At 58.2% G+C, this 56,751-nt stretch carries 51 protein-coding genes, 1 other RNA gene and 2 pseudogenes (2 of these 54 only partly in view); 34 read left to right on the top strand and 20 right to left on the bottom strand.

Going from position 1 to position 56,751, the window contains the following annotated elements; all coding sequences use genetic code 11:
• Positions 1-2,505, bottom strand: the 5' portion of a protein-coding gene (gene gyrA, locus ACYVIS_RS17020; RefSeq protein ID WP_460874548.1) for a DNA gyrase subunit A. It extends 183 nt beyond the left edge of the window; only the first 2,505 of its 2,688 coding nucleotides appear in the window; it begins with the start codon at positions 2,503-2,505; its stop codon lies off the left edge, out of view.
• Positions 2,506-2,924: 419 nt separating this feature from the next.
• Here gyrA and ompA point away from each other — a divergent pair, with 419 nt between their 5' ends.
• The 3 genes from ompA to gph all read left to right on the top strand — a co-directional run bounded on the left by ompA (position 2,925) and on the right by gph (position 5,016).
• Positions 2,925-3,506, top strand: a complete 582-nt coding sequence (gene ompA, locus ACYVIS_RS17015; RefSeq protein WP_232743535.1) for an outer membrane protein OmpA — start codon at positions 2,925-2,927, stop codon at positions 3,504-3,506.
• Positions 3,507-3,577: 71 nt separating this feature from the next.
• Positions 3,578-4,315, top strand: a complete 738-nt coding sequence (ubiG, locus tag ACYVIS_RS17010; RefSeq protein ID WP_232743536.1) for a bifunctional 2-polyprenyl-6-hydroxyphenol methylase/3-demethylubiquinol 3-O-methyltransferase UbiG — start codon at positions 3,578-3,580, stop codon at positions 4,313-4,315.
• 32 nt (positions 4,316-4,347) lie between these two features.
• The gene (gene gph / locus ACYVIS_RS17005) at positions 4,348-5,016 is read left to right on the top strand and encodes a phosphoglycolate phosphatase (RefSeq protein WP_460874547.1); all 669 of its coding nucleotides are present in this window, start codon (positions 4,348-4,350) and stop codon (positions 5,014-5,016) included.
• A 23-nt stretch (positions 5,017-5,039) separates the two neighbouring features.
• On the opposite strand, the gene ACYVIS_RS17000 is transcribed toward gph, so the two are convergent.
• The 3 genes from ACYVIS_RS17000 to ACYVIS_RS16990 form a co-directional block, all read right to left on the bottom strand.
• Positions 5,040-7,910, bottom strand: a complete 2,871-nt coding sequence (locus ACYVIS_RS17000; protein WP_460874546.1) for an autotransporter domain-containing protein — start codon at positions 7,908-7,910, stop codon at positions 5,040-5,042.
• 139 nt (positions 7,911-8,049) lie between these two features.
• Positions 8,050-9,036: a lipoyl synthase gene (gene lipA / locus ACYVIS_RS16995; RefSeq protein WP_460874545.1), complete on the bottom strand. Its 987-nt coding sequence runs from the start codon at positions 9,034-9,036 to the stop codon at positions 8,050-8,052.
• A 167-nt stretch (positions 9,037-9,203) separates the two neighbouring features.
• Positions 9,204-9,593 carry a cupin domain-containing protein gene (locus ACYVIS_RS16990; RefSeq protein ID WP_460874544.1) on the bottom strand — a complete coding sequence of 130 codons (390 nt, stop codon included), beginning with the start codon at positions 9,591-9,593 and terminating at the stop codon, positions 9,204-9,206.
• Between the two features lie 103 nt (positions 9,594-9,696).
• Here ACYVIS_RS16990 and ssrA point away from each other — a divergent pair.
• Both ssrA and ACYVIS_RS16980 read left to right on the top strand, forming a co-directional pair.
• Positions 9,697-10,063: a transfer-messenger RNA gene (ssrA, locus tag ACYVIS_RS16985) on the top strand.
• Between the two features lie 60 nt (positions 10,064-10,123).
• A pseudogene (locus tag ACYVIS_RS16980) lies at positions 10,124-10,387 on the top strand (LysR substrate-binding domain-containing protein); the annotation flags it as partial.
• Positions 10,388-10,403: 16 nt separating this feature from the next.
• Here ACYVIS_RS16980 and ACYVIS_RS16975 read toward each other — a convergent pair.
• Both ACYVIS_RS16975 and ACYVIS_RS16970 read right to left on the bottom strand, forming a co-directional pair.
• A complete protein-coding gene (locus tag ACYVIS_RS16975; RefSeq protein ID WP_460874543.1) occupies positions 10,404-10,796 on the bottom strand; it encodes a YkvA family protein in 393 nt (130 codons plus the stop codon).
• A gap of 685 nt (positions 10,797-11,481) precedes the next feature.
• Entirely contained in the window at positions 11,482-11,838 is a 357-nt protein-coding gene (locus ACYVIS_RS16970) for a hypothetical protein (protein WP_460874542.1), read from the bottom strand.
• 185 nt (positions 11,839-12,023) lie between these two features.
• On the opposite strand from ACYVIS_RS16970, the gene ACYVIS_RS16965 reads away from it, so the two are divergent.
• Positions 12,024-12,251 (top strand): hypothetical protein, encoded by a 228-nt coding sequence (locus ACYVIS_RS16965; protein ID WP_460874541.1) that lies wholly within the window; start codon positions 12,024-12,026, stop codon positions 12,249-12,251.
• Positions 12,252-12,323: 72 nt separating this feature from the next.
• Here ACYVIS_RS16965 and ACYVIS_RS16960 read toward each other — a convergent pair whose 3' ends face one another.
• Together ACYVIS_RS16960 and ACYVIS_RS16955 are read right to left on the bottom strand one after the other, a co-directional pair.
• Positions 12,324-12,815 carry a c-type cytochrome gene (locus ACYVIS_RS16960; RefSeq protein ID WP_460874540.1) on the bottom strand — a complete coding sequence of 164 codons (492 nt, stop codon included), beginning with the start codon at positions 12,813-12,815 and terminating at the stop codon, positions 12,324-12,326.
• A 12-nt stretch (positions 12,816-12,827) separates the two neighbouring features.
• Positions 12,828-13,085: a cupredoxin domain-containing protein gene (locus ACYVIS_RS16955; protein WP_460874539.1), complete on the bottom strand. Its 258-nt coding sequence runs from the start codon at positions 13,083-13,085 to the stop codon at positions 12,828-12,830.
• A gap of 207 nt (positions 13,086-13,292) precedes the next feature.
• Here ACYVIS_RS16955 and ACYVIS_RS16950 point away from each other — a divergent pair, with 207 nt between their 5' ends.
• Together ACYVIS_RS16950 and ACYVIS_RS16945 are read left to right on the top strand one after the other, a co-directional pair.
• On the top strand, positions 13,293-13,982 hold the full coding sequence (locus tag ACYVIS_RS16950; RefSeq protein WP_460874538.1) for a response regulator transcription factor: 690 nt from the start codon (positions 13,293-13,295) through the stop codon (positions 13,980-13,982).
• Complete coding sequence (locus ACYVIS_RS16945; RefSeq protein WP_460874537.1) at positions 13,966-15,249, top strand: sensor histidine kinase; 1,284 nt, start codon at positions 13,966-13,968, stop codon at positions 15,247-15,249. Before ACYVIS_RS16950 ends, ACYVIS_RS16945 begins: the two co-directional genes overlap by 17 nt.
• A 216-nt stretch (positions 15,250-15,465) precedes the next feature.
• Here ACYVIS_RS16945 and ACYVIS_RS16940 read toward each other — a convergent pair whose 3' ends face one another.
• On the bottom strand, positions 15,466-15,765 hold the full coding sequence (locus ACYVIS_RS16940; RefSeq protein ID WP_460874535.1) for a hypothetical protein: 300 nt from the start codon (positions 15,763-15,765) through the stop codon (positions 15,466-15,468).
• 355 nt (positions 15,766-16,120) lie between these two features.
• On the opposite strand from ACYVIS_RS16940, the gene ACYVIS_RS16935 reads away from it, so the two are divergent.
• The 5 genes from ACYVIS_RS16935 (at position 16,121) to ACYVIS_RS16915 (ending at position 24,109) form a co-directional block, all read left to right on the top strand.
• Entirely contained in the window at positions 16,121-17,512 is a 1,392-nt protein-coding gene (locus tag ACYVIS_RS16935; protein ID WP_460874581.1) for a TolC family protein, read from the top strand.
• A complete protein-coding gene (locus tag ACYVIS_RS16930; RefSeq protein WP_460874534.1) occupies positions 17,509-18,567 on the top strand; it encodes a metal transporter in 1,059 nt (352 codons plus the stop codon). Before ACYVIS_RS16935 ends, ACYVIS_RS16930 begins: the two co-directional genes overlap by 4 nt.
• A gap of 35 nt (positions 18,568-18,602) precedes the next feature.
• Positions 18,603-21,719, top strand: a complete 3,117-nt coding sequence (locus ACYVIS_RS16925; RefSeq protein ID WP_460874533.1) for an efflux RND transporter permease subunit — start codon at positions 18,603-18,605, stop codon at positions 21,717-21,719.
• Positions 21,720-21,940: 221 nt separating this feature from the next.
• A complete protein-coding gene (locus ACYVIS_RS16920; protein ID WP_460874532.1) occupies positions 21,941-22,918 on the top strand; it encodes a chromate resistance protein ChrB domain-containing protein in 978 nt (325 codons plus the stop codon).
• A 9-nt stretch (positions 22,919-22,927) separates the two neighbouring features.
• Entirely contained in the window at positions 22,928-24,109 is a 1,182-nt protein-coding gene (locus ACYVIS_RS16915; RefSeq protein WP_460874531.1) for a chromate transporter, read from the top strand.
• A gap of 177 nt (positions 24,110-24,286) precedes the next feature.
• On the opposite strand, the gene ACYVIS_RS16910 is transcribed toward ACYVIS_RS16915, so the two are convergent.
• Positions 24,287-25,051, bottom strand: a complete 765-nt coding sequence (locus tag ACYVIS_RS16910) for a YoaK family protein (protein ID WP_232743552.1) — start codon at positions 25,049-25,051, stop codon at positions 24,287-24,289.
• 593 nt (positions 25,052-25,644) lie between these two features.
• Between ACYVIS_RS16910 and ACYVIS_RS16905 the strand changes: the two genes are divergently transcribed.
• Together ACYVIS_RS16905 and ACYVIS_RS16900 are read left to right on the top strand one after the other, a co-directional pair.
• On the top strand, positions 25,645-25,869 hold the full coding sequence (locus ACYVIS_RS16905; protein WP_460874530.1) for a helix-turn-helix domain-containing protein: 225 nt from the start codon (positions 25,645-25,647) through the stop codon (positions 25,867-25,869).
• A 59-nt stretch (positions 25,870-25,928) separates the two neighbouring features.
• Positions 25,929-26,903 (top strand): annotated as a pseudogene (locus ACYVIS_RS16900) (NYN domain-containing protein); the annotation flags it as partial.
• Between the two features lie 64 nt (positions 26,904-26,967).
• On the opposite strand, the gene ACYVIS_RS16895 reads toward ACYVIS_RS16900, so the two are convergent.
• The 3 genes from ACYVIS_RS16895 to ACYVIS_RS16885 all read right to left on the bottom strand — a co-directional run bounded on the left by ACYVIS_RS16895 (position 26,968) and on the right by ACYVIS_RS16885 (position 29,952).
• Entirely contained in the window at positions 26,968-27,486 is a 519-nt protein-coding gene (locus ACYVIS_RS16895; protein ID WP_460874529.1) for an ureidoglycolate lyase, read from the bottom strand.
• Positions 27,487-27,579: 93 nt separating this feature from the next.
• Positions 27,580-28,593, bottom strand: a complete 1,014-nt coding sequence (gene alc / locus ACYVIS_RS16890) for an allantoicase (protein WP_460874528.1) — start codon at positions 28,591-28,593, stop codon at positions 27,580-27,582.
• A gap of 24 nt (positions 28,594-28,617) precedes the next feature.
• Positions 28,618-29,952 carry a C4-dicarboxylate transporter DctA gene (locus tag ACYVIS_RS16885; RefSeq protein ID WP_460874527.1) on the bottom strand — a complete coding sequence of 445 codons (1,335 nt, stop codon included), beginning with the start codon at positions 29,950-29,952 and terminating at the stop codon, positions 28,618-28,620.
• Positions 29,953-30,160: 208 nt separating this feature from the next.
• Between ACYVIS_RS16885 and ACYVIS_RS16880 the strand changes: the two genes are divergently transcribed.
• Positions 30,161-30,904 carry a FadR/GntR family transcriptional regulator gene (locus tag ACYVIS_RS16880; protein ID WP_460874525.1) on the top strand — a complete coding sequence of 248 codons (744 nt, stop codon included), beginning with the start codon at positions 30,161-30,163 and terminating at the stop codon, positions 30,902-30,904.
• A gap of 39 nt (positions 30,905-30,943) precedes the next feature.
• Here ACYVIS_RS16880 and ACYVIS_RS16875 read toward each other — a convergent pair whose 3' ends face one another.
• Positions 30,944-31,381: a nucleoside deaminase gene (locus tag ACYVIS_RS16875; RefSeq protein WP_232743558.1), complete on the bottom strand. Its 438-nt coding sequence runs from the start codon at positions 31,379-31,381 to the stop codon at positions 30,944-30,946.
• A 136-nt stretch (positions 31,382-31,517) separates the two neighbouring features.
• Between ACYVIS_RS16875 and ACYVIS_RS16870 the strand changes: the two genes are divergently transcribed.
• The 4 genes from ACYVIS_RS16870 to ACYVIS_RS16855 all read left to right on the top strand — a co-directional run bounded on the left by ACYVIS_RS16870 (position 31,518) and on the right by ACYVIS_RS16855 (position 35,812).
• A complete protein-coding gene (locus tag ACYVIS_RS16870) occupies positions 31,518-32,516 on the top strand; it encodes a TRAP transporter substrate-binding protein (RefSeq protein WP_460874524.1) in 999 nt (332 codons plus the stop codon).
• A gap of 135 nt (positions 32,517-32,651) precedes the next feature.
• Entirely contained in the window at positions 32,652-33,536 is an 885-nt protein-coding gene (locus ACYVIS_RS16865; RefSeq protein WP_232743560.1) for an amidohydrolase family protein, read from the top strand.
• A 26-nt stretch (positions 33,537-33,562) separates the two neighbouring features.
• Entirely contained in the window at positions 33,563-34,786 is a 1,224-nt protein-coding gene (locus ACYVIS_RS16860; RefSeq protein ID WP_460874523.1) for an MFS transporter, read from the top strand.
• 117 nt (positions 34,787-34,903) lie between these two features.
• On the top strand, positions 34,904-35,812 hold the full coding sequence (locus ACYVIS_RS16855) for a LysR family transcriptional regulator (RefSeq protein ID WP_460874522.1): 909 nt from the start codon (positions 34,904-34,906) through the stop codon (positions 35,810-35,812).
• 57 nt (positions 35,813-35,869) lie between these two features.
• On the opposite strand, the gene ACYVIS_RS16850 is transcribed toward ACYVIS_RS16855, so the two are convergent.
• The 3 genes from ACYVIS_RS16850 to ACYVIS_RS16840 all read right to left on the bottom strand — a co-directional run bounded on the left by ACYVIS_RS16850 (position 35,870) and on the right by ACYVIS_RS16840 (position 39,074).
• Positions 35,870-36,952 (bottom strand): 4-oxalomesaconate tautomerase, encoded by a 1,083-nt coding sequence (locus ACYVIS_RS16850; protein WP_232743563.1) that lies wholly within the window; start codon positions 36,950-36,952, stop codon positions 35,870-35,872.
• A complete protein-coding gene (locus tag ACYVIS_RS16845) occupies positions 36,949-37,722 on the bottom strand; it encodes a PIG-L deacetylase family protein (RefSeq protein ID WP_232743564.1) in 774 nt (257 codons plus the stop codon). The genes ACYVIS_RS16850 and ACYVIS_RS16845 overlap by 4 nt, the downstream gene beginning before the upstream one ends.
• A gap of 83 nt (positions 37,723-37,805) precedes the next feature.
• Positions 37,806-39,074 (bottom strand): LysR family transcriptional regulator, encoded by a 1,269-nt coding sequence (locus tag ACYVIS_RS16840; protein ID WP_460874521.1) that lies wholly within the window; start codon positions 39,072-39,074, stop codon positions 37,806-37,808.
• A gap of 197 nt (positions 39,075-39,271) precedes the next feature.
• Here ACYVIS_RS16840 and ACYVIS_RS16835 point away from each other — a divergent pair, with 197 nt between their 5' ends.
• The 3 genes from ACYVIS_RS16835 (at position 39,272) to ACYVIS_RS16825 (ending at position 42,824) form a co-directional block, all read left to right on the top strand.
• Positions 39,272-40,264, top strand: coding sequence for a tripartite tricarboxylate transporter substrate binding protein (locus ACYVIS_RS16835; RefSeq protein WP_460874520.1), 993 nt, complete (start codon positions 39,272-39,274; stop codon positions 40,262-40,264).
• Between the two features lie 23 nt (positions 40,265-40,287).
• Entirely contained in the window at positions 40,288-41,103 is an 816-nt protein-coding gene (locus ACYVIS_RS16830) for an amidohydrolase family protein (protein ID WP_232743567.1), read from the top strand.
• Between the two features lie 104 nt (positions 41,104-41,207).
• The gene (locus ACYVIS_RS16825; protein WP_232743568.1) at positions 41,208-42,824 is read left to right on the top strand and encodes an argininosuccinate lyase; all 1,617 of its coding nucleotides are present in this window, start codon (positions 41,208-41,210) and stop codon (positions 42,822-42,824) included.
• On the opposite strand, the gene ACYVIS_RS16820 is transcribed toward ACYVIS_RS16825, so the two are convergent.
• Complete coding sequence (locus tag ACYVIS_RS16820) at positions 42,816-43,628, bottom strand: arylamine N-acetyltransferase family protein (RefSeq protein WP_460874519.1); 813 nt, start codon at positions 43,626-43,628, stop codon at positions 42,816-42,818. The genes ACYVIS_RS16825 and ACYVIS_RS16820 overlap by 9 nt on opposite strands.
• Positions 43,629-43,671: 43 nt before the next feature.
• Positions 43,672-44,355, bottom strand: coding sequence for a GntR family transcriptional regulator (locus ACYVIS_RS16815; RefSeq protein WP_232743570.1), 684 nt, complete (start codon positions 44,353-44,355; stop codon positions 43,672-43,674).
• Between the two features lie 131 nt (positions 44,356-44,486).
• Here ACYVIS_RS16815 and ACYVIS_RS16810 point away from each other — a divergent pair, with 131 nt between their 5' ends.
• From ACYVIS_RS16810 to ACYVIS_RS16780, 7 genes are all read left to right on the top strand, one after another.
• Positions 44,487-45,467: a Bug family tripartite tricarboxylate transporter substrate binding protein gene (locus ACYVIS_RS16810; protein ID WP_232743571.1), complete on the top strand. Its 981-nt coding sequence runs from the start codon at positions 44,487-44,489 to the stop codon at positions 45,465-45,467.
• A 6-nt stretch (positions 45,468-45,473) separates the two neighbouring features.
• Positions 45,474-46,616 (top strand): mandelate racemase/muconate lactonizing enzyme family protein, encoded by a 1,143-nt coding sequence (locus tag ACYVIS_RS16805; RefSeq protein ID WP_460874518.1) that lies wholly within the window; start codon positions 45,474-45,476, stop codon positions 46,614-46,616.
• A gap of 6 nt (positions 46,617-46,622) precedes the next feature.
• Entirely contained in the window at positions 46,623-47,519 is an 897-nt protein-coding gene (locus ACYVIS_RS16800; protein ID WP_460874517.1) for a fumarylacetoacetate hydrolase family protein, read from the top strand.
• Positions 47,516-48,469, top strand: coding sequence for an NAD(P)-dependent oxidoreductase (locus ACYVIS_RS16795; RefSeq protein WP_460874516.1), 954 nt, complete (start codon positions 47,516-47,518; stop codon positions 48,467-48,469). The genes ACYVIS_RS16800 and ACYVIS_RS16795 overlap by 4 nt, the downstream gene beginning before the upstream one ends.
• Before the next feature lie 10 nt (positions 48,470-48,479).
• Complete coding sequence (locus ACYVIS_RS16790; RefSeq protein WP_460874515.1) at positions 48,480-49,622, top strand: mandelate racemase/muconate lactonizing enzyme family protein; 1,143 nt, start codon at positions 48,480-48,482, stop codon at positions 49,620-49,622.
• 272 nt (positions 49,623-49,894) lie between these two features.
• Positions 49,895-50,695 carry an SDR family oxidoreductase gene (locus ACYVIS_RS16785; RefSeq protein WP_460874514.1) on the top strand — a complete coding sequence of 267 codons (801 nt, stop codon included), beginning with the start codon at positions 49,895-49,897 and terminating at the stop codon, positions 50,693-50,695.
• A 323-nt stretch (positions 50,696-51,018) separates the two neighbouring features.
• Positions 51,019-52,356, top strand: a complete 1,338-nt coding sequence (locus ACYVIS_RS16780; protein ID WP_232743577.1) for an MFS family transporter — start codon at positions 51,019-51,021, stop codon at positions 52,354-52,356.
• Positions 52,357-52,365: 9 nt separating this feature from the next.
• Here ACYVIS_RS16780 and ACYVIS_RS16775 read toward each other — a convergent pair whose 3' ends face one another.
• Positions 52,366-53,148: an SDR family NAD(P)-dependent oxidoreductase gene (locus ACYVIS_RS16775; protein WP_460874513.1), complete on the bottom strand. Its 783-nt coding sequence runs from the start codon at positions 53,146-53,148 to the stop codon at positions 52,366-52,368.
• A gap of 393 nt (positions 53,149-53,541) precedes the next feature.
• Here ACYVIS_RS16775 and ACYVIS_RS16770 point away from each other — a divergent pair, with 393 nt between their 5' ends.
• From ACYVIS_RS16770 to ACYVIS_RS16755, 4 genes are all read left to right on the top strand, one after another.
• The gene (locus ACYVIS_RS16770; protein WP_232743579.1) at positions 53,542-54,528 is read left to right on the top strand and encodes a DMT family transporter; all 987 of its coding nucleotides are present in this window, start codon (positions 53,542-53,544) and stop codon (positions 54,526-54,528) included.
• Between the two features lie 10 nt (positions 54,529-54,538).
• Positions 54,539-54,703 carry a hypothetical protein gene (locus tag ACYVIS_RS16765; protein ID WP_460874512.1) on the top strand — a complete coding sequence of 55 codons (165 nt, stop codon included), beginning with the start codon at positions 54,539-54,541 and terminating at the stop codon, positions 54,701-54,703.
• Positions 54,704-54,820: 117 nt separating this feature from the next.
• Positions 54,821-55,816 carry a Bug family tripartite tricarboxylate transporter substrate binding protein gene (locus ACYVIS_RS16760; RefSeq protein WP_460874511.1) on the top strand — a complete coding sequence of 332 codons (996 nt, stop codon included), beginning with the start codon at positions 54,821-54,823 and terminating at the stop codon, positions 55,814-55,816.
• A 9-nt stretch (positions 55,817-55,825) separates the two neighbouring features.
• A protein-coding gene (locus ACYVIS_RS16755) for a D-2-hydroxyacid dehydrogenase family protein (RefSeq protein ID WP_460874510.1) crosses the window boundary here: on the top strand, positions 55,826-56,751 show its 5' portion. It continues 22 nt past the right edge of the window; only the first 926 of its 948 coding nucleotides appear in the window; its start codon is at positions 55,826-55,828; its stop codon lies beyond the right edge, outside the window.

Below are 56,751 nucleotides of genomic sequence, written 5' to 3'. Positions count from 1 at the left end.
AACGCCTTGCGTGGCGCGGCCCATTTCACGGATTTCCGAAACCCGGGTGCGAACCAGCACCCCAGCGGTGGTGATCAGCATGATTTCGTCGGACGGACGCACCAGCACGGCGCCCACCACTTTGCCATTGCGGGCACTGGTTTGAATGGCGATCATGCCTTTGGTGCCACGGCCGTGGCGCGTGTATTCGAGAATTGAAGTCCGCTTGCCGAAGCCATTTTCGGTGGCTGTCAGCACACTTTGGGTTTCATCGAGGGCAACCAGCAGGGAAATGACCGCCTGGCCATCCTCGAGCGTCATGCCGCGCACGCCTCGCGCCGTACGGCCCATGGGGCGCACATCGTTTTCGTCGAAACGCACGGCCTTGCCGGAATCGGAGAACAACATCACATCGTGTTCGCCATCGGTCAGGTCGGCGCCGATCAGGAAGTCGCCGTCATCGAGCGCTACGGCGATAATGCCCGCCTTGCGTGGATTGGAGAAATCCGACAGCGGCGTCTTTTTGACCGTGCCGCGCGAAGTCGCCATGAAGACGTAGTGGTCGTCGCTGAATTCCTTGACGGCCAGCACCACGGTGATTTTTTCGCCGTCGACCAGCGGGAACATATTGACGATAGGCCGGCCGCGCGAGCCGCGCGTGCCTTGCGGCACCTCCCAGACCTTGAGCCAGTACACTCGCCCCCGATCCGAAAAGCACAGCAGGTAATCGTGCGTGTTCGCGATGAACAACTGATCCACCCAGTCGTTTTCCTTCATGGCGGTTGCCTGCTTGCCACGGCCGCCGCGTTTTTGCGAGCGGTATTCCGACAGCGGCTGGCTCTTGATATAGCCAGTCTGCGACAGGGTCACCACCATGTCCATGGGAGTAATCAGATCTTCGGTATCGAGCTCGGTGGCGTTATGTTCGATCTGGGAACGCCGGACGTCTTTGGCATTGGTGGAAAACTCGGCCCTGATCGCCGTAAGCTCATCGCTGATTATGGTGGTAATGCGTTCCGGCCGCGCCAGGATATCCAGCAAATCGGCGATGGTTGCCATGATCTCTTTATATTCGCCGACGATCTTGTCCTGCTCCAGGCCGGTCAGGCGCTGCAGGCGCATATTCAGGATTTCCTGCGCCTGGGTATCGCTCAGGCGGTACAAGCCGTCGCCCTGCAGGCCGAACCCCTCGGGCAGGGTTTCCGGGCGATAGGCCGCGCGGCCGCCCGGCGTCGTGCCATCGTCGGCCCGGGCCAGCATTTCGCGCACCAGCGAGGAATCCCAACTGCGAGCCATCAAGTCCTGACGCGCCACGGGCGGCGTGGGCGCCGCCTTGATAATTGCAATGAAGTCGTCGATATTGGCCAGGGCCACTGCCAGCCCTTCGAGCACGTGGCCGCGCTCGCGCGCCTTGCGCAGCTGGAACACTGTGCGCCGCGTAACCACTTCGCGGCGATGCGACAGGAAATATTCCACCATCTGCTTGAGGTTCAGCAGGCGCGGCTGGCCGTCGACCAAAGCCACCATATTCATGCCGAAAGTGTCCTGAAGCTGTGTATTTTTATACAGGTTGTTCAGAATGACTTCGGGAACTTCGCCGCGCTTGAGCTCGATGACCAGGCGCATGCCGTCTTTGTCGGATTCGTCGCGGATATCGGAAATGCCTTCGATCTTCTTTTCGTTGACCAGCTCGGCAATGCGCTCCTGCAGGGACTTCTTGTTGACCTGATAGGGGATCTCGTCGACGATGATCGCCTGGCGATGGCCCTTTTCCATGTCTTCAAAATGGGTTTTGGCGCGCATGATGACCCGCCCGCGCCCTGTGCGATAGCCTTCGCGCACACCCGACATACCGTAAATAATGGCGCCGGTGGGGAAATCGGGAGCCGGAATCAGCTCGATCAGTTCGTCGATCGTGCAGTGCGGATTGCGCAGGCAGTACAAGCAGCCGTCGATCACTTCGGACAGATTGTGCGGGGGAATATTGGTGGCCATCCCGACCGCTATCCCCGAACTGCCATTGACCAGCAGATTGGGCAAACGGGAAGGCAAAAGCAAAGGTTCCTGCTCGCTGCCGTCGTAGTTGGCGCCGAAATCGACGGTTTCCTGATCTATATCAGCCAATAATTCGTGGGCGATCTTGGCCAGGCGGATTTCGGTGTAACGCATCGCCGCGGGATTATCGCCATCGATCGAGCCGAAATTGCCCTGGCCGTCGACCAGCATGTAACGCAGCGAGAAATCCTGGGCCATGCGCACTATAGTGTCATAGACCGCCGAATCGCCGTGAGGGTGATATTTACCGATCACGTCGCCGACAATACGCGCCGATTTCTTGTAAGCCCGGTTCCAGTCGTTATTGAGTTCGTGCATCGCGAACAGCACGCGCCTGTGCACGGGTTTAAGGCCATCCCGAACGTCTGGCAAAGCGCGCCCGACAATTACGCTCATGGCGTAATCGAGATAGCTGCGGCGCATTTCCTCTTCCAACGAAATTGGAAGGGTCTCCTTGGCGAAGGAATCCATAGATAGTCTAAATACGTGAAATCGTGAAGGTGGGCCATTACGGGCGAATGGGAAATTCTAGCACTTCCACCCATAAGGCTCGCTGGCGATACCCAGGCACCCGCCAGGCCCTGTCCATTTCAGCCAGCCGCAGCGCACTCCCCTCTACAACTTGAGAAACCACTTTAAACTTTGCCCGTTGTTGCCAAAAACCAACAATATTGAACAAGATCGCGTGGAAATCCGAATATCTGAGCCATATGCGCAAAACACACTTAACTAACAGCACTGAAATGCCGTAAGATTCGCCCTAACACGCATGAAACCCAGCGCAATTCTTTGATCCACTTCACAGCGTTGCTATACTGGCTACGTTTTCTTGATATGCGGCGGGGGTTCGCTGCGGTCACTTACCAGCATTAAGCTCAACGAGGAGAAACATGAACAAACCCTCCAAACTCGCACTAGCGCTTGCCCTTGCAGCCGTTTCGGCTTCCAGTGCAGTATCCGCGCAAACTGTCGATAACTGGCGTAATCCGTTTGGCGACGTATGGAAAAACGGCACGAGAGAACTGTGCTGGCGCGACAACTTCTGGACACCTGCTACCGGTATTGCTGGTTGCGACGGCGTACCTGTTGCTCAAGCTCCTGCGGTGGTAGCTCCTACCTCGACCAAAGTCGTCCTGAACGCCGACGCCTTCTTCGACTTTGACAAAGCCACGCTGAAACCAGCTGGGCGCCAAATGCTTGACCAAGTTGCCGCACAAGCCAACACGGTCAACCTTGAAACGCTTATCGCAACCGGCTACACCGACTCGATCGGCTCCGCAGCGTACAACCTGAAACTGTCTCAGCGTCGTGCCAACGCCGTTAAGTCGTATCTGGTCAGCAAAGGCATCGACGCCAATCATATCTACGCCGAAGGTAAAGGCAAAACGAATCCTGTTGCCAGCAACAAGACTCGCGAAGGCCGTGCTAAAAACCGTCGCGTTGAAATCGAAATCGTCGGTACCCGCAAATAATATTTACTGCGAAACCGCTACAATAAAGGCCCCGCAATGCGGGGCCTTTATTCATTCCGGCGCCCCTGATCATGACTGCTACCGTGTCCCCTCCTACCCAAGCCAAAACAGCCAACGTCGACCAGGCTGAAATCGACAAATTCAGCGCGCTGGCCTCGCGCTGGTGGGATCCTGAAAGCGAATTCAAGCCGCTGCATGCCATCAATCCCTTGCGGCTCGGCTGGATACAAGAACACTCGGGCATGCTGAACGGTAAAAAAGTGCTCGACGTGGGCTGCGGCGGTGGGATACTGGCCGAGAGCATGGCTGTCGCCGGCGCCCAGGTAACCGGCATCGATCTGGCCGAAAAATCGCTCAAAGTGGCCAAGCTGCATGGGCTCGAATCGGGCGTGGCGGTCGATTACAAGGCCATCAGCGCCGAACAATTCGCCGAGGAACAGCCCAGTCAATTCGATATCGTCACCTGCATGGAAATGCTCGAACACGTGCCGGATCCGGCATCGATCATTCAGGCCTGCGCCAAGTTGGTCAAGCCGGGCGGCTGGGTGTTCTTTTCCACGCTCAATCGCAACCCCAAGTCCTTCCTGTTTGCCATTATCGGAGCCGAATACCTGTTGCGCCTATTGCCGCGCGGCACGCACAGCTACGAAAACTTCATCAAACCCAGCGAGCTGGCCTCTGCCGCCCGCCAGGCGCGCCTTAATACGCTCCAGCTTGCGGGCATGGAATACAACCCGATTACCGATCGCTACAAGCTGTCGGGCGACACATCGGTCAATTACCTGCTCGCCACCCGACGCGATGCATAATCGGCACGCCTTTTAAAACACACCGAAATACTATGAATACGCTGGTTTTATTTGATTTCGACGGCACCCTGGCCGACACCGCCCCTGATCTGGCGGCTGCCGCCAATAAACAGCGCACGCGCCAGGGACTGCCTGCGCTGCCCTACGAAGCCCTGCGCCCCATGGCCTCGCAAGGCGCGCGCGGCCTGCTCAAGGTCGGCCTGGACATGGATCCCGGCCACCCCGACTACGAGCGCCACCGGCAGCAATTCCTCGACGACTACGAACAGGACATGACCTCGCTGACCGTCCTGTTTCCCGGCATTTCGGCCCTGTTGAGCACACTGAAGCAGCACGGCTATGCCTGGGGCATTGTCACCAACAAAGTGGAGTATCTGGCATTTCCCCTGGTGCAGCACCTGGGCCTGCAACAGGACTGCGCCGTAACGGTGGGCGGAGACACCACCGCCCACACCAAACCGCACCCGGCCCCACTGCTGTTCGCAGCGGAACAGGCCGGCTATTCAACGACGCAATGTTTATACGTAGGCGACGACGAACGCGACATCATGGCCGGCAAGGCGGCCGGCATGGCCACTATTGCAGCGGCTTACGGTTACTGCGGGGGCAACCCTGTCATAGACACGTGGAATGCCGACGAAATCGCCCATACGCCGCAAGACCTCTGGCCGGCAATCCAGCGCCTGGCCGGCGCCCGGTAAGTAACACGTAAATCATCCGCGGGTCAGAAGGCGACCTGCACACCCAGCCCAATACTGGCGGCCTTCCAGTTCCTGGCCAGTTCTCCCGAGACATTGGCTGTGACTGTCGTGCGTTGCGTCACCTTGCCCGACAAGGCCAGGCCGGCGGACAGCTTGTCGCGGCCAATGGCGCCGCTGCGTTGATCGTACGAGGCATTCAGCAAACGGGCATCGATAGTGGCGCGCGTGTCGGCAAATTCATGGCTGAGGCCGGTCCAGGCGGAAGCGCGCCAATCTATTGCGCCTGCCCTGAAAGGCAGGCTGGCCGCCGCCCCCAGCGAGGTCGTGAACGACTGCAATGTGCCGCGCTCGACATCCAGTGCGCCGACCGCCTGGTAGTTGTTATCGCTAAACCCTCGATATTGCTGTGCCACGTAACGCATGCCCAGTGTGAATTCGACGCGCGGCTCATCTGACTTTCCCCGCGCCCAGCCGATCAGGCCTGAGGCGGCGCCATTGATATTCCGGACAGTCGTCCATTGGCCGCTTGATGCCAGCGACACACTTCTGCTGGCCCTGATGCGGCCCGCACCCACCCCAGCCGCGCCTTGAAGAAAATAACCCGAATCGAAATTCTTGTTGGCATAAGCCATGATCTGCACATTATCGGTACTGCCGTGCGCCATACCCTGTTTGACGTCGGGACTGCTGTAGGCATAGGCCAGGGAATAGCCCACGGTCGTACCCGTCCCCAGGCGTTTCTGCACGCCGCCTATCAGCCCGCCCAGCGTGTTGGTGGTCTTATAGCCATCGCTATCGGCTTTCTGGGACGAGATCCGGCCAAACGCCGTACCCCAGACGAGTTTGTCCGGATCGGCCTTGAGATCGCCCGAGCCCGCGCTGTTTCCCGGGCGCGTGGAAATGGGCAGCAAGGGATCGCCGCGCCGCTGTGCCGCCAGCACCTGTTCAGTCTGATCGATCATGAACTTGCTGTTCTCGAAACCGGCCTGAATCAACTGGGCATAGCCGACCCCGCCCAGCTGGTCCATGACTCTGGGCAAGCTATCGGCGGTTTGCGGAGCCAATCCATCGTAAAGCGATTTGACCTGCGCATCGTTTGGCCGCACTCCGGCAGCCGGACGCAGCCCATCCAGTGCGGAGCCCAGTTGCCTGCGGTTGTAATTGTCGTCGACTCCCGCCACACCCAGCTTGGCATAGGAAGCCGGCGTCGCGTACAGCGTGATCGTATTGCCGCCATAAACGGTGTCAAAACGCGTGCCGGGCAAAAGACCCGCGGCAGGCTGCGCCAACGCGGCATAGCTGCCGCTTACGCCCCGAGCCGCATTGACGACCTCGTAACCCTGCCCGAGCGGCGGACTGTATGTATTGCTGGCCGAGCCGGATATTGCGCGCAGGATCGGCGCAATTTCGCCTCCCGCCAAATAAGCCCCGGTCACAAGCAGGCGATCGTGGTTGCCCGCGCCATTGCCCACACCGGTGCCATCGATATCCGTTTCATAGCGGGCGCCCGACCCCAGCGTCACGCTGCCGTCCACTGTCAGGGTACCGGGCGAATTGCCTGGAGCAATCACGCCGCCGGTTTGCGTCAGGCCCCATGCCAGCGTCAAAAGACCGCTGCCCGAAAGGCGGCCTCCCTGCAACACCAGCGCATCGGCATCCAACTGGCCATTGACGTTAAGCTCGCCCGCGGCCACCGTCGTATCCAGCGTGGTATACAGCAACTTGCCTTTTTGTATCCCGACCAAGGCTGATTTATGATTGACCGTCAGCGCATCAATATCCACATTCTGGTCGACAATCAGGTTCACGGGGGCATTGACTTCCACTTCATAATACGTGCCCTGGTCCCAGTTCCCACTGCTGGAATCGAGATGGCCCGACAGGTTTCCCGGAGACTTGTTGGTGCTCCACGCGCTCGCATCGCTCCAATGAACCGGCCCGCTGCTGCCGGCTTTGGACTGGACTGCCGTGCTGGACAACAGTGTCGCAATATTGGTCTGCAGCCAGCTCGCGTAAAAAGGCAGCCAGGTCCAATCATCGATCGACGCGTATCCGCTGTCGCCATACAGACCTCCCCCTCCCCTCATCACCGTTCCTATCTGCAGCCAGCCGGCGGGAGTCTGTATAAAAAGCGGCCCTCCGCTGTCGCCCCCTTCCGGCTGGCCCTGCAATTCAGGCACGGGTTGCTGTAAATTGTACTGATTGGGATTGTCCGGAGAGCCGGGTATGCGGAATTGAGCATGAATGATATTTCCGTCGATCTCGCCTATTTGGGTCACGGCAATGCGACGCTTTGCATCGTTGTAATTCGGCAGCCTGGGGGTGCCGTCGTTCGGCCGGCCAGGATGGGTGCCGCTACCCGACAGGCCGTAACCGACTATGGTCGCCAATTCTTCCATGCTGACCGTATACCCCGCGGGAGCAAGCTTCACAGGCTGCAGGCCATTGATGGGCCGATCAAGGCTGATCAGCGCGATATCGAAATCATCATCGCCGATATAGCCCTGATGAAAGACGACATCGCGAATTTTCCGATCGTAAGGCGTGGACGACGATGCGGGGTCGGGCGAAAAACGGATTTGCAGCGACCCGATCTCGCTGGAAAGCTTGGCCTGGGCCCGGTCTTCCACCACACAATGGGCGGCAGTCAGGATGGTACGGGAATTGATCAGCGTGCCTGTGCACCACTCTCCGAGGCCGCCGTTGTAATTCATGAACAGGGCCGCCACACTGGGCATTGTATTGGCGCTGTCGAAGTAATTGCCGAGTTGCCCGCCGTAATATGCGTTCAGGAACGGGTTATTGATATTGACCGCGTGCGCGGAAGAACCGATCAAGACAACGCCGCCGAGCGCGACCGATATCAGGCGTTTGAGTCCTGGTTCCTTGCGCATTGAGAGCCCCTGTTTTTATCTGTTTTATAAGAATGAAACGAATCAGGGTCAAAATGTTATCATATATTTCATATTGTTATGATTTGCGCAAGCCCACCTGCCGTCGAGTGCCACAGCACTGCACAACAGGAAACTGGCCCTATAAGCCCACGTTATCGTGGTTCAACACGCGCTCGGCACGGTAGCTGGAGCGCACCAGCGGCCCCGAAACCACCTCGAGAAAACCCTTGCCCAAGGCCTGGTCGCGGTAAGACGCGAATTGCTCGGGCGACACGAAGCGTTGAATCGGCAAATGGTTTCGAGTGGGACGCATGTACTGGCCTAGGGTCAGCACATCGACGCCGGCGGAGCGCATATCGTCCAGGGCGCGATCGATCTCTTCGTCGGTTTCGCCCAGGCCCAGCATCAGGCTTGTCTTGGTCAGCGTTTTGGGCGCATGGCTTTTGGCAAACGCAAGCACATCCAGGGTTTGCCTATAGCCCGCGCGCACGTCGCGCACCACGTGGGTCAGGCGTTCTACCGTTTCCAGATTCTGCGCGTAGGTGACCAGTCCGGCGTCGAGCACCGCCGCCACCGCAGCCAGATTACCGGCAAAATCGGGAGTCAGCGCCTCCACCGCGGTGGCAGGCGAACGCTGGTGGATGGCACGCACGCATGCCGCATAATGAGCCGCGCCGCCATCGGGCAAATCGTCGCGGTCCACTGAAGTCAACACCACATACTTCAGTTTCATCAGCGCTACGGCGTCGGCCACGCTTTGCGGCTCTTGCGCATCCAGCCAGCCATGCGGATTGCCCGTGCTGACCGCGCAGAACTTGCAGGCGCGCGTGCAAACCGAGCCCATCAGCATCAATGTAGCCGTGCCGCGGCCCCAGCATTCGGCAATATTCGGGCATTTGGATTCGGCACAGACCGTATTCAATTTGTGGCTGCTGACGATATCGCGCACGTCTTCGTAGGCCGCGCCCGCAGGCAACCGTACACGCAACCACGGTGGTTTGGACGCCACATCGGGTACACTGCTGCCCGCATTCGGGCGTATCCCATCCTTGATGGCCCGCGTACCTTGGGGGCTGACAAATTTACTTCCCGGCCGGGGCTGGGCCAAAACTGCATCGCTAGCCATGAAATGTCTCAATACTATGAATTGGTAAAAAGGTATCGCCAAGTCTTGATATTAATACCTGTCGTACATAAGGCCAGCGCAGACCCCGCCCCATATAGGGCTATTCGCTTTCATCGCGCGGCAGCATCAGGTTTCCACATACCGGCCACCGAGCCCTGCCCCCACGCTCAGGCGTTGACGGCGTCAACCATTTCCGTTTCGAACTGGGCGGGCATGACGATTTCAAGCATTTCCAGGTCGTCGCTGTGGGCAATTTCCCGATGAGGTATCCCCGGCGGCTGATACACCGACGATCCGGATTCCAGCCTGACTGCCCCATAGCCTTCATATTCAAACTCGATCCAGCCCCGCAGCACATAAACAAGCTGGAAATCCACCCGGTGAAGGTGCGCCGCGCTGACCAGCTCGGTTCCCGGCACGGCGCGAATCACATGAGCTACCACCCGGCCCTGCGTTGCCGCACTCACGCCCAGGTCGCGGTACTCGAAAAAAGACCTCAGGCCGCGCTCGAAGCTTGCGTCGCGCCCATGCGAAACCACTAAAGCAGAAGTATTCATATTCTCGCCCCAAAATATCACTATGCGGCGGCTCGTCGAAATCGGCAAACCCGCCACGGGAATCATCGCACAAGGAATCCATATGGGCTACAATGGCTGCACTGGGGTCGATCCGGCTTCGACGTGGGTCGCGAAACAGTGTAGGGCATGCCGAGCACCAGTAAGCTCGTAAATCCACTGGAAAAAATACAAACGCCAACGACGAGCGTTTCGCTTTAGCCGCCTAGTGCGGTAAGCCGCTGCACTGATTTGTCTTTGGGTCAGGTAGGGTAAAACCTACAGCAGCGTCATTTACAAAGAATCGGGTCTGGTTGGGTCACTCAATCTGATCTTAAATTAATGTGAATCGCCAAGGAAGGGCCTGTCGGTTGGCATGATCCAAGGTTAAAACTTAAAGTGAACCGAATAAGCATGTAGATCTGCCTGCAGAGGGCTTGCGGACGGGGGTTCAATTCCCCCCGACTCCACCAGTCACAACGCCAAGTATTAATATACTTGGCGTTTTTTTTGGCGGCCTGGCAAGTATTTGTTTACATCACACTCCGCGCCTTATCACAACGGACATGATTGCATTACGCATCGCAGCATTGGCGGGTGTAGGGATCGTTCAGTTGCCAACATTGATGGTGTGTGACCAGCTCGCGCAAGGCTCACTGGTCAGGCCGATACCCGACTGGGCGCCACGGCGTGAAATCATTCATGCCGTATTTTCGTCCCGCCGCGGTTTGATGCCGTCTGTGCGCGCATTGATTGATTACCTTGCACAGCGATTCGAGGCAATGGACGAAGACTGAAGCCAGACGTTACGGCCTATGGGCGCGACTTAAACCACAACCACGCTGCCGCACCCATGGCCAGCCACAATGCGATGATCAGGGCCGCGCCAGCCCGGCTGCTGGGCTTTGATCCCTTTGCTTGTATCCACTCGTCTGCTTGAGTGCGACATTCCGCGACGATCTCAGGCGGCAAGAGCCTGATAGTCAACCAGATCAGGCCGGGAAGCAGCAGGATATCGTCGACATAACCCAGCACTGGAATGAAGTCGGGAATCAGGTCGATGGGACTTAGTGCGTAGGCCACCACAAACACCCCCAGGGCCTTCGCGTACCAAGGCGTTCGGGGGTGTTTGCCTGCAAACCAAAGTGTCACGCCGTCAAGTTTGATGCGCCTGGCCCAGGCCTTCATTCGGTATGACACCGCCATAGGAACTCGCACGGATGGATTTCGTTCCTTCAGGACACACGCTCAGTTGCCAGAGCTGCGGCGCAGCCTTTCGGATGCGGCCTGATTCAGGCGTTTCGCTTCCTGTTCGGCATAGCCCTTTTCCCCAGGCTCATACGGCCCATCATACATGCAGCTACTACTGTTCAACGTGCATTCGATGGAGCGGTTGGCGCGGCCCGAATTCCCGGAGCCAATTAAAGAGCACCCAGAAACAAGTGCGGCAAGAAACAGCGCTACACCGCATCGGCTCAACGTTTGAATGGACATTTTCCCCGGGCCCTTAGAAATGCTGTAGCCTTTTTTATAACAGATTCTTGAAAGCCGTTCCGGAGGGGCAGTGTGCATGGCATACCATTCGACCAATCCCCAGTCAGCCGCCGGACACCGCAACCAATTTTTACGGCTACCTGGAAAGCACAAGCTAGCAATGACATTGCGTCCGCAGCGATGCCATATGTTGCGTTGAGAGTCAGGTTCCGGCTAGAGAACCTAAATGGTACCTGTACCATCACGAAGCAGGAAAAGCAGCCATAAGCATTCACAAGACAGGCGGGCTCGGCCAGCCCGTGCAAAACCAGTTCCGAGAGGGCACCGCCCCTTTGTAGAGTCACGCCACAAAGAGGCGGTTCATTGAGCGAAAAGCCCTGCCGTTCAAAGGCTTCGGTTATTTGGACGGCGCCGGGGTTTCAAGCTTATCGGCATACTTGATCATGATGTCGCCCATGGCGCGCATCATTTCACCGCGCATTTGCATGGCGGCTTTGCCGCTAAGAGCGGCCCCCGCCCCCATCATGGGGCAAGCGCTCATCATCCCGCCCCCCATCCCGTTTTCCATCATTCCTCCTCCCATCATCCCCTTCCCCATCATATGGCCCATCATCGAAGCGCCATGTTCCATGCTGCTAGATTCAGGCGACATCATTGAGGCGTCGTTTCCCGTCGATGTGGCGGCCAGGCTTATGCCGCCCACCCCAAGCAAAACCGCCGAAAGTGATGTGATAAGTAGTCGTTTCGTGTTCATGTGAACCTCTAAATTCAGTAGATCGATGTGTGCTCAAGGCTTGCCAAAGATGTACCTATAGCCTCCGAGGCGGAGGGGGCTGTAATTCGGGGATAAATTGCTTGACGATTATGCAGCTGGCTGATGCGTAGACGGGTGAAAACGAAGCGGTGATAACCATAGGCTGCGAACCGAAAAGAGCCGGCATGCCGCAGGATAGGCCACTGCAAGCGTGGCATGCTGTTGTCCTGGCCTTCATGTCGTGTGTACTGGCGGTCATGCCCGGCATCGAAGAAGCCAGGCTATTCGGCTGCACGATAGTCGATGACATTCCCGGACAAACGGCTGCCTGTGCGGGAATGCCAAGCAAGGGCAGGCACGCAATCAAAACACTGGAAATCAATTTGGCCCAGGATTTCATGGATTTAGTATAAGCCTTATCGATACAGGCCATTTATTTCATCGTAAGCCATTTCAAGTTCAAATGACTATGCGAAATCCTCCCCTCATCGCGGTGTGGGATGCTCCTGGGTCACCTCTTTCTGGGCCGCCAGTGCGTTGGGTGACCAAAAGCTTTTTATATAGGCAATGACAGCGACGATATCCTGGTCGGAAAGCTTAGTTTTAAAGGCAGGCATATCGCTTTCATAGCCCTGGGGAGCCGTGACGCCGGGAACAAGCCCATTCTTGATAAGGTCCAGCAGGACGGCATCCGGATGATGCCAGGTATGCCCGCTGACATCGTGCGGCGGCGCCGGCAGGCGGCCATTGGGCTTGCGCTCGCGCCAATTGGCTTGGCCCTGCAAGTTTGCGCCATGACATGCGGCGCAGTCATTGGTATAGACCTTTTGCCCACGCAGAACGAGCGTATGGTCGGCAGGATCGATATACCCCGTACTCGTACTGAACCTATAGTAGGCAAATACCAAAACGCCCAGCAACACCGCGGTGATCACTGCGGCTATGCCCGTTTGCTTCCGTCGTTTTGTGGCGAGCATCGATTCAATACCCTATGTCTTATCCAACCTTGATTTTCCAACCATGCCTGCTTCCAAATGCCCTGGGGTCAGGCAGGCAAAATCCACCGTTCCCGTTTGAGGGAACTGCCAGACTCTACCGCCCTTTGGACTGGGATTGAGCATGGCCATAGTGGATTCGGCATGCTTCATTCCGGGTATTTTACGCATCATCCCAGCACATTCCTTCAGTCCGTCCGCTGAATCACCTTTCTTCATACTGGACATATCGTGGCCCGGCATGGATTTCATGTCATGACCACCGGAAGCGATTTCACTATAATTAATTCGATGGCTCTTGAAACTCCCCAGCCACACGAGGCTATTGTCCGAAAATCAATCGTGCAAAGAACCGGATATTCTTAACATGGTTTGCGCCACTCCATCTTTTTCCATTCGTCGTGCAAAATTGGCATCTCCGCTGCATTATTCGCATCGGCTCAACTGGAGAATCGTTCAATGAAAGTATTGATTATTGAAGATGACTCGGATATAGCAACCAATCTCTACGACTATCTGGAAGGCGCGGGCTATGAGGTCGACACGGCATCCAATGGCGTAATGGGCCTGCACCTTGCCACCACCCAACACTGGGACGCAATTCTGCTGGACTTGTCATTGCCGGGCATGGACGGTTTGACAATCTGCGGCAAGCTCCGAAAAGAAGCGCATCAAGACACACCTATCTTGATGTTGACCGCGAAAGACACTTTGGACGACAAACTTGAGGGATTTCTACAAGGAGCCGATGACTATCTGGTCAAACCGTTTTCACTCAAGGAGGTGGGGGCACGGCTTGGCGCGCTCATCAAACGCTATAAAGGCAAGGTGGTACAAGCCGCCTTGTGTTGCGCCGATGTGCGCTTCGATTTGGCCGCACTAAGTGTTGAGCGAGCCGGCCGCCCCATCAGGCTGCCGCCAAAATGCTTGCACCTTCTACGCGTCTTGATGCAATCGCCCAATCGGGTGTTTGGCCGCGCGGAGCTCGAAACCGAGATATGGGGAGAGCATCTGCGCGACAGCGACACTCTGCGTTCGCATATTTATACGTTGCGCCACGCCCTGGCCATCAATGGCGAAGATAATCTTATCGAAACCGTACACGGCCTGGGCTACCGATTTGTGACGAGCAGTGCTGCCCTACCATAGCCTGCGCTTCAAGGTAGCGCTCGTCTTTTCCGCATTGACGATTCTATTACTTGTGTCTCAAGCGCTAGGCGTGAAGACACTCGCCGAAGTGCAGGAAGAAAAGTTCATCACCGCCTTGATTGCCGATGATATGGCAAGCCTGATCCAAAGCTACCGTACGGATCCGACGCTCGTACCTCCGCTTGATCCACAACTCGACGGGCATGTATCGCAAGAAGGCCGAACGCATATTACTTTGCCTGCATCAGTCAAAGAGCTGCAAAATGGGATACATGAAATAAGGCTGAGCGGCCAGGAAATCCATGTGGCCATCGCCTCTTTCGATCAGACGCGAGTGTATCGGGTCTACGACTTCAGCGCCTATGAGCAGCATTTCAAGAAAACGATTAATGCATTAATGGCCGGAACAGGCTTATTCGCACTATTGACCATCTGGCTGGCGTTTGGATTGTCAGGTGTCCTGGTACGTCAAGTCGCAGGACTTGCCCGCCAGGTAAAGACAGCCAGGCTGGGCACATCGACCCCATTGAACCCTGGCAAATACGATGAAGCAGAGGTGGCCGACTTGGTTGCGGCATTCAATGACTATCACCATCGAATGAGTCAAATGATCGAACGAGAGAAGGAATTCACCAGCAACGTCAGCCACGAATTCCGCACGCCGCTTACCGCGATCAAGACCAGTTGCGAGCTCCTCGCTCAGAATGCGGCCATGGATGCAAAATCCGCGGCGCGTCTGCGGCAGATTGATCGCGCGGTCGACAACATGATCGAACTGATCAACGTCATGCTTCTGCTTGCGCGAGAAGAATCGTCGGCAAATGTCGGGCCGATAAGCCTGATTGGCGCGATCGAGGATGCCCTGAACCCTTTCGCGGACGTTTTGGCCACCAAGGGTATCGCGGTCGTGATCGACATAGAAAACGCCCCGCGCATCAAAGCTAACCGTTCGGCGCTTGCTATCGCATTGTCCAATCTCATTGATAATGCGGTCAGACACACCGAACGGGGCAGCATCAGCTTCAGCTATATGAACGGCTGGTTGCGGATCGCGGACACGGGCCGCGGCATACCCCAGCACGACCTGGCGCATGTGTTCGAGCGCTTCTACCAGGCAAGGCCCGCACAGGAAGCTGGCCGTACATTCGGCATCGGCCTTGCCATTGTGAAGAAGATCAGCGACCGCTACAAATGGTCCATTGAACTCGAAAGCGCGCCGGGCAAAGGCACTTGCGCGGCCCTGCTCCTGCCGCCAGCATCCAATTAATCGTCGTCATCATCCTCTTGCCAATGCCCCTGGGGGGTAACCACAACATAAGGATTATAGGAATACCCGTCACTGTAGCCATTGCCGCCATATGGCACAGCGACGCATCCTGTCAGGAGGGCTACAACGGTTACAAGCAATGCGAGGAGCGCTGGTTTCATATTATGGTGGGCTTTGAAGTGGCGGGATGACTGGGGACAACCCGTATCCCGCGGGCTATTTCGTATGGCCAAGAGCCTTATGCTTGCCGGAATGCATAGCGGAACGCGAAGCTTTAGCATGCTGGTGGCTACGGTCTCCGGCGCGTTGCAAACCCTTATCTCTGTCAAGGGCATGGACGCCGTTGGTATTGGCTATTCCGTGGCTGCTCATGTGTGAATCGGACACACCCCCGGCTTCACTACCCATGCCGCCATGACCACCGCCAACACCGCCTCCACGCGCCTGCGCGCCAAGCGCAAAACATGACATGACGGCCACAGAAGCAACAATTAAACAGAATTTCGTTTTCAACATGGCAACTCCTTTCTGAGAATATCAAACCGACATCGGGTGAGAGGATGTCGCTGACATTGGCGGGAGTCTACCGATTGACAACACTAAACGGTGAAACTGCCACGTGACATTTGCAACTATTTATAATTTTCCACCTGGATTCGAGCACACGATCTTGATAAAAACAAAAGATGGGCATTTGTACAACAAGAAGTCGAGCAAAAGACTCAATAACTCAGGCTTCACAAAAAATTGACATTTTCTTGACACAGGCTTCACGGACATCCGATTAGTATCGATGTCTGCCATCGCGTCAATTCGACGCGATGAGAAAAATACGCCCGAGCAAGGCGCCCAGACACGAATGAATGCCTATCTGTTCCGATCGTTGATGCTTACGTGTGCCGTCCTGACAGGATGTGCAAGTTATCAGCCAAAGCCCATTACGCCAGCGCAACTTGCCAGAAACTTTGAACAACGCACGCTTACCAATGGCGCTTTGCGGGCCTATCTTGCACGAGAGGTCGGACATCCCATCAAGCCCTGGCCACTGCCGCGCTGGAACCGCGAAATGCTCACGCTCGCCGCCTACTATTACAGCCCGGCGCTGGATATTGCGCGGGCGCAGTGGGACGCGTCCAAGGCGGGCATCGAGGTTGCGGGCGCCATCCCGAATCCCGTGCTGCAACTGCCCTTCCAGTATTCCACGGTCAATCCAGGGCCGGGCCGCCCCTACACCACGGGCCTGGGTCTTGATATCCCGATCGAGACCGCGCACAAACGCGGTTACCGCATCGATCAGGCATCGCACCTGTCCGAGGCGGCGCGCCTGAATATTCGTAACGAGGCGTGGAAGACACACAGCCAGGTTCGAGAGGCATTGCTCAGCCTCTTTGCGGCACGGAAACGGACTGCGCTTCTGACGCAAAAAGTGGCGACGCAGCAACACATTCTCGACATGATGAAAAAGCGGGAGGCAGTGGGAGAAACTGCGGAGCCAGACATAAACCTGGCCGTACTCTTCCTGAAGCAAGCGCAGACTGATCTCGTCGCCTCGGGAAGTGCATCGCAAGATGCACTCGCCCGGCTTGCAAACGCCATGGGCCTTCCTGTCGTTGCGCTCGAATCGGCTCAGTTCGATCTCGACGAGTTCGAACGGCCAGGTGCAGCCCCACCACCTGCCGAGGCACGCCGCGCCGCAATCTTCAATCGTGCCGATCTGCTCGGTTCGCTGGCCAGGTACGAAGCGGCCGAAGGCGCACTGCAACTGGAAATCGCCAAGCAATACCCGGATATCCATATCGGCCTGGGCTACACCTACGATACAGGAACCAATAAGATCGGGTTTGGCTTGGCGGGGATCACACTGCCGATCTTTGATCGAAACGAAGGCGGAATCGCCCAAGCGGAAGCGAAAAGAGCCGAGGCAGCCGCAAATACTGCCGCACTGCAGGACAAGATCATTAATGATCTCGATCACGCGCTCGAACATTACCGGACAAGCCTCAATGTGTTGCGTTTGTCCGCTGTGCGCCTGTCCACCGAGCAAAAGCAATTAAGGAGCCAAGCCACGAGCTTCGACGCCGGCGCTATCGATCGCCCGGCACTCGCCCAGGCGAAAGCAAACTACCAAACCAGCGCTATCGCCCGCCTGAACGATGTCGTAGCGGCGCAGCAGGCCGCGGGCGCACTAGAGGACGCCATGCAGCGACCTCTGTCGCCGAGCACGCCGAACTGGACTACGACGCAAAAAAGGATCCTGCGATGAAACACAAAATGGCCCTCTTGCTAATCACTTCGGCGGTACTGGCGGCGGCCGGCGGTGGGTACATCTATTACACGGTGAGCGTCGCGCCGACCGTCATATCGACCGCCGCAACCCAGACGCCACGCGTGCAAACGGTCAACGGCGAAACAGTGGTGTTGGTCTCCATCGACGAACAGCGCGCAAGCCACATCGACGTGGCTTCCCTTATGACTTCGACGGTTCAGCCGGAAACCACCGCTTACACGTCAGTGATCAATTTGCAGCCGCTCTTCGATTTGCACAACCGCGCGGCGGCGGTGCGCTCCAACCGCCAAAGCGCGCGCGCACAAGCCGACGCGTCACGCGCCCAGTACGAGCGCGACTACGTGCTGTTCAAGGATAATCGCAACGTTTCGCAAAAGAGCCTGCAGGACGCCAGAGCCATTATGCTTACGGATCAGTTCAAATGGCAGGCGGCCGAGGCCACGCAAAACGTTCTTGATGCAACATTGAGGCAGCAATTCGGGACTGTGCTGGCCAGCGCAGCCACATCGCCGACATCCCATCTCCTTCAACAATTAATGAGCGGCCGCACCGAGGTGTTGCGTGTCACGCTGCCGGCGAAAGACAGCGCCTCGGCACCTGCTCAGATATCGGTCGATGGCCTCAGCGGCCAGCTCATTGCCGCCCACAAACTCTCGGCTTCGCCGCAAAGCGATCCGTCGATTCAAGGCAGTCCTTATTTCTATGCAGCGGACGGTATCCTACCTGTCGGGACGCGCACAACCGCCCACATACCTCTGGAAAGCAAGAGCGCACAAGGCCTGCTGATCCCCGAAGACGCGGTCGTATGGTACGGCGGACAACAATGGGTCTATGTGAAGACGGCTGTCGATCGATTTACCCGACGCTATATGCCATTGGCGCCGGCAGTTGATAGTGGATTCGTTGTGACGAGCGGCTTTCGTGCCGGCGATGAAGTAGTGGTCCGCGGCGCCCAGCTGTTGCTTTCCGAAGAACTGCTCCCCCAAGGCATTACAACCCAGTGCAAAGATCCACCGGAATGCGATGGTTGACCAGGGTCATTCATCCACAAGCACCATAACTTCTCATGCTAAACACCATCATCCGATTTTCGCTGCGGTTTCGCGGCGTCATTTATGCTCTCGCCGTCCTGGCGAGCGCTTATGGCCTGTATACCCTGACACATGTGAAGCTGGATGTCTTCCCCGAATTCGCCCCGCCTATGGCGGTGATCCAGACAGAGGCGCCGGGCCTATCGAGCGAACAGGTCGAGACGCTGGTGACTCGCCCGATAGAAGCTGCATTGAGCGGGACGGTCGACGTACAGTCCATGAGATCCAAGTCCCTGCAGGGTTTATCCGCCATTACCATGGTGTTTGGCGACCATTCGAACGTCTTGCAAGCCCGGCAGCTGGTGTCCGAGCGCATGAACGCTGTGGCCGCCGCTTTGCCGGCCGGTGTGCTGCCGCCCAAGCTGCTGCCGCTCACGACCGCGACGAGCACTGTCCTGACCATCGGCTTGACATCGAAGACAAAGTCCTTGATGGAGCTGCATGATATTGCCCAATGGATGGTGAAGCCACAATTATTGAGCGTGCCGGGCGTCGCCGATGCGATCGTATTCGGCGGCAATACACGGCAACTGCAGATTCAGGTCGATCCGGATAAATTGGCGCGCTATGGCCTCTCAATCCAGGAGGTCATCGCTGCGGCGAGAACTTCGACCGGTGTACGCGGCGCGGGCTTTATCGAAAACGCGAACCAGCGCATCACGATCAGCACCGACGGCCAGATCACGACGCCCAAGGCGCTGGCTGAAGTCGTACTGAGCTGGAGCCACGGTACAGGCATCCGGATGGGCGACGTCGCTACGGTGGCGTACGCGCCCGCGCCCGCGGTAGGCGCCGCATCCGTCATGGGCAAACCCGGTGTCATGGTGGTGCTGGAAAGCCAGTATGGAACCAATACGCTGACCGTCACGAACGGGCTGGAGCAAACGCTCGCCACGCTCAAGCCCGTGCTCGCCCGGCAAGGCGTCGACCTGGAGCCGGACGTTTTTCGCCCGGCGAACTTCATCGTGGAAGCAACCAACCATTTACGCACGGCCCTGTTGATTGGCGGCGTACTCGTTATAGCAATCCTGTTTCTTTTCCTGCTCAATGTCAGGACCGCGGTCATTTCCGCCCTTGTCATTCCACTCTCGCTGCTGGTTGCCGTGATTGTTCTCAATGCCTTTGGCGTTACGCTCAATACAATGACCCTTGGCGGCCTGGCGATCGCCTTGGGTGAAGTGGTTGACGATGCCATTATCGATGTCGAAAACATTTATCGACGACTGCGGGAAAACCGTAAATTGCCCGAACCGCTTGCCGCTTTTCGGGTCGTGTTGCACGCGTCGCTGGAAGTGCGCAGCGCAGTTGTGTTTGCGACATTCGTTGTCATCCTGATCTTTTTGCCGGTCTTATCGCTCTCGGGTGTGGCCGGCAAACTCTTCGCACCGCTGGGCATTGCTTATATTCTCGCAGTACTGGCGTCCCTCTCGGTGGCGCTGACTCTCACCCCTGCGATGGCGCTCGCACTACTGGCCAAGACGCCACTCCCGCCTCACGAGCCGCGGTTGTTGGCGTGGCTGAAAACACACTACAGCACTCTATTGATAAAAGTGGAGCGGCATGCTCGGACCATCATGATTCTTGTCGCTATTCTATGTCTTGCGACGTTGTCGATATTGCCATTTTTGCGCGGCAACTTCATCCCGGAACTTCGGGAAGGACACTACATTGTTCATATGGGTCTTGCGCCCGGCTCATCCCTGGCCGAGTCAATGCGCACCGGCGCCCGGATCTCCCGCACACTGATGCAGATCCCGGGCGTGCGCCTGGTAGCGCAGCGCGCAGGCCGCGCCGACGAAGTGGTCGATCCCGCAGGCGTACAGCTCAGTGAGTTCGAAGTCGATCTAAAGCCGATGAGCGCCAGCGAGCAAAATACCACTTTGCAACGCATCCGTGATGCACTTGCGAGCTTCCCGGGTGCCTCCACCTCGGTCAATACCTTCCTCGTTGAACGCATCGACGAGACGATTTCCGGCTCGACCGCACCCGTTGTAGTCAATGTATTTGGCGACAACCTCGATGTCATTGATCGCAAGGCGCTGGAAATTGCTCAGTTGATGGGCAAGATCGATGGGGCCATCAATGTACGCGTCGAATCACCTCCCGGTATTCCGGAACTGGCCGTCAGGCTCAAACCGGGTCAATTAAGCCGCTGGGGCTTCAGGCCCATCGATGTTCTCAACACGATTCAGGATGCCTATCAGGGAACGACCGTCGCACAAGCTTATGAAGGCAATCGCAGCTACGATGTCGCCGTAGTCCTGTCGCCGGCGGCCCGCACAGACATCGGCCAGGTTGGCTCGCTCATGCTGCGCAATCCCGACGGCCTCGCCGTGCCATTGCGAAACCTCGCAAACCTGCGCCAAGTATCGGGCCGCTACCAGATCACGCACGATGGAGGCCGACGTATGCAGACGGTATCGGTCAGCGTTGGCGGGCGCGCCGTGAGCGATTTCGTTCGCGAAGCGCAGGCGCGCGTGAACCACGAAATCGCCATGCCCAAGGGAACGTATGCGGTGTTTGCGGGGCAAAGCGAAGCACGCAGCCAATCGCTGCACGATTTACTGGTCTACGGCGTCATGGCCGGCGTCGGCATCGTGCTGCTGCTCTTTCTTGCGTTGAAAAACCGTCGCAGCGTTGCGCTGGTGATGGCGAACCTGCCGTTTGCACTGGTGGGCGGGGTGTTGAGCGTAGCGCTGACCGGTGGCGATCTTTCTCTGGGGGCCATGGTGGGCTTCGTAACGCTGTTCGGTATTTCCCTGCGAAACTCGATCATGCTGATTAGCCACTATGAACACCTCGTACACGTCGACCGGATGCCCTGGTGTATGCAGACGGCCGTGCAAGGCGCGGCCGAACGCCTGATACCCATTTTGATGACAGCGCTCGTGACCGCATTCGCGCTGCTGCCGCTGGCGCTTACGAGCGGTGCGGCCGGCAATGAAATCGAAGGGCCTATGGCCATTGTGATTCTTGGCGGGCTTGCCACCTCTACGCTGCTGAACCTGATCGTGCTGCCCATACTTGCGCTGCGCTATGGCCGTTTTGAACAGGATGCATTGGTTGAACCGGATCGGTACGCCGTCGAGTAGATCGGCCACGCATGGGTCGCATAGCTTCTGCGACATCGGTGTCATTTGTTGTTTTTAAAACAGGTCGAACGCGCCAAAGATATCAACAGCAGCAGTGCCACGGGTCACAAACCCCACCCGTACGTCGAAAAACTGAGCAAGTTTTTCCTTAGCTTTATATATTTTATGTAATAAATACCACAATATTTGTAGTAAATCCTACTTTATTCTAATATTAAAACATGGATACTATAAATATGAAGTGGCTGCTTCTTATTATCAGCCTGCCGACCAACAGCGCGACGGCGCGCATGCGCATCTGGCGCGCACTGAAAGCGCTAGGCTGCGGGGCTTTGCGCGACGGTGTCTATCTTTTGCCCGATAACGCTTCGCACCAACGGCAACTCACCGATTTATCCGACGAAACCCTACGTGAAGGCGGTAGCGCGTGGCTATTGACGGTTCATGCGCAAGCTGAAACGGAGATCGATGCCTACCGCGCGCTATTTGACCGCAGCAATGACTATGCTGAATTGCTGCAAGCATTCTCCGCCGCACGCGAAACGCTGGCCGCGCTGGCACCACAGGAAATCAACCGCGTTTTGCGCAAGCTGCGGAGAGACTACGAGGCGCTCTGTGCCATCGATTATTTTCCCAATGAGATTAGCCTGCAGACGGAAGCGGCATGGATCGATTTTGTCAATGCCGCCGAACTGATCCTGTCGCCGAACGAGCCGCATGCAATCGACACTTCCATCCCACAACTCGACCCGAACCGTTATCAGGGACGCATCTGGGCAACACGCCGCCATCTCTGGGTCGATCGGGTCGCCAGTGCATGGCTGATCCGGCGCTTCATCGATCGCAAAGCGCGCTTTCTGTGGCTGGATTCTCCGGGCGACTGTCCCGCCAAGGCGCTGGGTTTCGATTTTGATGGCGCCGCCTTCACCCACATCGGCGACCGTGTGACGTTCGAGGTGCTGCTGGCAAGCTTCGGACTCGATTCGGACCTTGGCCTGGCGAGGCTCGGCGCAATGGTGCACGCACTCGACGTCGGCAACGGTTACGTGCCGGAGGCCAATGGCTTCGAGGCCGTGCTGTCCGGCGCGCGCCAACGCGCCACGGACGACGACCAGTTGCTGGCCGAACTCGAAGTCGTGCTCGATTCGCTGTACGCGCATTTTTCCGATGACCCGCAAACCCCGGAAACAAAACGCTAGGTCCAACAAATGAATCTCGCCGAACGCATCGTACCAAAGCCAACCTACACCCTGTGGCAGCTCATTGCCTACTTTCTGAAGCTTGGCGCATGGGGGTTCGGCGGCCCAGTGGCCCTGGTGGACTACATGCACCGCGACTTGGTCGATGATCGTCAGTGGATTTCTCAAGAAGATTACAAGGAAGGGCTGGCGCTGGCCCAGCTCGCGCCGGGTCCGCTGGCGGCGCAATTGGGTATTTATCTCGGCTTCGTGCATTTCCGGCTGCTCGGCGCGACACTCGCGGGCATTGCCTTCGTCATCCCTTCTTTTCTGATGGTGGTCGCGCTGGGCTGGGCCTATTTGCGCTTTGGCGGCTTGCCGTGGATGCAGGCGGTGTTTTACGGGGTCGGCGCCGCGGTGATCGGCATCATTGCGATGAGTGCCAAAAAGCTCACTAAAAAAACCGTGGGTAAAGATAGGCTGCTATGGGCGATTTATCTATTGCTGGCCGTCGTTACGATCGCTACCGAATCCGAAATCGCGTGGCTTTTCATCGCCGCAGGTGTATTGGTTTGGTTCCGGCGCGCGCCACCGCGGTGCTTGCACAAAGGAGGTTTGAACGCAGGTGTGTTGGCGCAGTTGCCGATCGCCGGCAGTATGTTGAGCACCCTGGATATTCCGCTATTGGTACAAATCGGAATCTTCTTCGCCGAAGCGGGCGCCTTCGTATTCGGCTCCGGTCTGGCGATTGTGCCTTTCCTGTATGGCGGTGTGGTGGCGCAGCATCACTGGCTGACCGACAAGCAGTTCGTTGATGCGGTGGCGGTAGCGATGATTACGCCGGGGCCCGTCGTCATCACCGTTGGCTTCATCGGTTATCTCGTGGCAGGGCTGCCTGGCGCCTCGGTCGCAGCGCTCGCAACCTTTCTGCCGTGCTACCTGTTCACGGTAATCCCTGCGCCATACTTCAAGAAATACGGCAAAGTGCCAGGCGTCATCGCATTCGTGGACGGCATCACGGCCGCCGCGATCGGTGCCATCGCCGGATCTGTGATCGTGATCGCCAAACGCTCGATCGTCGATATTCCAACCGCATTGCTCGCCCTTCTCACGATTGCGCTACTATGGAAAATCAAGAAACTCCAAGAGCCGGCCATCGTCGCGGCGGCAGCGGTCATCGGCTTGATCATTTACCCATTATTGAAGCACTGAACCGCGGCATCATGCCGCCGCCACGCGCCTGCGTGTCAAGCGCAAAACATGACATGACAGCAACAGAAGCGACAACTAGACAGGTTTTCGTTTTCAACATGACAACCCCTTTCTAAAAATATCAATCCGACATCGATGAGTTGATATCGTTGATTTCAGAGGTTCCTTGGGCCGGCATTATTCGGACAGGGGCACAGGGCTGGATCCTGGCGACAACAATTCATTACTATGCAGCTTACGCACCTGCAAAAGGCCGGCAAGCGCTATCGCCAACAACCACGCCGCTATCCCAAGCAGGAGCCAACCACCTATCGTCTTATACACCAGGACCCCCACCACGCCGCCCCCAAGAAACGAGGCCACAGTTTCCGCATGCAGCCTAAGTTTTGTCTTGTATCGGGCGGCCTGCGCAGGAGATTCACGCCCACGCATAATGTCGAACAACATGCCCAGTTCAATCCCGATGTCCGTGGACATGCCTGATACGTGCGTCGTGCGGACGCGGGCGTTCGAGATACGCGTGACTACGGCATTCTGCAGGCCCATAAGGAAGCTCAAGCCAAGAATCAGCGTCGGCCCGCTATAGTCGGCTGCCAGCCGCAAATCCGTGTAGCCCAACAGCGCCATCAGAATGGCTTCGGTGAGAATACTGAACGCGTAAATGCCATTTATCTGCCGCCGCCTGCCCGCATTGATCAGCACGGTCGACACCGAAGAACCTAAAATGAAGGCAAGCACGATAACCAGATAGAACACGCCTGTCCGCCACTGACCGAGCGCTGCACGATCGGACAGAGCCGACACATTGCCGGTCATATTGGCGGAAAAAAAACCGACGGCCTGAAAGGCCGCAGTGTTCAATGCCCCAGCAACGGCCGCCAGAGTGCAGGCCAGGCGCCGATCTTTGTAGCTGCTGCGCGCAGCTCCCTGCTGGATCAACATAGTCGAGAATTAAATATAACAGGAACCGATATGGAGTCAGCATTGTAAACGAAACGACTCAACGTCACTTCAGAACCCTATGGGTTCATTAACTACAAAACGGACTCCCTTTTCGGCATGACACACATGGTGTGGACAGTTACTAATTATCTTGGCCGCAATCACAAGAGCAAGATATTGAAAATTATCTTAACCTGCAGAGCGCCGCGATTTACTGATGTGGCAGTCCTGACGTACTTGCTCTGTCTGCGGCGCCAACACCGCCGCCAGCAAAGGTAGCCAGGCTCGGACTAGCCAAAAGGACGCCGATCACCATTACCACCTTGCGCTTGAACATTATTTTCTCCAGGAGAAAATACAAAACAGTTGCACAAGATGCGCGACACATCGCTACGCCATGAATTTAGCTTGCGTCAAAGCCTTTGGCTGTAAGAAATCACAAAAATCAGTAAAAGTGGAGTGAAACCACAATCGCCTTTATCATAAGGTCAACGAAACATGACACAAGCACTGGTTTTGGCGCGGCAATCGCTTAACTTTCGGGAGGCGATAGCCCGCGCACCCATTTCGAATCAATTACAGCAAATCATGGCATGGATATGACACCTGACGACTTGCGCCGCTGGCAGGCACATATGGACTTTACCCAGGCCCAGGCGGCGAAGGCCCTGGGTACGTCGCTTGCCACCTATAAAAGCTGGTTGAGTGGACGCGACCCGAATACGGGAAGGTCCATCGGCATCGATCACACGGTGGACCTCGCCTGTGCGGCGCTGGTCGAGCGTTTGGCGCCCTTTAGCGAATACGAAACTCACTGATTATTCCAGTACCGGCTGCACCTGACTTCCTCCAACCCCTCATTGCGCAGGCGAACAATATGGCTCACAATCCTGAAAACATTAGCATGGCGCTGTTCTGCGACTTTGAAAACGTGGCGCTTGGCGTGCGCGACGCCAGCCACGAGCAGTTCGACATCAAGCCGGTGCTGGAGCGCCTGCTTTTGAAAGGCAGCATCGTCGTCAAGAAAGCCTACTGCGATTGGGACCGTTACAAGAATTTCAAGGCAACAATGCATGAAGCCAATTTCGAACTGATTGAAATTCCTCATGTCCGCCAGTCCGGGAAGAATTCGGCCGATATCCGCATGGTGGTCGACGCCCTGGACCTTTGCTATACAAAAGCACACGTCAATACCTTTGTCATCATCAGCGGCGACTCCGATTTTTCGCCGCTGGTCTCCAAGCTGCGTGAAAACGCCAAACAAGTAATCGGTGTGGGTGTCAAGCAATCGACGTCCGATCTATTGGTTGCCAACTGCGACGAATTCATCTTTTACGATGACCTGGTACGCGCAAATCGAGGTACGGTCAAAGGGCGCGAAACCGAAGAAACCCAACATGGGTCCAAGCCCTCGATAGACGGCGAAAAGCTCGGCAAGGACGAATCGCAGGGCCTGAAAAATACGGCAATCAAAATAGCGGTCGATACCTTCGATGCCCTGCTGTCCGAACGCGGAGACAGCGGCAAGATATGGGCATCGACGCTTAAACAGGCAATCAAGCGCCGCAAGCCCGATTTCAACGAGTCGTACTACGGTTTTCGCGCCTTTGGCAATCTGCTAGAAGAGGCGCAGGCGCACGGCCTGTTCGAGGTGGGCCGCGACGAAAAATCAGGCGCTTATGTTTACCGCAGTGCTGTCGTCGATAAGCCGGAAACACGCCGACGCGGCAGGCAGAAAGCAGGCGAAGGGCGGGCTGCCGTTCAGGCGCCCGTTACCGGCGCGCCCCAGGAAGCCCCGGCTAAACCGGCACGTAAACGAGCCGTCCGTACAACCCGCAAGCCAGCGGCCGCCTGAAGCTTGGTAAAAAAGGCCTGGGCCTGCCCATTGGCGATTGGCTGAACAGCTTCGCCTCGAATCAGACGCGGGCTTCCGCCCTGGCTTCTTCAAGCGCTTCCTGCATAAGCCAAAGCGGCTCGGCCAAAACCTGCTCGTCGCAATTGTGCCCATCGCCGCCGCGATCGACCACAATGAATTCGCTCACGCGTTCCAGCGCCATCAGTGGATGATGCCATACGCCCGGAGCATAATTCACCCCTTGCCAGCCGTCCGACACAAACGCCCGTACCCGGCTCGGATCCAGCTTTCCGGCAGGCGCGGCCACTATCAGATACGGAGTGCCGGTCAATGGAATGAAGGCCTGGCTGCCCAGCGGATGACGCTCCAGCATGGTGACTGTAAATGGCAGTTGCCGCGGCTGGCTGCGAAACAGATTGATCAGCGTGCGCCCGCCATCCGTCTCGACCCTGGCCAGATCGTGGAAGCGTTCGGTGGTGCCGTCATTGATCATGAAGTGCTTTGCGCCTTCCGTTTGCACGACATCGCCGAACGGTTCGAACGATTCGCGCGTAAGCTTCTCGATAATCAGAGTGCGCATGGTATTTTCCTTAAACTGATAGAAACGTTCGCGAAACAAGGTACAGTGATTCTACGCTTGCGGCGCCGCAGGCTATTCTTTTCATGGATGCCCCTATTTTGCCAGCCGTCCCCACACGCGCAGGCGCGACACGCCGCCATCCGGAATAATATTGAAGCGAATGTGGCTGATTGGCCCCAACCGCGCGATCTGCTCCGCAAAATAATGCTGCTGGTCCATCGCCAACTTCTGCTCAGGCAACAACACCGGCCAGAACATCGATTGCGTCACCAGCGACTCGGCCGTACCCTCCGTCACATAGGCTGCCTGCACGGAACAACGGTCAGGATAATTGCCTTTGAAAAAAGCCGTGTCGACCTCGATCTTGTCGATCTCGCCGGGATGCGCCAGCGCGATAATGCACCAGTCGTTGCCCGGTTCCCGCCGCCGGCGGGTCTCCCAGCCATCGCCCATGTTCACCCCCCGCCCCGGCATCAACATGTTTGAAGCCGCACCGAAGTGCTGGTTGTTGGCGCCTATGACACAACCGCCGTTTTCCATGGCAATCAGGTCGATCTGCTCCTGGGCGCCGCGCTGCTCCCAGTCGCACTGCGGCGACCCGTAGACACGCAATCGCGCCAGCCCGCCATCCGGGTACAGATTGACTCGCACATGAGTAAACGCTTGTTCCGCCTCGATCGCATGATAGTGATGGCTGTTGCCCTGGAGGCTGGTCGCAGGCAGGACATTGCGCCACACGGTGAGTTCGCCTGGATCGCCTTCGGGGCTGTGGCAGGCATCGAGCGAGGCCGCCGGCGGAAAATTGCCGGTGAAGTGGCTTGTATCCAGGTCCACCCCGCGGATTACTCCCGGGCGAGCCAGCTTGACGATGCAATAGTCGTAGCCGCTGACGCGCTTGCGGCGGGTTTCCCAGCCATCCATCCATTTGCCGTGATCGTCGTATTTGCCGACAATGAACACCGCCGGATCGGGGTTGAGCATACGCTCGGCCGGCGCAAAGAACTCATCGGTGGCAAACAGGGCCTGGGCCCCCAGCCGGGGATCGGCCAGGTTCGCGTACTGCCGCACAAAGTCCGGCGCGTTGGGATCTACAGATACGAGTGACATGCCAATTCTTCCGTTAAGCAGGGGTTAAGCGGTTTTAGGGGCCAAGTGCGTAATGCCATGGTCGATTGCGCCGGTCGGGTCAGGCGCCACGGCGGGCTCGAACGGCTGTTCGCCGTTGAGCACGCGATGCGCACGGGCGCAGTCGATATCCTTTTCCCAGGAAGCCACGACCACGGTCGCCACGCAGTTGCCGATCATATTGGTCAATGCACGGGCAATTCCAATGAACCAATCGACCGGCAGGATCAGCACCAGCCCAAGCAGCGGAATGGCGGGGATCGCCGTCAGGGTTGCGGCAAGGATCACGATGGCCGAACCCGGGATGCCGTGGGCGCCTTTCGAGGTAAGCAGCGACACCAGTATGATCAAAGCCAGGTCATGAATCGACAAAGGCGTATTGGTCGCCTGGGCAATGAATATGACCGCCAGCGTCAGGTAAATCGAAAAACCGTCGAGATTGAACGAATAGCCGGTGGGAATCACCAGGCCCACAGTGGAATCCTTGACGCCCATCCACTCGAGCTTGCGCATGATTTGCGGCAGCACCGCGTCGGACGAAGCCGTGCCCAGCACGATGGACAGCTCTTCGCGGAAATACTTGATGAACTTGAAAATATTGAAGCCCGCGAGCCGCATGACGATGCCCATCACGACCACCACGAACACGATGCATGACGCATAAAACACCAGCACCAGCAAGCCGAGTTGCTGGAGCGAGGCCGCACCGTACTTGCCCGTGGTAAACGCCACGGCGCCCAGGACTCCCAGCGGGGCCAGCTTGATAATAAAGCCCATGATGGAGAAAAACACTTGCGCCAGACCATCGACGAGCCGGGCAACAGGCTTGCCCTTTTCGCCCATCATCGACAGGGCCGCACCGAACAGCACGGCAAACACCAGTACCTGCAGGATATCGCCTCGGGCGAATGCATCGAACACCGTGTCGGGGATGATCTTGAGGAGGAACCCGGCCGTGTCCTTCAGGCTCTTGGCATGCTCGGTGTAGGCGGTCATGGCCGATGCATCCAGCGTGTGGATGTCGATATTCATGCCGGTGCCCGGATGAATCAGATAGGCCAGCGCGGCGCCGATCAGCAAGGCAAACGTGGTAATGACTTCAAAGTAGATAATCGCCTTGACACCAACGCGGCCGACTTTCTTCAAGTCGCCGGCGCTGGCCATGCCGCTGACCACCACACAAAATACGATGGGGGCAATGATCATCTTGATCAATTTGAGAAAACCGTCGCCGAACGGACGCAGGCTTTCACCGAAATGAGGGAAAAGCACACCGACGACAATGCCGATAAGCAGCCCAATCACAACACGTCCGAATAGCGAATTTAAGAACCGAGGCATAGCGTGTCTCCTGAATGTATTTATACACATCATACCGGTCAGACCAGATGTGTTATACAGAATATAAAGAATTGAGTATGTATCGGTCAAGAGGTTTTCTACTCGGGATATCCCTAGGATTGGCTGGCCTCTATAGGCATACACTGGTCAGACCAGGGCTTGAAAGCCGTCGTACAATGGGACCGGAACCGGCCAACAGGTGATCAACATGAAAAACATGCCGCATACCGTAACCAACACAACGATTACGACCATCCGCGAGCGGATCGAACGGCAGGTGTATCCGGCCGGGGCGATGCTGCCGTCGCAACGCCAGTTGGCGGAGGAACTGAGCATCAGCCGGGCGTCGCTGCGCGAAGCCTTGTCGACGCTCGAGGCGCTGGGCCTGGTGGTGATCCGTCCGGGCAAAGGCGTTTATGTATCCGATGCGCCTCAGCGGGTTGGCGTTGCGTGGCGCTTTGCCGATCAGATTTCGCTGGCCGATACCTATCAATTGCGCTACGCGCTTGAAGGGTTTTCAACCCGCCTCGCGGCCTTGGCATCGAGCCAGGATGAAATCGACTGGCTATCCGATAACGTCGAAGCCATGCACGCAGCTCTGCTCAATGGCGATTTCGATGAAGCGGCGCAACTCGATTTCGCTTTCCATTTGCATATAGTCAGCATGGCAGGCAACGGCGCCATTGCAGACATCCTGCGCGGCAGTACGGAAATTGTGATGGAAAGCCAGCGCCTGCCCTTCTACCAGCGCGAGCTGGCGCACTCCACGTATATCGAGCACCTGGAAATTCTGGAAGGCCTGCGGCGGCGCAACGGCCAGGCAGCCGGGCTGGCGATGGAGCGTCATATTGTGCGGGCCGCGCAGCGCGCGGGCATCCATTTCCCCACACCGCCAGACGCGCTTGAACAGTCCCGTCCACCGGCGGCATCGGCGGCGGAAGCCACGCCATAAATGCAAGGCGCAGTGCGCGGCGCCCACACACTGTGTCGCTCAGGTGCCAATGTCTTCGTTCCACAAAGAAGGCTTGGCCGCAATGAAATCGCGCATCAACGCAATGCAGGTTTCGTCCTGCAGCACATCCACCTGCACGGCGCGTGAACGCAGCATGGCCTCTTCGCCCATGAAGCTACGATTTTCGCCTACGATCACTTTAGGAATCTTGTAAAGCAGGATGGCGCCGCTGCACATCGCGCAAGGCGAAAGCGTGGTATAGAGCACCGATTCCCGGTACACACTGGCAGGCTGACGCCCCGCATTCTCGAAGGCGTCCATCTCGCCATGCAAAATGGCGCTGCCCTGCTGCACCCGCCGGTTGTGGCCACGGCCTATGATGCGGCCCCGATGCACAATCACCGAGCCGATCGGAATGCCGCCCTCGGCCAGGCCCTGCTGCGCCTCGTTGATCGCGGCAAGCATGAAGGGGTCCATGTCGATCTCCTGTATATCCATTAGCCCTTGAAGCAAATAGTAACGTAGCGCCGCAATTTTGCGGCAAAATAAGTCGCCGCAGTTTATGTCGCCCATGTTAAAAGGAAAATCCCAGGGAGCATCCAAGGAGACGGAAATGAGGGTCATTAAATCCAGGTATCTGATCATCGGTTCGGCATTTTCTTTGATCGCCTTTTGTCCGCAGGGATATGCACAGACCACCACACTGAAACTCATCAATGAATATCCGGCAACCTCCATCACTGCCGCGGCCGATCTGGATTTCGCCGCCTCGGTCGACAAACTGTCGAATGGAAAAATCAAGGTAGAGACACTGCAGGAAAAGAACGATCCCTATAAAGGCGCCGGCCAGGTGGATGCGGTCAGCCAGAACAAAGTACAAATGGGCACACTGTTCGGCGGCATCCTGGGAGCGCGAGACTCCCTGTTTTTACTTTCGTCGTTGCCTTTTGCCGCCAAGGATTTCCAGCAGGCCAAATCCTTGTTTACCTGTGCAAAACCGGTACTGGAAGACAGGCTGAAGAAACTCGATGCCAAATTGCTCTATGTGACGCCATGGCCGCCATCGGGCATCTGGTCCACCAAACCGCTGGCCACCAAAACAGATTTACAGGCGCTGAAGATCCGCACCTACGATGAAACCAGCAAGTCGGTGTTTGAGCGTCTGGGCGCGCAAAGCGTGAATCTTCCGTACTCCGCGCTGGCGGAGAAACTCAAAGCGGGCGATCTGAACGCGGTTCTTACTTCGGGCGATGGCGGCGCCGGCCGAAAACTATGGGATCTTCTGCCCTACTTCACCGCGGTGAACTATTCAATTCCGCTCAGCTATACGATTATCAACAACGCCACATGGAACAGCTTGAGCAAAGAGCAGCAATCCGTGCTGGACAAGGCGGCTCAAGAAGTTGCCGACGCATCCTGGGCCGGGGTTGAAAAACGCATCCAGGCAAACTATAGCCGCATGAGCGAGCACAAGATGACCTTGAACACGCAGCCGTCGGCCTCGATCAATCAGGCACTCAAGGATTCCGGGGCCGCCGAAACCAAAGCCTGGCTGCAGAAAAACAAGCTGACCGACAAAGACGCGGCGTGCCTGCTGGAAGGCAATTCCTGATGCGAAAAGCCAGATTCGCGTGGCCTTCACAGGCCGCGCGCCGGCCCGCTACTTGAAACAATCAGCAACCCGGCCTTGATTTTCAGGGCGCCGGGGTGGAGTATTTGTCTTGACTTAACAGGAGAAAGAAAGCATATGAGCCTCGCGCCGGTAAAACCCAATAGCGACTATTGCCTTGGCCCGCTCCCCGAGGTCGATGAATCGACATTCGATATTCCCGCCGGAGCCTGCGATACACACGCGCATGTGATATCGGCCAGCGACGCATACCCCATGGTTTCGAACCGGAGCTATACCCCGCCGGCGGCGCCCGAAGAAAAATACCTGGCCATGCTCGATGCGACAGGAATGGATCGAGGCGTATTGGTGCAAATCAGCGTGTACGGCTCGGACAACCGATACATGCTCGATGTCCTGAAACGCAATCCGAAACGGCTAAGAGGCGTGGCGGTCGTCCGCGCCGATGTCACCGACAAAGAATTGCGCGACATGCACGAAGCGGGAGTGCGGGGCTTGCGCATCAACGTCCTGTTCGGAGGAGGCACCGGCTTTGACGCGATGGAAGGCCTGGCGCACCGGATTGCCGACATGGGCTGGCATATCCAGTTCCTGATGGATGCCCGTCAATTACCGGACTTGATGCCGAAAATGAAAAAGCTGCCGGTGATTGGCGTAGTCGATCACATGGGCCACATGCCGGTATCGCTGGGCACATTGCACCCAGGTTTTGAAGCATTGCAAAGCCTGGTCCGCGATCGCGGCTGGTGGGTGAAGCTGTCCGGAGCCTATCGGATCAGCGACGACTTCCAGGACTATAAAGATGTCGTGCCATGGGCTCGCGAACTGATAAAAACCGCGCCGGATCAAATGGTGTGGGGCAGCGATTGGCCCCATGTCGCCATACCCAGAATGCCCAACACAGGACGCCTGCGCAACCAGCTCGCCCTTTGGGCGCCCGATAGCAAAGAGAGAAACCGCATCCTGGTCGACAACCCGGCAAAGCTCTACGATTTCGAATAGCCCCCAAACAAACAAGGAGTCATGTCATGCGCTGGTACAAAGAACTGAATCAGAAAGAGAAAAAGACTTTTGTCGCCGCCTTCGGAGGATGGGCGATCGACGCGCTCGATTTCATGATTTTCACGTTCGTCATTGCGGCGATCATGCAGCTTTGGGGTATCAACAAAGGCGAGGCGGGCCTGCTCGGAACCGTTACGCTGCTCTTTTCCGCCATCGGAGGCTGGGGAGCCGGCATTCTCGCCGATCGATACGGCCGTGTGAAAATCCTGCAAATTACCATTCTCTGGTTCTCGATCTGCACAGTTCTTACCGGATTTTCCCAAAACTTCGAACAGTTTTTTGTGCTCCGCGCGCTGCAAGGCCTGGGGTTCGGCGGAGAATGGGCCGTGGGCTCGGTGCTGATGGGCGAAATCATTCGCGCCGAGCACCGCGGAAAGGCCGTCGGCACCGTCCAGAGCGGTTGGGCTATCGGGTGGGGTATCGCGGCACTGCTATATACCGTGGCATTTTCGATATTGCCGATCGAATGGGCCTGGCGCACGCTCTTCTGGGTGGGCGCCCTGCCGGCGCTGCTTGTTCTGTATATTCGCAAACACGTGCCCGAACCGGAAATCTTCAAAAAGAAACTTGAAAGCAACACCGACAAAGTCAGCCCCTGGGCGATTTTTTCTCCGGACATCATCAAGACAACCATTCCCGCCGCCATCCTGTGCACAGGCGCCCAGGGTGGCTATTACGCGGTCACCACGTGGTTGCCCACCTACCTCAAGGTAGAACGCCATTTGTCGGTCATGAACACCGGCGGATACCTGCTGGTCATTATTCTGGGTTCGTTCTGCGGCTATATCGCGGGTGCCTATTTCACCGACAGGTTCGGCCGCAAAGCCAATCTGGTTTTCTTTTCATTGCTGTCGTGCCTGAGCATCTATCTGTATACCGTATTGCCGTTAAGCGATGAACAAATGCTGTTCCTGGGCTTTCCGCTAGGCTTTGCCGCCTCGGGCATTTTCAGTGGCATCGGCGCCTATCTGACGGAGCTTTTCCCGTCACGCATCCGGGCCAATGGGCAAGGCTTCGCCTACAATTTCGGGCGCGGCATCGGGGCTTTGTTTCCCAGTCTTGTCGGCTACCTGAGCCAATCTACCGGCCTGGCGCTTGCCATCGGCCTGTTCGGCGGAGGCGCTTACGTCGTCGTTCTGCTGTCGACGCTTTTCCTGCCCGAGACCAAGGGCAAAGTTCTGGTCGAATAATGTTTTTTTCAACCGATCGGCACCCTTGACCAAGCCCGGGTTTTCTGCTTCGGCCTACGGTCGGCACCGTGGCCGCGACCGGTTGCTAGCCGGCGCGGGTACGGCCTAGAATGTCGCATGCAAATCGACTTTCTAGGCATGCAAGCCTTCCTGGCAATTGTGGAACACGGCGGCTTCCAGCAGGCAGCCTCCCATCTGAACTTGTCCCAAACCGCCGTCAGCCACCGGATTCGCAAATTGGAAACCAGCCTGGGCGTGGCGCTGCTGGCGCGCACGACCCGGGAGGTCACATTGACGGATGCCGGCCGCGCGCTGCTGCCGTGCGTACGCGGGGCGATGCGCGAGTTCGAACTGTCCTATGATGTACTGCGCCAGCACAGCCGCAACGCGCCGCAATGGCTGGCATTCGGCTGTCTGCCCACTCTGGCCGCATATCGCATCGCGCCGGCGCTGCGGCGCTTCGGCCAACTGCATCCGAATATTGCCGTGCGCGTGTTCGACAATTCCATCCAGGAAATCGCCGAGCTGATCCAGACCGAGACCACGGCCTTCGGTATTTCCCTCGCGGCACCCAACCGCTACGGCCTGGCGGTGGAGCCATTCGCCGACGAGCCCTTCGTGCTGGCATGCCCGGCCGGGCACCCATTGGCGCGCTTGCAGAGCGTGCGTTGGGACCAGTTGATGGGCGAGGTGCTGGTGCGCATCAGCTTGCCCGCGGGCAACAGCTCCACCATCGACGATGCGCTGGGCGAACGGCGCTTGCGACTGCGCTGGGCCTACGAGACCCAGCATACGGCAGTGGCACTGAATTTCGTGCGGGAAGGCCTAGGCTTGACAGTGGTTCCCTGCCTTGCCGCGGCGGCCATCGACGGCGTGGTGACCCGACCATTGCTGCAGCCTTATGTCACCCGCAAGCTGGCTGTGCTGACACGCAAAGGCGTCGTGCTGTCCGGGCAGGCCCAGGCCCTGCGCGAACTGCTGGTGCAGGAACTGCGCGCGGGCCTGCCCGCGGACACACCGCAATAAACCGGCGTTTGCAAGACGCCGGGCCTTGGGCGTCCTTTCCGCGGCGGCAAGCCCAGGTCAGGGAGCCCAGACCGAGGCCGGGACATGCGCCCGGCCATCCATGAGCAAGCGGGCGGTGCGCAGCAGCGCGGCGCGGGCGGATTCTTCCGGCTCGTCTTCGCGCTCCTTGGACAATTCGACGCTGAATTCGCCGGTGGGATGCTCGATGGCGAGGCGGCGCCTGAGTCCGCCCGGGATAAGCGCAACGCCTTGCGCAACCGACCCCGGCAGCACCACGGCGCTGGCGACGCTGACTGCGCCCAACACACCGATCGAGGCATGCACACGGTGTGGTATCCAGGTACGCGTGCAGACCGCGCCGCCGTTACGCGGCGGCGCAATCAGGCACATTTTGGGCACGGTGCGCCGGCTGACGTCGCCCAGGTTCATCATGGGCCCGGCTTTCAGGCGAATGGCCTCAATGCGCGCGGCCAGCGCAACGTCGGCCTCCAACGCTTCGCGGCTCTCGTAGCCCGAAATGCCGAAATCCTCCGCCCGCATCAGGACCAGCGGCATGCCGTTGTCGATGCAGGTGAGCGCCACGCCGTCGACTTCGTCCAGCACCCTGCCCGTGGGCAGCAGTGCACCGCACGTGGAACCGGCGGTATCGCGAAATTCGATCGGCACCGCGGCGGCGGCACCGGGCACGCCATCGATGCGCGCGTCGCCGTCGTAGCACACTTCTCCGCCCGGGGTGCTGACCTCGGCGACGGCGATCTGCCCCGTATTCACCATATGGATCGCCACGCGAGTCCGCTCACCCGTCACCGGCACTAGCCCGCGCTCGATAGCGAAGGGGCCGACTCCGGCAAGGATATTGCCGCAATTCTGTCCGTAATCCACCCTCGCCTCGTCAACCAGGACTTGTGCGAAAAGATAGTCGACATCAGCATCGGCACGCTCGGATACGTTGACGATCGCTACCTTGCTGGTCAGCGGATCGGCACCGCCCAGGCCATCGATCTGCCGTGAATCGGGCGAACCCATGACGCGCAGCAGCACTTGGTCACGCACGGCGGGATCCCGAGGCAAGTCGCCGCGCAGAAAATAAGCCCCTTTGGACGTACCGCCACGCATCAGGATGCAGGGTATGGCCGTCATGCCATCGATTCCAGAACAGTAGGAGTCAGTTTCATATAGGCCTCGGCATACTGGATATTACGGGCCGCCGCGATGCCGATATTGCGCTTGGCCTGCACGCCGCGCTGCTGCGCGACCCGCGTGTAGTACTCCCAGAGATGCTCCTGCCCCGCCATGGCTTCGATGGCGCGCCGCTTCACATCCCATACTTCAGTGATGTCCAGGAAAGTATCGGGTACCCAGCCGCATTGCTCGGTCTGATGCGGCTCGAAAGCATAGACGGAAGGTGCGCCAATGATTTTTTCGCCCGGATTGTAACCCTCGGCCTGGGCGATGATGCGCGCTTCCTGCGCTACGTGCATGGCCAGCGGGTGGTCAAAATTGTAGGGGTCGCGCACCGAATGACTCAGCACGAACGCGGGCTGCAATTCGCGATAGACATCGGCCAGCCGGAACAGAGCCTCGTCGGGCACGCGCAGCGGGTAGTCGCCCAGGTCGAAGAACTCAATTTCCGCGCCGAGAATATCGGCCGCCTGTTGCGCCTCGTCACGGCGGCCGGCCTTGACCTTCTCGATGGTCATGCCGCCTTTGCGCCAGAGCTTGGCGGACTCGCCGCGCTCGCCAAACGACAGGCAGACGATCTTCATGCGCAAGCCCTGCTTGACGTGCAAGGCGATGCTGCCCGCGGCACGCCAGACGAAATCGGCGGAATGAGCGCTGACGACCAGGCCAGCACTCTTGCCGGCGGAAGACGGGAAATTGACCATTGGAACTCCGGAAATGTAGGCCATGGGATGGCCAGAGGAACATCCTTTCTAGCATCCCGCCAACACGCGTGCATGGCAAATGCGTTTCAAAGGGAAAGTGATGCGTTTTATGATGTTGCGTTGCAATATTGATCGGCCTCGCCCCGCGCCGTGCCCGACAGGTCGCGCAGGGCGCCCAGCAAGACAGTCATGCCCGGCGATGGCACACTGTCGCGCAGCGTTGCCAGGCCGATACGGCGCTCGGTATGCCGGACATCGACGGGCACCACCTTCAGGATGCCTTGCTGCAGTTCGTGCTGTACCTGGCGTACGGACAGCAGAGCCAGCCGGTCGCTGGACAACAGCAGGCTGCGTACGATTGCCGGGCTATTGCCTTGCAGCCTGGCGGCGGGCGGCTCTACGCCATCGGCGCGAAAAGCGCGTTCGAACGCGGCATGCGACGGCGTGCCCGAAAGCGGCATCAGCCATGTCTCGCCAGTCAGATCGCGCAGTCCCCGCAGCGCGCCACGGCGGAACACCGGATGTCCGACACGCGCCACCACGTTCAGTGAATCCGTGAACAGCGTCTCGTGGGTCACATACGGCTCGTTCTCGGCAGCGCGCAGCGCACCCACGATGACGTTGACCTCGGCGCAGCGCAGCCCATGACTGAGCGTCTCGTAAGTGCCATCGATGATGCTGATATGCAAGTCCGGATGGGCGCGCAGCGTACGATCCACCGCCCCGGGCACCAGATGCCCACTGGACAAGGGCAAAGCGCCCACGACCAACCGCCCCGCCAGACGCCCTTGCATCGACGCCAGCTCTTCCCGCGCCACGCGGATTTCCGCCAAGGCAAGTTGAGCATGCCGCAACAGAATTTCACCCGCGTCGGTCAAGCGGGCGGCGCCACCGGAGCGGGTCACAAGAGGCGCACAGGCCAGTTGTTCCAATTGCCGCAAATTGCGCTGCAGCGCCGGCACCGACAAGCCGGCGAAATCCGCGGCAACACGCTCGTTGCCGCCGCGCCAGACGGCGACCAGCGATGCCAGCATGCGTTCATTCACTACCTCCACCAGCCCGCGGCGCCGCTGCTGCACGCCGCACGCATCCGGTATACGAACGGCGATGGCCGATACGGCAACACGCAATTCGTTCAAGGCTCGTCCCACGCGAAACTGCACATAGCGCCCCGCGGTCGTCAGCACCATACCCTTGGTGGTGCGATCGAACAGCGCCGCACCCAGCGCGACCTCTGTCTGCTGCACCGCTCGCGAGACCGCGGGCTGGGATAAATGGATGGCGCGCGCCGCGCAGTGCACGCTGCCGTGTTCGGCAACGGCGGAAAATGCGCGTAGTTTATGCCATTGCACGGCAGTGAGGAGCGTTTCGTTCATGCAAGCGGACGGCGGGACGGCCACCAGGTGGCGTTGTCTGCATCATAGCCGAAGCCGCCGGGATGAACGACACGAATAAATCGCGCCAAACAATTCATTTGTGCCGCGGCGCGGGTATGCCTAGACTGTATTGGTCTTGTCCGCCAGGCGAATGTCCGCCGGTATGCGCCGCAATACATAACAACAAGGAGACTGACATGATTCGTGCCATGATGCGAACATTGCCGTATGGTATCCGGAAAGCAGGCCATTGGCTGCTTGCGCTGGCCGCAGTGCTCGCAATGGCCCCCGCCGCCCAGGCGGCCGGCTATCCCGACCAGCCCATCCACGTCATCGTCCCGTTCGGCCCCGGCGGCCTGGCTGACATCTCCATGCGCCTGGTGGGGCAGAAACTGGGAGACCGCTTCGGCGACAAGGTCATCATCGAAAACCGTCCTGGCGCCGGGGGCATTCTGGCCGCGGTGGCCGCACTCAAGGCACCCCGCGACGGCTACACGCTGATCGTGTTCGCCAATGGCACCGCAATCAGCAGATCGCTGTTCAAGCTGCCCTACGATCCCGCCAAAGACTTCACGCCGGTCTCCACCATGGCCTATTTCGATCTGATCCTGGTGACCAGTGCGAAAGGACCCTTGCACTCCCTGGCGGATGTCCTGGCGCAGGCCAAAAAACGCCCGCTTGTGTTTGGAACGATCAACCCCGGCAGCACCCAGAATCTGTCGGCGGAGTTGTTCAAGTCCACCACCAAGCTCAATGCCACCATTGTGCCCTTCAAGACCACTTCGGATGTCATTTCGGCATTGATACGCGGCGACGTGGACGTGGCGTTCGAGTCCTATGCCGCCGTCAAGGGTTTCATCGATGCCGGCCGGATCCTCCCGATCGCCGCGACAGGTGGGCAACGCTCATCCTGGCTGCCCAAGGTGCCCACCGTACGCGAAAGCGGCATACCTTACGAAGTGACGGGCTGGAATGCCATATTCGCGCCGGTCGGCGTGCCGCCCGAAGTGGTGAAGTTACTGAACCACCAACTGAACGAAGTACTGCAGATGCCGGATGTCAAACGGCGCTTTCAGGAACTGGGTACCGAAGCGGCGGGCAGCACGCCTGCGGAGATGGCCACCCGGCTGCAGAGCGATACCGACAAATGGGCCGCCGTCATCAAGCAGGCAGGCATCAAACGTCAATGAATCACACAGCACAGGAGTTTTGCATGACGACTACAACTATGCATCCCAAGGAAGGGTTGCTGGTCGACACCCATGTGCATGTCTTCAAGCAAGACATGCCATTGATTCCAAATCCGCGGCATAGCCCGACCTACAGCTTTACGGTGGAGCAGTTGACTCAGGTGATGGACCAACACGGCGTGCGCTATGCCGTCATCGCTGCCGCCAGCCCATGGGGCGACTACAACGATTACGTCATCGATTCGGTGCGCGGCAACCCGCGTCTGCGCGGAACCATCATCGCCGAGCCATCCATCGAGCGCGCGGTGCTCGATCAGATGGACCGCGACGGCATCGTCGGCGTACGTCTGCCCTTTATCAGCATGCCGCAGTTGCCCGATCTGGACAGCTGGAATTACCGCAAGTTCCTGCGCCGCCTGGCGGATCTGGACTGGCACGTGCACGTGCACATCGACGGGCCGCGCCTGCCCCTGGTCCTGCCCTATCTGGAACGCTCGGGGGTGAAAATCGTCATCGATCACATCGGCAGGCCCGATCACGTCAAAGGCATCGACAGCGACGGCTTTCGCGCCATGGTGCAGTCGGTCGAGAAGGGGCGCACCTGGGTCAAGCTGTCGGGCGCGTACCGGCTGGGCGCCAATGCCCTGGACTGCGCGCGCGAACTGTGCCGCCGGGTCGGCTACGACAAAATGGTATGGGCCAGCGACTGTCCCTTCGTGGGTGGCGAAAAAGACACCGACTACCGTCGTGCCATAGACTGGCTCGCCCAAGCGATTCCAGACGAATCCGCGCGCCGCCAGGTGTATGGCGCGAATGCGCTGGACCTATATTTTTCTTGATGGCATGAGCAGGCGTTCCACCCCGGCCTGCTCAGCACCGCGATTTCATGTTAAGTTAACCCGCGCCATACAAATTATTAAACCGGCCCTGGGGAGACACAATCATGAACACCCGAATCGCATTCGTCATTTCTTCTTTATTGGCCTGCCCTGTCCTGGCATCCGCCGCGGATACCGGGCAGATGCCTTGCCGCACCACCGTTGAATGCAATCAGCAGGCAGCAAAGGCCGGCGCCACGACGGCCTCATCGCTCCTCAAGGACAGCAACACCACCAGCAAGACCGATCAGGCCCAGGACCAGTTCTTCTGGCTGAACAAGATCAATAAAGCATCGACGGTGATGCTGACCGAAGAAAAAATCATCACGCCCGAAATGGGCCGCAAGATCGCCAAAGGCGTCGAGCATGTCATCGATCAGGCCAAACAGCCCGACGGCAGGCGCCCCAAGGATGTGCTGCAGATCGAACACATTATCACCGAAGCCATCGGGCCCGATGCCTCGCTGGTTCATACCGGCCGCAGCCGGCAGGATATGTACGCCACATTCCGGATGGCGAAGCTGCGCACCGAATTGCTGGACTATTCCGATGCCCTGAATACCTTGCGCGAACGCATGCTGGCGACCGCCGCCAAAAACATCAATACCATCATCCCGGCCTACACCAACGGCGTGCAGGCCATGCCTATCACCTATGCCCATTATCTTTTGGCCTACGAGGCCTCATTCGACCGCGATGCGCAGCGTATCCACGAGTTGTATAAACGCCTGAACCGCAGCGCCATGGGAACCGCCGTGCTGGCCAACTCGAGCTGGCCGCTGAATCGGAAAAGACTGGCGGAACTGCTGGGTTTCGACGGCCCCATAGAAAACTCGCTGGATTCCAGCCAGGTCGCTCCTTCCGATATTTCCTTGGAAGCCACCGGCATCGTTTCCTCCACGGCCATACGCCTGGGCGCGATCCTGGGCGACATCCATACCCAATATCACCAGACCCGCCCCTGGCTATTGCTGAGCGAAGGCTCAACCTACACCAGCAGCGCCATGCCGCAAAAACGCAATCCAGGCGTCATCATGCGTGCGCGGGAAGCGGCCTCCAATGTCGTCGGCCTGGCGCAAACGGTTATATTCAGGGCCCACAATGTCACGACCGGCATGACAGACTACAAAGATCCCTGGGCGCAAATCGGCTTCTTCCCCCAAGCCATCACAATGATCAAGGGCATGAATACCGTCATGGATGCCCTGACGATCAACCCCAAACGCTCCCTGGAAGAGCTGGAAGACGACTGGACCACGTCCATGGAACTGGCTGAAACGCTGCAAAAAGAGCATCAGATTCCTTTCCGCGTCGGCCACAGTTTCGCCTCGTCGATCGTAACCTATGCCCGCGCCAACGGATTCAAGCCCAAGACCTTCCCTTATGACAAGGCCGTGGAACTGTATGCCCAGGCCATAGCCAAGTTCAAATTGCCCGATCCCGCCAAGCTTCCGATTTCCGAGGCTGAATTCCGGCAAGTGCTGTCGCCGGAGTTCATGGTCAAGACCCGGGTAGGTATCGGCGGCCCGCAGCCCGCGGAAGTCGAACGTATGCTGGCCGAGGCGCAAACCACCCTGTCCGCCGATAAAGCCTGGATGCAGAAAACACGCCAGAACCTGAAAGATGCCGACATCAAGCTCGACAAGGCGTTCAATCTGCTTCTGGACACTCAGTCAAAGTAAGGCGTCCAGGCGGGCAATCAGGGTCGGGGTATCGGGCAGGACAATGCCGAAATCGTCGGCCAGCACCTGCAGGATTTCCCGGGTCGACTCCAGCCGGCGACGAGTGCTCTCGCCGCCGATGGCATGCACCGCATAATCGCGATTTTGCAATGCCAGCCGCGCGAGCGGCGTAGGCCTGGCCGCGATCAGGTTCTGCGTAAAGTGCGAGCGCGGGTGCGTGGACAGATAATAGTTGGTGATCTCGTAATCGACCGCATATTGAGGCGACAAATCAAAACGGTACAAAGATCGCCACTCGCCCTGAATGCGGCTCTGCATGCGCCACTGGCCGTCGTCACGCAACAGGCGGAAATCGCCATGCGGCGTGGCCTGCGGTATATCGGCCTGCAAACGCAGCACGCCTGTGAGAGTCTGGCCGCCAAAGCCCACGTCCACCAGATAAGGCTCACCACCCAGATCGACGGCCAGCAGCATGTGCGTGCGCGCGGTTTTTGCATCGTCGGGCTGAGTCCATAACACGCGCGCAGCCAGATCGGTGACATCGAAGCCGATGCCGCGCAAGGCTTGCCCAAACAGCAGATTCTGTTCAAAGCAATAGCCGCCGCGGCCCTCGTGCACGAGTTTCCGCTCCACGTCGGCCAGGTCCAGGCTTACCGGCAAGCCCAGGAATGGGCTGAGATTCTCGAATGGGATGATCTGCGCATGATGAAGAGCCAGTGTACGCAGAACCGGCAAGCTTGCCTCGAGAGTCCCTGAATAGCCGATGCGGGCCAGATAAGCATTCAGATTCAGGGCATGGGTCATGGAGGAAGCTCGTACGGCGTCTTTACGGCCCGGACAGCCAGCCTTATTGACGCTCCAGAATGTCGCAAATGTAGTGGCCGGCCTGTTCGATATCCTCTTTGACGGCTTGCGCGACGCCTTCGGCGTCTTTGCGTTTGAGCGCAGCCAGCGCCTGCGCATGGAAGTCCGTCTTTTTTACCTGGTGCAGGTACTCCGGAAAAATCATATTCAGCATCGGCCCGCAACGCAGCCATAGATTCTCGACCGTATCGTACAGTACACCCATGGTGGACAGCGAATAAATAGAAAAATGGAACTTGCGATGCTCCTCGAGATACAGATCCGACCGGTGTTCCAGAGCCAGGCGCTTCATCTGTTTGAGCGATGACTGCAGCTCCTGGATATCACGGTCGCCACAATAAGCGGCCGCATCGAATGCCAGGCGAGACTCGAGAAGGCTCCTCATGACAATGAACTGGGCGAACTCCTGCCGTTTGATCATGGGAACCGTTGCACCGCCCTTCTGTCCGCCTATTCCCCGTTCCAGCACGCGCTCAGCCACCAGCCTGTTGATCGCGTCGCGCACAGGAGTCGGACTGATATTCAGTTCTATGGCGATATCGCGCAGCAACAAGCGTTGCCCGGGCCTGAAGCGCCCCACCAGCAAGGCCTTTTTGAGCTCGCTGTAGGCATGATCCCATAAGGTGGACCGCTGGGCGGGCTTGAGCGCTGTAGCCGAAATATCCAAATTTTTTCCTGAAATGATGAAGAAGCGACGCTCAAAACAATGTTGCTAATTTAACATCAAAGATATTGTTGTTTGTTATAACGAATGATAATATTTCATCCGACCTCACAAAACCTCAACCGGAGACATCGATGTTCCAGCATTCCTTAAAAGCCAGATTGGTTTCCACACTGTTCATTTTCCTTGCGCTCCCGATGGCTGCCCATGCCGCCGATACCTCATTTCCCGATCATCCGATACGCCTGATCGTTCCCTGGAATGCAGGAGGATCGAACGACATAGCCGCCCGGGCCTTACAGAAAATGGTAGCCCCCCAAGGAGTAAATGTAATCGTGGAAAACGCCCCGGGCGCGACGGGTGCCATCGGCCTCGGGCGGGTGGCCAGGTCCGATCCGGACGGCTATACGCTAGGCATGGGCACCAGTTCGACCCTGGCCCAGATCGCCATGAAGCTGACCAATCTAAAAAACGACCAGTTCACCTCGATTGTGCGCGTATCTACCGACCCTCTCATTCTTCTCATTCCCAACGGCAAGCCCTACAAGACCCTGAATGAGTTTCTCGGCTACATGAAAAAGAATCCGGGCAAAGTGTCCATCGGTACTCCCGGCACGCACAACATCAATCATATATTTGCCGAAATGACCGCAAGATCCGCGGGAGTGGGCTACATCAATGTGCCCTATACCGGCGGCTCGCAAGTCATGGCCGCCCTGGCCGGCAAGCAGATCGATGCGGCAGTGCTCAAACCTTCCGAAAGTCTGGGGCAGATCAATGCCGGCCTGGTAAAGCCCGTGGCCACATTTTCCGATACGCGGCTGCAGGTGTTTCCGGACCTGCCTACGTTCAAAGAGCTTGGATACAACGTGTATCCCTACGGCCCCCTGTTGCAGATGGCCTATATCGTAGGGCCGAAAGGCATCAGTGAACCAGTGCGCCAAAAGCTGATTTCGATTTTCTCCAAAGCCATAGACAGCCAGGAATACAAGGCCTTCGCCGACAAGAATGGCTTCGTGGTGGACAGACTGGTGGGTGACGACTTGCAGAAAGAAGTACTAGCGGTGCAAACCACCCTGGATACCGTCGGCAGCAAAGTATTCAATATCAAGTGAGAATGTATGGATCAGATCAAGAAAGTGGTATGTCATCTCGTCAGCGCACCCATAGAGCGGCCCTTCACGTCGTCCCGGGGCTGGATCTACAAAACCCGCGGCTCATGCATCGTCGAAATTGAAACGGCCGACGGCGTAGTCGGCTGGGGCGAATGCTATGGGCCTTCCCATGTCGCCAAAGCGTATATCGATACGCAATATGCGCCCAGGATCATAGGCAGGGATGCCTTCGATGTGGAAGTGATCTGGGAAGATCTATACAACCGCATCAAGGACTATGGCAATAAGGGCATGTCCATCGCGGCGCTGAGCGGCATAGATATCGCGCTGTGGGACATCATAGGGAAAAAATGCAATCGACCAGTGCATAAACTGATCGGCGGCGCGCATAGGAAAAGCGTCACAGCGTATGCTACCGGCCTGTATTTCATCGACACCGAGAGGCTGGTCGAGGAAGCCGTCGAGGAAGCCGTGGAATATGTACATGAAGGTTTCACCGCCATCAAGATGAAGATCGGCCTGGGTTCCATCAAGGCCGATATCGAACGGGTGGCCGCCGTCAGGAAAGCCATCGGCGATGACACGCGCCTGATGGTCGACGCCAATCACTGCCTGACCGTGCCTACCGCGATCAGGATGGGACGCGAACTGGAGCAGCTCAATGTCGAGTGGTTCGAAGAGCCAATTTCACCCGAAGACCTGGACGGCTATGTGGAGGTCACCCGGGCCCTGGACATGGCGGTCGCCGGCGGCGAAAACGAATTCACGCGCTGGGGGTTCCGCGACATCGTGGCCCGCAAGGCAATGGACATCATCCAACCCGATGTCTGCGCCGCTGGCGGCATCAGCGAATGCCGCAAAATAGCAGCCCTGGCCAGCGCCCATGGCGTCGAATGCGTGCCTCATGCCTGGGGTTCCGTCATCGGCGTGGCGGCCACACTGCATTTTATTGCCGCCCTGCCCGACCAACCTCCCAGCTTCCGCCCCATGCCCCCCATCTTCGAATTCGAACAATGCGAGAATCCCTTCAGGGACTATCTCGCCAAGACGCCCATCACACAGCACAAAGGCATCGTCGATGTGCCGGAAGGCCCCGGCCTGGGTATCGAAATCGATAGAGCCATCCTTGAAAAATACCGGGTTCAGTGACAACTCATGCGCCTTATTTCACTCATCAAAAATAACGGCACGGTAGCCGTCGGTATCGTGCAGGGTTCCGGCGCAGCGACATTGGCCCTGGATTTGTCTCATCCGGCCTTTGCTTCTTTACTGGGCAATGCCGGCCACTCGATGCTGGACTTCATTGCCTTGCATACCCCAGACCTCCTGCAGGCCATCGAGGCCGTAACCGACAAGGAACGGGCCCTCATCGATCTGGCCCATGTACAAACCATCGCAGCTCTTCCGAATCCTCGAAAGATAGTCGGAGCGGCTTTCAACTATAAAGATGCGCTGGATGAGAAACAGCAGGAATATCCATCGGAGCCGGTCATATTCATCAAATCGGCCTCCACCATTATTGGAGATGGAGAGCCCATAGTGCTGCCCGACAACGCCACGCAGACCACCTATGAAGCGGAGTTGGCGGTGGTCATAGGCAGGCAGGCGCTGAACATTGCGCCTGCTCAAGTCATGGACCATGTATTCGGCTATGCCATTTTCAATGATGTCAGCGTCAGCGAATTCGTCAGGGCCGACAAGAATTTCGTCAGGGGCAAGAACCAGCAGACTAGCGGGCCGCTGGGCTCCATCATCGTAGACCGGGACGGCATCGCGGACCCTCATCAACTGAATATTTCCCTGACCCTGAATGGCGAAGTGCTGCAGAAATCGTCAACATCAAAGATGCTGTTCAGGATACCGGAATTGATTTCGTATATATCCAGCAAAATGCCGCTGGATGTCGGAGATATCGTCGCCACGGGCACTCCCGCGGGTGTAGCGGCATCGTATCAGCCGGGAAAGTGGCTAAAAGACGGCGATGAAGTTGTAATCAATATCGAACACATCGGTCAATTATCCAACCGCGTCCATAAGCGATCAAATACATGAAACCCACAGTCTTGCTGACCAACGCCATTCATCCCGATGGCCTGAGCTATCTCGAGCAGCACGCCGACGTCATCATCCCGTCGAACGAGAATCCAGCCCTCTTGCCGGAACTGGTTCGCAATATCGACGGGCTCATCGTCCGGACACAACTGCCGGAAGATATATTCGACTTCGCGAACCGGCTGCGCGCCGTGGTCCGCCATGGCGTGGGTCTGGACATGATACCCGTGCGGCAGGCCACACTGAAGGGGATACCCGTGGCCAACGTACCCGGCGCCAATACCGCCGCGGTGGTGGAGTATTGCCTGTCCGCCATCCTCGGCAGGTACCGTCCGCTGAAAAAAATAGACTCCCTGTTCCGCCAGCGAGGATGGGACGCGGGTAAACACGTAGGCACCGCTTGCGGTGAACTGAACGGTGCCACTTTGGGCGTAGTCGGGGCCGGTGCAATCGGCAAAAACCTGGGCCAGCTTGCGGCGGCCTTGGGTATGACGGTACTGGGACTGACCAGGAGGCCCGACTCTTTGCCTGCCTCTATACAGGCCGCCGACAAGCCGGCTTTGTTTTCGAGAGCGGATGTCGTGGTGCTGTGCTGTCCCTTGAACAACGAAACACGCGGCCTTGTCGACGCTGCCGCGCTGGCCATGATGAAAAAAGACGCCATGCTCATCAACGTGGCGCGCGGCCCGGTGGTCGACAAACATGCGCTGATCAATGCCTTGAACAATAATGAACTGGGCAGTGCCGTACTCGATGTCTACGATCAACAGCCGCTGCCAGGCGACGACCCGTTGCTGGCCTGTCCCCGCCTGATTCTTACGCCGCATATCGCCGGCACCACCATACCAAGCTTGCGGCGCATGAGCATGGCCGCGGTGCACGAACTGCTGTCATTGCTCAATCACCGTACCTCCCAGTTCTTGGTGAATCCAGAAGTCTTCAACACTTGAATGCCCTATCATGAAAATCCAAAACATCCTTGCAGTACCTATCTCGTTCCCGGTCCCTCCCGAACATTCCGTCACCCTGGGAATAGGCCGTAGCGTCAAAAGAGACGCAGTCCTTGTCCGGGTTGAAACCGACCAGGGCCTGGTAGGCTGGGGCGAATCCCATCATGGCCGCTGCCCCGGAGCCATTGCCAAATTACTGGAAACTACCATCAAGGAGCTGGCGGTGGGGCTCGATCCGATGGACGTCGTCTCGGTGGGCAGCAAGATCTACAGAATGCAAATAGCCAGCCATGGTATGGGCGCCGCAGCAGCACTGGCCTTGAGCGGCCTGGATCTGGCCTTGTGGGACATACGCTGTCAAGCTACCGGCCAGCCCCTGTACCGGCTACTGGGCGGCTCGTCCAGGCCTATCAAGGCATACGCCGGGGGTATTTCGCTGGGCTGGCAAGATCCCGTCAGCTTGGCGGCCGAAGCCCTGGGGCATCTGGATAAAGGCTACAAAGCGCTCAAGCTGAGGGTCGGGGATACCCCCCAAAGGGATATCGAGCGTGTCGCTTCCGTCCGCAAGGCCGTGGGTGATTCGATCGACATACTGGTCGATGCCAATACCGCCTACAGCCTGGAAGCCGTCCGCCAGACCATGCCGGCCTATCGCGAGCTGAATGTCGGCTGGCTGGAGGAGCCGTTTCCAGCCCAGGACTATTATTGCTATGAAATGGCCAGCCGCTTCGCGACCATTCCGCTGGCCGCCGGTGAAAACCACTACACAAGATATGAATTCGAAGCCTTGCTCAATTCCAGAACAGTGGGATACGCGCAACCGGATTTATCCAAGACGGGCGGCCTGACCGAAGCCATGCGCATAGCAGCCATGGCCAGCGCCAAGAAAATCTCCGTCAATCCGCATACCTCGGCCACCGCTGTCAATATGGCCAACTCCATCCATTATCTATGCGCGCTGGATAACAGCGGCTATTTCGAAGCCGATGTAACCACTCTCAATCCGTTCCGGGACAAACTGTGCTCCGCACTGCCCTATGAGCTCGATGAAAATGGCTGTGTCAGCCCGCTGGAAGGACAAGGAATAGGGCTGGAAGTGGACCTGGAGTTCATCAAAAAACACCCGCTGATTGAAGGCCCATGCTATGTATAGAATGTAGAATGCCGCCACGAGTCGATGCGGGCAGACGTCCAAGTCTCGCTGGCGACTCCCCGCACGTGCAGGAAAGCTCGGTGCCGGCCAGGCGGTTCTTCAGAATAGGTAATTCCCTGCCTTCCTATGTCCCTCTCAATGCCCGCCGAAATCGAATCGCACCGCCCAGGCTATTGGATAGCCCATGAAAAAAACGAGGATGATAAGGCCGGCACCGATTACGATACGGTATGCGTAACTGCATCGATCAACATAGGCAAAGAGGAAATCAAATGGATCTCGGGATTGCGGGCAGAACTGCCCTGGTATGCGGAGCCAGCAAGGGACTGGGTCGAGGCTGCGCGCAGGCGCTGGTACGCGAAGGCGTCAATGTAGTGATTGTCGCACGCGGCGCCGAGGCGCTAGAGGCCACAGCCCAGGCATTGCAAGCAGCCGCCGATACCGTCGGCCCGACGCCGCCCTCTGTCAGGCACATCGCGGCGGACATCACGACGGCCCAGGGCCGGGCTCTGGTCTTCAACGTTCAGAAAGAATTCGATATTGTCGTCACCAATGCCGGCGGGCCGCCTCCTGGCGACTTCCGCGACTGGGACCGCGATGCCTGGATAAAGGCGCTCGATGCCAATATGCTCACCCCCATCGAATTGATCAAGGCGACGATCGATGGCATGGCGGCCCGCGGCTTTGGGCGCATCGTCAATATCACCTCAAGTTCGGTAAAGGCGCCGATCGATATTCTGGGGTTATCCAACGGAGCACGCAGCGGACTCACAGGCTTTGTCTCCGGCGTGGCGCGCAGCGCGATCGCCGCCAAAGGCGTGACGCTCAACAACCTTTTGCCCGGTTCCTTCGATACGGATCGTCTCAAAAGCGGGATGGAAGCTGTCGCGGGGAAGTTGGGGCAAGGTCTGGCCACCGTGCGCGAGGCGCGTAAAAAAAGCATTCCGGCGCATCGCTTCGGTACCGCGGCCGAGTTCGGCGAAATTTGCGCATTCCTTTGCAGCGTGCACGCGGAATATTTGACAGGCCAGAATATTCTCGTGGACGGCGGCGCCTATCCAGGAACTTATTGACTCCCGCGGCCGGACCGCCATACCCGGGTTTTCGCCTCGCCAGCGGATCCCCGACCCGCAATTAGACTTCCAATAATAAAAAAAAGTATACTTTTGCCGCAGTTCGCCCCTCCCGCGGCAGGCATCTTTCCTTATTCAGCCCAGGTACCCGGAACGCCATTTGTTGTCATCTGGCATGAACGAAAGGGAAAAACTCCATTGCCCTACTTCACAGACAGTCCTGAGCCCCTCTTGCGAACGCAAGTAAGCAGGCCAGGTCTGTCCAGCAGATGTCGTCGGGCCCGTCGGCTGCCTTGACACCTTAAACATTCAAACATTTACGTATGACCGCCAATAACCCCGCAAATTCCGCCGCCGCGATCGTGGCGGCGTCGCCCATTCCGCACTACACCGCCGAAGAAAAGCGCAAGCGCATCTTTGCCATCGTTGCCGCCTCGTCGGGCAATCTGGTCGAGTGGTTCGACTTTTATGTGTATGCATTCTGCGCCATTTATTTCGCCCACTCGTTCTTCCCGCAGGCGAACCCCACCGTCCAACTGCTCAACACGGCCGGTGTCTTTGCGGCAGGATTTCTGATGCGCCCAATCGGTGGCTGGCTGTTCGGCCGGATCGCGGACAGGGCCGGACGCAAGAATTCGATGGTGATTTCGGTCACGATGATGTGCGCGGGCTCGCTCGTCATCGCCTGCCTGCCCACCTATGCAAGCATAGGCGCATGGGCCCCCGCCCTGCTGCTGGTGGCGCGCCTGTTCCAGGGACTTTCGGTCGGCGGCGAATACGGCACCACGGCCACCTATATGAGCGAGGTGGCGTTGCGGGGCCAGCGCGGCTTTTTCTCATCGTTCCAATATGTGACCTTGATCGGGGGACAACTGCTGGCGGTACTGGTCATCGTCATTCTGCAGCAATTGCTCAGCGAGCAGGAATTGAAAGACTGGGGCTGGCGCATTCCATTTGTGGTCGGCGCCGTTACGGCCGTTGTCGCCCTGCTGCTGCGGCGCGGCCTGCACGAAACATCCACGGCCGATACACGCGGCAACAAGGAAGCGGGCACCCTGGGCGGTCTATTTCGGCACCACAAAGCTGCCTTCTTTACCGTCCTGGGCTTCACCGCCGGCGGCTCGCTGATTTTCTATACCTTCACCACCTATATGCAAAAGTACCTGGTCAACTCAGCCGGCATGTCCATCAAGACCGCCAGCTACGTGATGACCGCCTGCCTTTTTGTGTATATGTGCCTGCAGCCTCTGTTCGGCATGCTGTCCGATCGTATCGGACGCCGCAACAATATGCTGCTGTTTGGCGGGCTCGGCGCCCTGTGCACCGTGCCCATCATGCTGGCGCTGCACAGCGTCACGAATCCGGTCATGGCTTTCGTGCTGATCGTACTCGCACTGGCGGTCGTCAGCTTCTACACGTCCATCAGCGGGATTGTGAAAGCTGAAATGTTTCCGCCCGAGGTGCGCGCATTGGGGGTCGGATTCGCCTACGCGGTCGCCAATGCCATTTTTGGCGGCTCCGCCGAATATGTAGCGCTTGGCCTCAAGGCCCTGGGGCATGAGACCAGCTTCTATTGGTACGTGACGGCAATGATGGTGCTGGCCTTCCTGGTCAGCCTGCGCTTGCCGCGACAGGCCGCGTACCTGCACCACGATCACTGAGCCGGCGCATTACAGAAACATTCCGCCCGAAATCTCGATACGCTGGGCGTTGACCCAGCGGTTGCTGTCGAGGAACAAGGCGGCAATGGCGCCGCCAATATCGTCCGCCTGGCCGGCACGACCCAGCGCTGTGTTGGACGCGACGAAGCGGTTGAGCTCCGCATTGTCCCGCACCGCTCCGCCGCCAAAATCAGTGGCGATCGCGCCCGGCGCGACAACATTGACAGCGATGCCGCGCGAGCCCAGTTCCTTGGCCATGTAGCGGGTAAGCACCTCGATGCCGCCCTTCATGGCGGCGTAAGCGGAGTATCCCGGCAGGCTAAACCGCGTCAGCCCCGACGACACATTCACAATCCGGCCATGGTCGGCCATCAGCGGCAATAGCTTTTGCGTCAGGAAGTACGGCCCCTTCAACTGAATATTCATCAGTTGATCGAACTGCTCTTCCGTCGTATCGGCAAACGCCGCATGAATGCCGATTCCGGCGTTATTCACCAGAAAGTCGAAATTCTCGCGCTGCCACTGCCGGCTTAGCTCATGCCGGACCTGCGCGGCAAAGGCGTCAAAGGTGGCACTGAGGCCGACATCCAGTTGCAGCGCCGCCGCACGCCGCCCGGCCTGCGTGATTTCCGCGACAAGGGCTTGCGCTTCGGCCAGATTGCTGTGATAGGTAAGAATGACGTCGACGCCCTGGGCAGCCAGTTTCAGGGCGGTATTCTTGCCCAGGCCGCGGCTGCCGCCGGTTACAACTGCAATTTTGCTGCTCATACTGTGACTCCTTGCGTGATGCATTGATCGAGCAATCGGCCTATTCCTCGACGTCGGGCAATATCGCCGCCAGGCCATGCCGGCTGCCATTACCGTCACAACACCGAATATGGAACATAGGACCGGTCTGAAACCCGGCTCGCTCCATCAAGGCGTCGTGTCAGCGCCCTTTCAGACGATTCTCGACCGGATCCGATGAGTCAGGTCCTGCAACTGGTTCCGGGAACAGGGAAAGTAACGGGGTATAAAAATTGAATATACAGGATCTTCCCGCCTGGAAGAAAGCCTCTTTCCAGGTTTGCCAGCTGCCAATTTACATCTAAGATAAGCCCGAGCCATCCAGCGTATGATTACCAGCCTTATTTCAAATAATTCATCCAGCCAGGTCCTCACCCAGGCTGTCCGGGGGGGTTACTGATGTCTCGAGCGGATTCCGGCCTGTTTGCTGCGCCGACTGCTTCTTCCGACACGGCCCATGGCGCACGCGCGGCCGCGCGGCCCTTGGCGCAATTCCCGGGCTCCCGCCCCATCGCCGGAATCCTGGTGTTGATACTGTCCACCTGGGCTCTGTCGGGCCTCGATGCCAGCGGAAAATGGGTGATGGGCGCAGGAGTGCCGCTGCTTGTACTGTGCTGGGTGCGGTATGTCGTCCACCTGGCTCTGGTGCTGGCACTCGTGCTGCCCTCGCGGGGCGCGCGGGCGCTGCGCAGCAAGCGCATGCGCGACCAGGCCCTGCGCGGCGCAATCATGCTGGCGGCGACCTTGTCTTCTTTCATGACCTTGCGGCACCTGCCGCAGGCGGAAGCCACCGCCATCAATTTCCTGGCGCCGCTCATTATTCTTGCGCTTGCCCCGTGGATTCTGCACGAGCCCGCGCGCCTGTCCCGCTGGGTCGCGGCGGGGGTCGGCTTTGCCGGAGTCCTGATCGTTATCCGGCCCGGCGCCGGCCTGGACCCCGTCGGAACGGTATTCGGGCTGATCACGGCATGCGTCTTTGCGGCGCAATATATCGTGACGCGCCGCCTGGCAAACGACGATCCATTCACCACACTGATCTGGAGCGGCGCCGTAGGCAGTGTCTGCCTGACCATCGCCCTGCCCTTCATCCTGCCGTCGGCGATGCCCATGCTCGCATCGCTTGGCCCCTTGCAATGGGCAATACTGATCTCGACCGGAGCCTGGGGTTGCCTCGGGCATTTGCTGCAGATCCAGGCCTATCGGCAGGCACCGGCTTCAATGCTGGCGCCGTTCCTCTATTTCCAGATTGCCAGTGCCAGCGCTTTGGGCTGGCTGATCTGGGGCCAGTTTCCCGACGCGCTGAGCTGGCTTGGCATCGCCATCATTTGCGCCAGCGGCATCACCATCGGCATGGTCGAATGGCGATCGGCGCGCCGGCAGCAATAAGCGAACCGCAATGCCCGCCCTGCCTCAATCCTGCGCCATTCTTTGCGATTCGGCCAGCCGGCCAATCTCCGACGCCAGCGACAATAGCGGCTCGTTCAAGCTGGCGATGGCCTTGTCAAAAGGCTCGTCAGAGAGCGATTCGATGTCGATTTTCCAGTCATATGCCTTGCGATAAACCTGCGGAATAGGCCGATGGATTACAGATTATATATTTCCACTTGATGGAAATAGCCTAGTGCCTGTGCTCACCAGGCTGCGTACACTGATCGACTCTACATGGAGAGACAGCACAATGAAGCAAACCGATTTCCAGCGACGCCAGCTCCTGCTTGGAGCCGCGGCCGTGATGACCGCTCCGCTTTTGCCAGGCATGGCAAAGGCAGCATCTGATAATTTTCCCGACCGGCCTGTAAAAATAATCGTGCCGTTCTCGCCCGGGGGGCCGACCGACCTCATGGCCAGAACCATAGGCAAGCCGCTGAGCGAAGATCTGAAGCAAGCCGTGATCGTCTACAACAAGCCGGGCGGCGGCGGCGCAATCGCGCTGGGCGAAGTCCGCAACGCCGCGGCCGATGGCTATACGCTGGCCTTCCCTTCCATCCAGGCGGTCACCAACCCAGCGCTGCGATCCGACTTCCCCTTCGATATGGAGCATGATTTCACCGGCGTCACTGTGGTGGGTTACATCGCGCACATACTGGTAGTCAAGGCCGATTTCCCCGCCAAGACTCTCAAGGAATTCGTCGCCATGGCAAAGGCCAAGCCCGAGGCCTATTCATACGGTTCGTCGGGCAACGGTTCTTCCGGCAATCTGGCGATGGAAATGTTCAAGGACCGCGCCGGCATAACAGTGACACACGTCCCCTACCGCGGCTCGGGGCCTGCCGTGCAGGACATGCTGGCGGGGCAGATCCAGATCATGTTCCTGGATACGACCACGGCCATACCCTTGCTGCAATCGAAGAAACTCAGGGCGCTGGCCATCGCGCCCGCCAAACGCGTGTCTGTCTTGCCGGACGTGCCCACGATCGCGGAACAGGGCTATCCGGGTTTCGACATCCACGCCTGGTATGGCCTTCTGGCGCGTGCGGGAACTCCGCAATCCATCATCCAGAAAATCTATCGCAGTACGAAAAAATCCTTGCAAGACCCCAACGTCGTAAAAACTTTCCATTCCCTGGGAATCGAACCAGGCGGAAATACGCCCGCCGAGTTCAACCAGCTCATCAAGGAAGACCTGGTCGCATGGAAAGGCATCGTTAAAAAGCTGAATCTGAAAATCGAATAGGCGCCCGTCATGCACATAGTTATTCCCGACGACTACCAGGACTGCGTACGCACGCTCGACTGCTTTGCCAAACTCGCACAGCACCGGGTGACGATATTCAACGACTCGAACAAAGATATCGACGTCCTGGCCGAACGTTTTCAGGATGCCGAAGCAATCGTGCTGACACGCGAACGCACAGCGCTGCCGGCCAGGCTCCTGGAACGCCTGCCCAGCTTGAAACTGATCAGCCAGATCGGGAAGGTTGCCCAGCACATCGACCTCGACGCCTGCCGCCGACTGGGCATTGCCGTCGCGCAGGGCTCCGGTTCAGGGTCGGCGACAGCCGAACTCACCTGGGCGCTGATACTTGCCAGCCGCCGCAATCTGGTGGCGGAAGCCAATCAGGTCAAGCAGGGGCTGTGGCAGGCGAGCCTGGGGCAACAGTTGGGCGGACAGCGGCTCGGCATATGGAGCTATGGCCGAATCGGCAAACAGATTGCCCAGTATGGCAAGGCATTCGGGATGAATGTATGGGTCTGGGGTGGTCCGGAATCGACGGCGAGAGCCCGGAGAGACGGCATCGATGTCGCCGGGTCGCGCGATGCATTTTTTGCCGAAAGCGATGTGCTCAGCCTGCACATAAGGCTTTCGGAACAAACCCGTGGCATCGTCACGCTGTCGGACCTGAAAAAGATGAAACCCTCCGCGCTGGTGGCCAACACCAGCCGCGCCGAGCTGATTGAAACCGGAGCGCTCGAAGCGGCGCTGAAAATCGGCACACCCGGGTTTGCCGCCGTCGATGTCTATGACGACGAACCCTTGGCCGGCCCCGGCCACCCCTTGGTCCAGTTGCCCAATGCCTTGTGCACGCCGCATCTGGGCTATGTTGAACGTGACAACTACGAGAACTACTTCGGCACCGCTTTCGACAATATCAATAATTTTGCCGCTGG

It is taken from the genome of Paralcaligenes ginsengisoli (genome assembly GCF_054781135.1).
This window is presented reverse-complemented; position numbering and strand designations above follow the sequence as displayed.

What these genes read in the sequence shown, in the direction of transcription:
- ompA (WP_232743535.1), top strand. Translation starts at nt 2,925, where the DNA reads ATGAACAAACCCTCCAAACTCGCACTAGCGCTTGCCCTTGCAGCCGTT.
- ubiG (WP_232743536.1), top strand. Translation starts at nt 3,578, where the DNA reads ATGACTGCTACCGTGTCCCCTCCTACCCAAGCCAAAACAGCCAACGTC.
- gph (WP_460874547.1), top strand. Translation starts at nt 4,348, where the DNA reads ATGAATACGCTGGTTTTATTTGATTTCGACGGCACCCTGGCCGACACC.
- ACYVIS_RS17000 (WP_460874546.1), bottom strand. Translation starts at nt 7,910, where the DNA reads ATGCGCAAGGAACCAGGACTCAAACGCCTGATATCGGTCGCGCTCGGC.
- lipA (WP_460874545.1), bottom strand. Translation starts at nt 9,036, where the DNA reads ATGGCTAGCGATGCAGTTTTGGCCCAGCCCCGGCCGGGAAGTAAATTT.
- ACYVIS_RS16990 (WP_460874544.1), bottom strand. Translation starts at nt 9,593, where the DNA reads ATGAATACTTCTGCTTTAGTGGTTTCGCATGGGCGCGACGCAAGCTTC.
- ACYVIS_RS16975 (WP_460874543.1), bottom strand. Translation starts at nt 10,796, where the DNA reads ATGGCGGTGTCATACCGAATGAAGGCCTGGGCCAGGCGCATCAAACTT.
- ACYVIS_RS16970 (WP_460874542.1), bottom strand. Translation starts at nt 11,838, where the DNA reads ATGAACACGAAACGACTACTTATCACATCACTTTCGGCGGTTTTGCTT.
- ACYVIS_RS16965 (WP_460874541.1), top strand. Translation starts at nt 12,024, where the DNA reads ATGCCGCAGGATAGGCCACTGCAAGCGTGGCATGCTGTTGTCCTGGCC.
- ACYVIS_RS16960 (WP_460874540.1), bottom strand. Translation starts at nt 12,815, where the DNA reads ATGCTCGCCACAAAACGACGGAAGCAAACGGGCATAGCCGCAGTGATC.
- ACYVIS_RS16955 (WP_460874539.1), bottom strand. Translation starts at nt 13,085, where the DNA reads ATGAAATCCATGCCGGGCCACGATATGTCCAGTATGAAGAAAGGTGAT.
- ACYVIS_RS16950 (WP_460874538.1), top strand. Translation starts at nt 13,293, where the DNA reads ATGAAAGTATTGATTATTGAAGATGACTCGGATATAGCAACCAATCTC.
- ACYVIS_RS16940 (WP_460874535.1), bottom strand. Translation starts at nt 15,765, where the DNA reads ATGTTGAAAACGAAATTCTGTTTAATTGTTGCTTCTGTGGCCGTCATG.
- ACYVIS_RS16930 (WP_460874534.1), top strand. Translation starts at nt 17,509, where the DNA reads ATGAAACACAAAATGGCCCTCTTGCTAATCACTTCGGCGGTACTGGCG.
- ACYVIS_RS16925 (WP_460874533.1), top strand. Translation starts at nt 18,603, where the DNA reads ATGCTAAACACCATCATCCGATTTTCGCTGCGGTTTCGCGGCGTCATT.
- ACYVIS_RS16920 (WP_460874532.1), top strand. Translation starts at nt 21,941, where the DNA reads ATGGATACTATAAATATGAAGTGGCTGCTTCTTATTATCAGCCTGCCG.
- ACYVIS_RS16915 (WP_460874531.1), top strand. Translation starts at nt 22,928, where the DNA reads ATGAATCTCGCCGAACGCATCGTACCAAAGCCAACCTACACCCTGTGG.
- ACYVIS_RS16910 (WP_232743552.1), bottom strand. Translation starts at nt 25,051, where the DNA reads ATGTTGATCCAGCAGGGAGCTGCGCGCAGCAGCTACAAAGATCGGCGC.
- ACYVIS_RS16905 (WP_460874530.1), top strand. Translation starts at nt 25,645, where the DNA reads ATGGATATGACACCTGACGACTTGCGCCGCTGGCAGGCACATATGGAC.
- ACYVIS_RS16895 (WP_460874529.1), bottom strand. Translation starts at nt 27,486, where the DNA reads ATGCGCACTCTGATTATCGAGAAGCTTACGCGCGAATCGTTCGAACCG.
- alc (WP_460874528.1), bottom strand. Translation starts at nt 28,593, where the DNA reads ATGTCACTCGTATCTGTAGATCCCAACGCGCCGGACTTTGTGCGGCAG.
- ACYVIS_RS16885 (WP_460874527.1), bottom strand. Translation starts at nt 29,952, where the DNA reads ATGCCTCGGTTCTTAAATTCGCTATTCGGACGTGTTGTGATTGGGCTG.
- ACYVIS_RS16880 (WP_460874525.1), top strand. Translation starts at nt 30,161, where the DNA reads ATGAAAAACATGCCGCATACCGTAACCAACACAACGATTACGACCATC.
- ACYVIS_RS16875 (WP_232743558.1), bottom strand. Translation starts at nt 31,381, where the DNA reads ATGGACCCCTTCATGCTTGCCGCGATCAACGAGGCGCAGCAGGGCCTG.
- ACYVIS_RS16870 (WP_460874524.1), top strand. Translation starts at nt 31,518, where the DNA reads ATGAGGGTCATTAAATCCAGGTATCTGATCATCGGTTCGGCATTTTCT.
- ACYVIS_RS16865 (WP_232743560.1), top strand. Translation starts at nt 32,652, where the DNA reads ATGAGCCTCGCGCCGGTAAAACCCAATAGCGACTATTGCCTTGGCCCG.
- ACYVIS_RS16860 (WP_460874523.1), top strand. Translation starts at nt 33,563, where the DNA reads ATGCGCTGGTACAAAGAACTGAATCAGAAAGAGAAAAAGACTTTTGTC.
- ACYVIS_RS16855 (WP_460874522.1), top strand. Translation starts at nt 34,904, where the DNA reads ATGCAAATCGACTTTCTAGGCATGCAAGCCTTCCTGGCAATTGTGGAA.
- ACYVIS_RS16850 (WP_232743563.1), bottom strand. Translation starts at nt 36,952, where the DNA reads ATGACGGCCATACCCTGCATCCTGATGCGTGGCGGTACGTCCAAAGGG.
- ACYVIS_RS16845 (WP_232743564.1), bottom strand. Translation starts at nt 37,722, where the DNA reads ATGGCCTACATTTCCGGAGTTCCAATGGTCAATTTCCCGTCTTCCGCC.
- ACYVIS_RS16840 (WP_460874521.1), bottom strand. Translation starts at nt 39,074, where the DNA reads ATGAACGAAACGCTCCTCACTGCCGTGCAATGGCATAAACTACGCGCA.
- ACYVIS_RS16835 (WP_460874520.1), top strand. Translation starts at nt 39,272, where the DNA reads ATGATTCGTGCCATGATGCGAACATTGCCGTATGGTATCCGGAAAGCA.
- ACYVIS_RS16830 (WP_232743567.1), top strand. Translation starts at nt 40,288, where the DNA reads ATGACGACTACAACTATGCATCCCAAGGAAGGGTTGCTGGTCGACACC.
- ACYVIS_RS16825 (WP_232743568.1), top strand. Translation starts at nt 41,208, where the DNA reads ATGAACACCCGAATCGCATTCGTCATTTCTTCTTTATTGGCCTGCCCT.
- ACYVIS_RS16820 (WP_460874519.1), bottom strand. Translation starts at nt 43,628, where the DNA reads ATGACCCATGCCCTGAATCTGAATGCTTATCTGGCCCGCATCGGCTAT.
- ACYVIS_RS16810 (WP_232743571.1), top strand. Translation starts at nt 44,487, where the DNA reads ATGTTCCAGCATTCCTTAAAAGCCAGATTGGTTTCCACACTGTTCATT.
- ACYVIS_RS16805 (WP_460874518.1), top strand. Translation starts at nt 45,474, where the DNA reads ATGGATCAGATCAAGAAAGTGGTATGTCATCTCGTCAGCGCACCCATA.
- ACYVIS_RS16800 (WP_460874517.1), top strand. Translation starts at nt 46,623, where the DNA reads ATGCGCCTTATTTCACTCATCAAAAATAACGGCACGGTAGCCGTCGGT.
- ACYVIS_RS16795 (WP_460874516.1), top strand. Translation starts at nt 47,516, where the DNA reads ATGAAACCCACAGTCTTGCTGACCAACGCCATTCATCCCGATGGCCTG.
- ACYVIS_RS16790 (WP_460874515.1), top strand. Translation starts at nt 48,480, where the DNA reads ATGAAAATCCAAAACATCCTTGCAGTACCTATCTCGTTCCCGGTCCCT.
- ACYVIS_RS16785 (WP_460874514.1), top strand. Translation starts at nt 49,895, where the DNA reads ATGGATCTCGGGATTGCGGGCAGAACTGCCCTGGTATGCGGAGCCAGC.
- ACYVIS_RS16780 (WP_232743577.1), top strand. Translation starts at nt 51,019, where the DNA reads ATGACCGCCAATAACCCCGCAAATTCCGCCGCCGCGATCGTGGCGGCG.
- ACYVIS_RS16775 (WP_460874513.1), bottom strand. Translation starts at nt 53,148, where the DNA reads ATGCATCACGCAAGGAGTCACAGTATGAGCAGCAAAATTGCAGTTGTA.
- ACYVIS_RS16770 (WP_232743579.1), top strand. Translation starts at nt 53,542, where the DNA reads ATGTCTCGAGCGGATTCCGGCCTGTTTGCTGCGCCGACTGCTTCTTCC.
- ACYVIS_RS16765 (WP_460874512.1), top strand. Translation starts at nt 54,539, where the DNA reads ATGCCCGCCCTGCCTCAATCCTGCGCCATTCTTTGCGATTCGGCCAGC.
- ACYVIS_RS16760 (WP_460874511.1), top strand. Translation starts at nt 54,821, where the DNA reads ATGAAGCAAACCGATTTCCAGCGACGCCAGCTCCTGCTTGGAGCCGCG.